The 57,671-nt window shown below is 51.7% G+C and carries 51 protein-coding genes, 3 tRNA genes and 1 pseudogene (1 of these 55 running past the window's edge); 38 read left to right on the top strand and 17 right to left on the bottom strand.

The annotated features are described in order from the left end of the window. On the bottom strand, nucleotides 1-307 hold the beginning of the coding sequence (locus GEV47_RS05270; RefSeq protein WP_153233611.1) for an NAD-dependent succinate-semialdehyde dehydrogenase. The gene continues 1,172 nt to the left of window position 1, outside the view; the window shows 307 of its 1,479 coding nt (coding positions 1-307); the start codon lies at nucleotides 305-307; the stop codon falls past the left edge of the window. Nucleotides 308-781: 474 nt separating this feature from the next. Here GEV47_RS05270 and GEV47_RS05265 point away from each other — a divergent pair, with 474 nt between their 5' ends. Further along, nucleotides 782-1,261: a cupin domain-containing protein gene (locus tag GEV47_RS05265; RefSeq protein WP_153233610.1), complete on the top strand. Its 480-nt coding sequence runs from the start codon at nucleotides 782-784 to the stop codon at nucleotides 1,259-1,261. A gap of 226 nt (nucleotides 1,262-1,487) precedes the next feature. On the opposite strand, the gene GEV47_RS05260 is transcribed toward GEV47_RS05265, so the two are convergent. Next, nucleotides 1,488-2,240: an SDR family NAD(P)-dependent oxidoreductase gene (locus tag GEV47_RS05260; protein WP_153233609.1), complete on the bottom strand. Its 753-nt coding sequence runs from the start codon at nucleotides 2,238-2,240 to the stop codon at nucleotides 1,488-1,490. A gap of 467 nt (nucleotides 2,241-2,707) precedes the next feature. Between GEV47_RS05260 and GEV47_RS05255 the strand changes: the two genes are divergently transcribed. Continuing rightward, a complete protein-coding gene (locus tag GEV47_RS05255) occupies nucleotides 2,708-3,556 on the top strand; it encodes a fumarylacetoacetate hydrolase family protein (protein ID WP_153233608.1) in 849 nt (282 codons plus the stop codon). Between the two features lie 2 nt (nucleotides 3,557-3,558). Continuing rightward, the gene (locus tag GEV47_RS05250; protein ID WP_228124565.1) at nucleotides 3,559-4,737 is read left to right on the top strand and encodes a Rieske 2Fe-2S domain-containing protein; all 1,179 of its coding nucleotides are present in this window, start codon (nucleotides 3,559-3,561) and stop codon (nucleotides 4,735-4,737) included. 194 nt (nucleotides 4,738-4,931) lie between these two features. On the opposite strand, the gene GEV47_RS19480 is transcribed toward GEV47_RS05250, so the two are convergent. Further along, entirely contained in the window at nucleotides 4,932-5,141 is a 210-nt protein-coding gene (locus GEV47_RS19480; RefSeq protein ID WP_228124564.1) for a hypothetical protein, read from the bottom strand. Between GEV47_RS19480 and GEV47_RS05245 the strand changes: the two genes are divergently transcribed. The 5 genes from GEV47_RS05245 to GEV47_RS05225 all read left to right on the top strand — a co-directional run bounded on the left by GEV47_RS05245 (nucleotide 5,140) and on the right by GEV47_RS05225 (nucleotide 11,573). Continuing rightward, complete coding sequence (locus GEV47_RS05245; RefSeq protein WP_228124563.1) at nucleotides 5,140-6,111, top strand: PDR/VanB family oxidoreductase; 972 nt, start codon at nucleotides 5,140-5,142, stop codon at nucleotides 6,109-6,111. The two genes, GEV47_RS19480 and GEV47_RS05245, sit on opposite strands and share 2 nt — an antisense overlap. 494 nt (nucleotides 6,112-6,605) lie before the next feature. Then, a complete protein-coding gene (locus GEV47_RS05240; RefSeq protein ID WP_153233607.1) occupies nucleotides 6,606-7,661 on the top strand; it encodes a porin in 1,056 nt (351 codons plus the stop codon). Nucleotides 7,662-8,196: 535 nt separating this feature from the next. After that, nucleotides 8,197-8,886 carry a Crp/Fnr family transcriptional regulator gene (locus tag GEV47_RS05235; RefSeq protein WP_194270571.1) on the top strand — a complete coding sequence of 230 codons (690 nt, stop codon included), beginning with the start codon at nucleotides 8,197-8,199 and terminating at the stop codon, nucleotides 8,884-8,886. Between the two features lie 948 nt (nucleotides 8,887-9,834). Further along, nucleotides 9,835-10,140, top strand: a complete 306-nt coding sequence (locus tag GEV47_RS05230; protein WP_153233605.1) for a hypothetical protein — start codon at nucleotides 9,835-9,837, stop codon at nucleotides 10,138-10,140. 98 nt (nucleotides 10,141-10,238) lie between these two features. Beyond that, nucleotides 10,239-11,573, top strand: a complete 1,335-nt coding sequence (locus GEV47_RS05225; RefSeq protein ID WP_153233604.1) for an MFS transporter — start codon at nucleotides 10,239-10,241, stop codon at nucleotides 11,571-11,573. A gap of 128 nt (nucleotides 11,574-11,701) precedes the next feature. On the opposite strand, the pseudogene GEV47_RS05220 reads toward GEV47_RS05225, so the two are convergent. Beyond that, a pseudogene (locus GEV47_RS05220) lies at nucleotides 11,702-11,860 on the bottom strand (tyrosine-type recombinase/integrase); the annotation flags it as partial. A gap of 167 nt (nucleotides 11,861-12,027) precedes the next feature. Between GEV47_RS05220 and GEV47_RS05215 the strand changes: the two are divergent. The 10 genes from GEV47_RS05215 to GEV47_RS05170 all read left to right on the top strand — a co-directional run bounded on the left by GEV47_RS05215 (nucleotide 12,028) and on the right by GEV47_RS05170 (nucleotide 21,854). Next, nucleotides 12,028-12,495, top strand: coding sequence for a ferredoxin reductase domain-containing protein (locus GEV47_RS05215; protein ID WP_228124562.1), 468 nt, complete (start codon nucleotides 12,028-12,030; stop codon nucleotides 12,493-12,495). Continuing rightward, entirely contained in the window at nucleotides 12,496-12,684 is a 189-nt protein-coding gene (locus GEV47_RS05210; RefSeq protein ID WP_153233601.1) for a ferredoxin reductase domain-containing protein, read from the top strand. It abuts the gene before it with no gap. Nucleotides 12,685-12,980: 296 nt separating this feature from the next. Next, entirely contained in the window at nucleotides 12,981-13,949 is a 969-nt protein-coding gene (locus tag GEV47_RS05205; protein WP_153233600.1) for an ABC transporter substrate-binding protein, read from the top strand. Between the two features lie 112 nt (nucleotides 13,950-14,061). Continuing rightward, on the top strand, nucleotides 14,062-15,621 hold the full coding sequence (locus GEV47_RS05200) for a sugar ABC transporter ATP-binding protein (RefSeq protein ID WP_407646191.1): 1,560 nt from the start codon (nucleotides 14,062-14,064) through the stop codon (nucleotides 15,619-15,621). A gap of 2 nt (nucleotides 15,622-15,623) precedes the next feature. Beyond that, nucleotides 15,624-16,760, top strand: a complete 1,137-nt coding sequence (locus GEV47_RS05195; protein ID WP_407646205.1) for an ABC transporter permease — start codon at nucleotides 15,624-15,626, stop codon at nucleotides 16,758-16,760. Continuing rightward, nucleotides 16,757-17,758: a galactofuranose ABC transporter, permease protein YjfF gene (gene yjfF, locus GEV47_RS05190; protein WP_153233598.1), complete on the top strand. Its 1,002-nt coding sequence runs from the start codon at nucleotides 16,757-16,759 to the stop codon at nucleotides 17,756-17,758. Before GEV47_RS05195 ends, yjfF begins: the two co-directional genes overlap by 4 nt. Before the next feature lie 558 nt (nucleotides 17,759-18,316). Next, the gene (locus tag GEV47_RS05185; RefSeq protein WP_153233597.1) at nucleotides 18,317-19,105 is read left to right on the top strand and encodes an SDR family oxidoreductase; all 789 of its coding nucleotides are present in this window, start codon (nucleotides 18,317-18,319) and stop codon (nucleotides 19,103-19,105) included. 77 nt (nucleotides 19,106-19,182) lie between these two features. Continuing rightward, nucleotides 19,183-20,430, top strand: coding sequence for a styrene monooxygenase/indole monooxygenase family protein (locus tag GEV47_RS05180; protein ID WP_153233596.1), 1,248 nt, complete (start codon nucleotides 19,183-19,185; stop codon nucleotides 20,428-20,430). Between the two features lie 9 nt (nucleotides 20,431-20,439). Next, on the top strand, nucleotides 20,440-21,009 hold the full coding sequence (locus GEV47_RS05175; protein ID WP_153233595.1) for a flavin reductase family protein: 570 nt from the start codon (nucleotides 20,440-20,442) through the stop codon (nucleotides 21,007-21,009). Between the two features lie 62 nt (nucleotides 21,010-21,071). Further along, on the top strand, nucleotides 21,072-21,854 hold the full coding sequence (locus tag GEV47_RS05170) for a cyclase family protein (protein ID WP_153233594.1): 783 nt from the start codon (nucleotides 21,072-21,074) through the stop codon (nucleotides 21,852-21,854). Between the two features lie 110 nt (nucleotides 21,855-21,964). On the opposite strand, the gene GEV47_RS05165 is transcribed toward GEV47_RS05170, so the two are convergent. Together GEV47_RS05165 and GEV47_RS05160 are read right to left on the bottom strand one after the other, a co-directional pair. After that, nucleotides 21,965-22,969 carry an AraC family transcriptional regulator gene (locus GEV47_RS05165; protein ID WP_228124561.1) on the bottom strand — a complete coding sequence of 335 codons (1,005 nt, stop codon included), beginning with the start codon at nucleotides 22,967-22,969 and terminating at the stop codon, nucleotides 21,965-21,967. Nucleotides 22,970-23,285: 316 nt separating this feature from the next. Then, nucleotides 23,286-25,670, bottom strand: a complete 2,385-nt coding sequence (locus GEV47_RS05160) for a bifunctional salicylyl-CoA 5-hydroxylase/oxidoreductase (protein WP_153233593.1) — start codon at nucleotides 25,668-25,670, stop codon at nucleotides 23,286-23,288. Between the two features lie 256 nt (nucleotides 25,671-25,926). On the opposite strand from GEV47_RS05160, the gene GEV47_RS05155 reads away from it, so the two are divergent. Beyond that, nucleotides 25,927-26,382, top strand: coding sequence for an acyl-CoA thioesterase (locus GEV47_RS05155; RefSeq protein ID WP_153233592.1), 456 nt, complete (start codon nucleotides 25,927-25,929; stop codon nucleotides 26,380-26,382). A 60-nt stretch (nucleotides 26,383-26,442) separates the two neighbouring features. On the opposite strand, the gene GEV47_RS05150 is transcribed toward GEV47_RS05155, so the two are convergent. Continuing rightward, on the bottom strand, nucleotides 26,443-26,937 hold the full coding sequence (locus GEV47_RS05150) for a MarR family winged helix-turn-helix transcriptional regulator (protein ID WP_228124560.1): 495 nt from the start codon (nucleotides 26,935-26,937) through the stop codon (nucleotides 26,443-26,445). A 67-nt stretch (nucleotides 26,938-27,004) separates the two neighbouring features. Next, a complete protein-coding gene (locus GEV47_RS05145) occupies nucleotides 27,005-27,907 on the bottom strand; it encodes a LysR family transcriptional regulator (protein ID WP_153233591.1) in 903 nt (300 codons plus the stop codon). Nucleotides 27,908-28,251: 344 nt separating this feature from the next. On the opposite strand from GEV47_RS05145, the gene GEV47_RS05140 reads away from it, so the two are divergent. The 12 genes from GEV47_RS05140 to GEV47_RS05085 all read left to right on the top strand — a co-directional run bounded on the left by GEV47_RS05140 (nucleotide 28,252) and on the right by GEV47_RS05085 (nucleotide 43,120). Further along, the gene (locus GEV47_RS05140; protein ID WP_153233590.1) at nucleotides 28,252-29,361 is read left to right on the top strand and encodes a porin; all 1,110 of its coding nucleotides are present in this window, start codon (nucleotides 28,252-28,254) and stop codon (nucleotides 29,359-29,361) included. Between the two features lie 32 nt (nucleotides 29,362-29,393). Continuing rightward, on the top strand, nucleotides 29,394-30,833 hold the full coding sequence (locus GEV47_RS05135) for a purine-cytosine permease family protein (RefSeq protein ID WP_153233589.1): 1,440 nt from the start codon (nucleotides 29,394-29,396) through the stop codon (nucleotides 30,831-30,833). Nucleotides 30,834-30,908: 75 nt separating this feature from the next. After that, complete coding sequence (locus tag GEV47_RS05130) at nucleotides 30,909-31,472, top strand: VOC family protein (protein ID WP_153233588.1); 564 nt, start codon at nucleotides 30,909-30,911, stop codon at nucleotides 31,470-31,472. 153 nt (nucleotides 31,473-31,625) lie between these two features. Further along, on the top strand, nucleotides 31,626-33,212 hold the full coding sequence (locus tag GEV47_RS05125) for a phytoene desaturase family protein (RefSeq protein ID WP_153233587.1): 1,587 nt from the start codon (nucleotides 31,626-31,628) through the stop codon (nucleotides 33,210-33,212). 543 nt (nucleotides 33,213-33,755) lie between these two features. Then, nucleotides 33,756-36,035, top strand: a complete 2,280-nt coding sequence (locus tag GEV47_RS05120; protein ID WP_153233586.1) for a thiamine pyrophosphate-dependent enzyme — start codon at nucleotides 33,756-33,758, stop codon at nucleotides 36,033-36,035. Next, on the top strand, nucleotides 36,028-37,623 hold the full coding sequence (locus GEV47_RS05115; protein ID WP_153233585.1) for an indolepyruvate oxidoreductase subunit beta family protein: 1,596 nt from the start codon (nucleotides 36,028-36,030) through the stop codon (nucleotides 37,621-37,623). Before GEV47_RS05120 ends, GEV47_RS05115 begins: the two co-directional genes overlap by 8 nt. A 71-nt stretch (nucleotides 37,624-37,694) precedes the next feature. Continuing rightward, complete coding sequence (locus GEV47_RS05110; RefSeq protein WP_153233584.1) at nucleotides 37,695-38,744, top strand: carbon-nitrogen hydrolase family protein; 1,050 nt, start codon at nucleotides 37,695-37,697, stop codon at nucleotides 38,742-38,744. A 10-nt stretch (nucleotides 38,745-38,754) separates the two neighbouring features. Beyond that, a complete protein-coding gene (locus GEV47_RS05105) occupies nucleotides 38,755-39,858 on the top strand; it encodes a cupin domain-containing protein (RefSeq protein WP_153233583.1) in 1,104 nt (367 codons plus the stop codon). A 75-nt stretch (nucleotides 39,859-39,933) separates the two neighbouring features. Beyond that, nucleotides 39,934-40,842, top strand: coding sequence for a fumarylacetoacetate hydrolase family protein (locus GEV47_RS05100; protein ID WP_153233582.1), 909 nt, complete (start codon nucleotides 39,934-39,936; stop codon nucleotides 40,840-40,842). Between the two features lie 13 nt (nucleotides 40,843-40,855). Next, entirely contained in the window at nucleotides 40,856-41,620 is a 765-nt protein-coding gene (locus tag GEV47_RS05095; RefSeq protein WP_322741544.1) for a maleate cis-trans isomerase family protein, read from the top strand. Nucleotide 41,621: 1 nt separating this feature from the next. Next, complete coding sequence (locus tag GEV47_RS05090; protein ID WP_153233581.1) at nucleotides 41,622-42,239, top strand: flavodoxin family protein; 618 nt, start codon at nucleotides 41,622-41,624, stop codon at nucleotides 42,237-42,239. 98 nt (nucleotides 42,240-42,337) lie between these two features. Continuing rightward, nucleotides 42,338-43,120, top strand: a complete 783-nt coding sequence (locus GEV47_RS05085) for a cyclase family protein (protein WP_153233580.1) — start codon at nucleotides 42,338-42,340, stop codon at nucleotides 43,118-43,120. A 228-nt stretch (nucleotides 43,121-43,348) separates the two neighbouring features. Here GEV47_RS05085 and GEV47_RS05080 read toward each other — a convergent pair whose 3' ends face one another. Next, the gene (locus GEV47_RS05080) at nucleotides 43,349-44,764 is read right to left on the bottom strand and encodes an FAD-binding oxidoreductase (RefSeq protein ID WP_153233579.1); all 1,416 of its coding nucleotides are present in this window, start codon (nucleotides 44,762-44,764) and stop codon (nucleotides 43,349-43,351) included. Between the two features lie 239 nt (nucleotides 44,765-45,003). Between GEV47_RS05080 and GEV47_RS05075 the strand changes: the two genes are divergently transcribed. From GEV47_RS05075 to GEV47_RS05055, 5 genes are all read left to right on the top strand, one after another. Then, entirely contained in the window at nucleotides 45,004-46,563 is a 1,560-nt protein-coding gene (locus tag GEV47_RS05075) for a POT-type proton-dependent oligopeptide transporter (protein ID WP_153233578.1), read from the top strand. A gap of 177 nt (nucleotides 46,564-46,740) precedes the next feature. Next, the gene (gene pgsA / locus GEV47_RS05070) at nucleotides 46,741-47,322 is read left to right on the top strand and encodes a CDP-diacylglycerol--glycerol-3-phosphate 3-phosphatidyltransferase (protein WP_153233577.1); all 582 of its coding nucleotides are present in this window, start codon (nucleotides 46,741-46,743) and stop codon (nucleotides 47,320-47,322) included. A 96-nt stretch (nucleotides 47,323-47,418) separates the two neighbouring features. After that, nucleotides 47,419-47,494 (top strand) — tRNA-Gly (locus GEV47_RS05065). Nucleotides 47,495-47,617: 123 nt separating this feature from the next. Beyond that, a tRNA-Cys gene (locus GEV47_RS05060) sits at nucleotides 47,618-47,691 on the top strand. Between the two features lie 214 nt (nucleotides 47,692-47,905). After that, nucleotides 47,906-47,981 (top strand) — tRNA-Gly (locus GEV47_RS05055). A 164-nt stretch (nucleotides 47,982-48,145) separates the two neighbouring features. Here the strand turns inward: GEV47_RS05055 and GEV47_RS05050 are convergent. Then, the gene (locus tag GEV47_RS05050) at nucleotides 48,146-49,003 is read right to left on the bottom strand and encodes a ferritin-like domain-containing protein (protein ID WP_153233576.1); all 858 of its coding nucleotides are present in this window, start codon (nucleotides 49,001-49,003) and stop codon (nucleotides 48,146-48,148) included. 141 nt (nucleotides 49,004-49,144) lie between these two features. Between GEV47_RS05050 and GEV47_RS05045 the strand changes: the two genes are divergently transcribed. Continuing rightward, nucleotides 49,145-49,783, top strand: a complete 639-nt coding sequence (locus GEV47_RS05045) for an FMN-binding negative transcriptional regulator (protein WP_153233575.1) — start codon at nucleotides 49,145-49,147, stop codon at nucleotides 49,781-49,783. Between the two features lie 12 nt (nucleotides 49,784-49,795). Then, a complete protein-coding gene (locus GEV47_RS05040; protein WP_153233574.1) occupies nucleotides 49,796-50,029 on the top strand; it encodes a hypothetical protein in 234 nt (77 codons plus the stop codon). Between the two features lie 193 nt (nucleotides 50,030-50,222). On the opposite strand, the gene GEV47_RS05035 is transcribed toward GEV47_RS05040, so the two are convergent. The 7 genes from GEV47_RS05035 to GEV47_RS05005 form a co-directional block, all read right to left on the bottom strand. Beyond that, nucleotides 50,223-50,885, bottom strand: a complete 663-nt coding sequence (locus GEV47_RS05035; protein ID WP_153233573.1) for an amino acid ABC transporter permease — start codon at nucleotides 50,883-50,885, stop codon at nucleotides 50,223-50,225. Between the two features lie 214 nt (nucleotides 50,886-51,099). After that, the gene (locus tag GEV47_RS05030) at nucleotides 51,100-51,942 is read right to left on the bottom strand and encodes a cystine ABC transporter substrate-binding protein (protein WP_153233572.1); all 843 of its coding nucleotides are present in this window, start codon (nucleotides 51,940-51,942) and stop codon (nucleotides 51,100-51,102) included. Nucleotides 51,943-52,023: 81 nt separating this feature from the next. Then, the gene (locus GEV47_RS05025) at nucleotides 52,024-52,905 is read right to left on the bottom strand and encodes a Rossmann-like and DUF2520 domain-containing protein (RefSeq protein WP_153233571.1); all 882 of its coding nucleotides are present in this window, start codon (nucleotides 52,903-52,905) and stop codon (nucleotides 52,024-52,026) included. After that, entirely contained in the window at nucleotides 52,863-54,848 is a 1,986-nt protein-coding gene (locus GEV47_RS05020) for an ATP-binding cassette domain-containing protein (protein ID WP_153233797.1), read from the bottom strand. Before GEV47_RS05020 ends, GEV47_RS05025 begins: the two co-directional genes overlap by 43 nt. A gap of 394 nt (nucleotides 54,849-55,242) precedes the next feature. Next, nucleotides 55,243-56,136 carry a 50S ribosomal protein L3 N(5)-glutamine methyltransferase gene (gene prmB / locus GEV47_RS05015; protein ID WP_153233570.1) on the bottom strand — a complete coding sequence of 298 codons (894 nt, stop codon included), beginning with the start codon at nucleotides 56,134-56,136 and terminating at the stop codon, nucleotides 55,243-55,245. A gap of 11 nt (nucleotides 56,137-56,147) precedes the next feature. After that, nucleotides 56,148-57,284 (bottom strand): succinyl-diaminopimelate desuccinylase, encoded by a 1,137-nt coding sequence (dapE, locus tag GEV47_RS05010; protein WP_153233569.1) that lies wholly within the window; start codon nucleotides 57,282-57,284, stop codon nucleotides 56,148-56,150. 22 nt (nucleotides 57,285-57,306) lie between these two features. Next, a complete protein-coding gene (locus tag GEV47_RS05005) occupies nucleotides 57,307-57,660 on the bottom strand; it encodes an ArsC family reductase (protein WP_153233568.1) in 354 nt (117 codons plus the stop codon). Nucleotides 57,661-57,671 lie beyond the last annotated feature (11 nt).

Here is a 57,671-nt window from a genome sequence, read left to right as displayed (position 1 = left end):
TGAGAATCTGAGCGATTGATTCCGTACGCTCGCGCACCAGCGCGCAAGCACGTAGCATCAACTGCGCTCGTTGCTGTGGTGGTGTATCGCGCCAGACGCGAAAGCCGTGCTCCGCGGCGGAAAGCGCCAGCGAGAGATCCGCTGGTGTTGCGCCCGGTACGCTGCCAAGGGACGTTTCGCTGCTCGGATTGACGACCTCGGTATAAGCAGGGCGGTCATAGATCCATTGGCCGTCGATGTACAGCCCGATACGCGGATAGGTCAATTCCATGGTGATATCTTTCGTCGTTAGGAAGGGATTTTTCATTTGCAGCACCTAATCGCGCCGATCGGGCGATCGCGTCGTTGAATGGATGATGGTGCATGTGTTGCCGCCAGAAATGGCATCAGCAACGCCGCAACTACAAATTTCTTTTTCATCTGTCTCCCCCTTTGGGTTTTATGGTCGAATATCGGCAGCCAACTACCTGCGACTGTGCTGCCTGGCGTTATCCGATGTCGATAGGTACTAGTATCGCTATCACCCGCAAGCATTGCGAGGATATCGTGCGATCAATTGTCTGGTTTGTTTCGGTTTGGGGCCACTCCCGGCGCTTTTTCCGCGAGTTCCTAACGGAAAATGAATGAATGTGGGAAGCCGAACGGCGAAGGGCTGTTCGTTGACCTGGAAAGCGCAGTGAAAGCGGCAGGGATGAGACGTTTCCGGTGTAACTGAGAGCAATGGCTGACGCTTGGATTTTCCCTTCCCAAAAATATATTTTTTTAGATTCAGGAGCCGCTCATGTCAGACAAGATTCACCCTATTGCAATAGTTGCATCGGAAGCCGATTTGCGAAAGAGGCTCTCGAATTATCCTGAGCCATTCGCTGCTTTGATGGCTGGAAGGGAGAAGAGGCCACTTGGCGACATATTCGGTTTGACCAATTTCGGCGTCAACTTGACGCAACTTTCTCCCAATGCCGTATCCGCATTGCGTCACTGGCATTCAAAGCAAGATGAATTCATTTATATCCTAAGCGGATACCCAACGCTTATCACCGATGAAGGGGAAACGGAGCTGTGCCCTGGAATGTGTTCCGGATTTCGCGCCGCTAGCGGCAATGGACATGTGCTGGTAAACCGCACGCTGGACGATGTGATTTATCTGGAAATAGGGGACAGGACAACGGGAGATTCAGTAACGTACCCAGACGACGATTTACAGGCAGCGTTAGTGGAAGGCGGATTGCAATTCCTGCATAAGGATGGCATGCCATATTGATGGCGATAAGTGCGAATTTATTTCTACGCGTATTTATTATTTCACGTAAGGCCTTGAGGAAACGAGCTGCGTTGCGTTAAGCCCGTTACCCCAAGTCTGTCTTGCGTGAAAATGCAGATTAAAAAAAGAAAAATCCAAGGCCTCAACGGCGCAATTTATTCGCCCGGATTGGCACACCTTTAACACGCTATCGGATACATCTGCACTTCAGCATTGACACTTACATTTAGTTCATCGTGAGGCCGCCATCGACGATCAAATTCTGACCGGCGAACATGCCTGCATCCGGTCCAGCCAGGAACAGCACAGCACCAGCGATATCATTTGGCGCAATATCGCGCTGCACGACGCGCTGGCGCTTAATGTCTTCGCTCTGCTGGCCACGTTCCGCGCCACCAGCCAAGATGCCGTCGCTCTGCGTAAAGCCCGGCGACACTGTATTTACGCGTACGCCGTACGGTCCGAGTTCGCGCGCCAGCGTACGTGTCATTGCGACCACCGCTGCCTTGCTGGCCACGTAGTGCAGGAGACCGGCGGTACCCTTGGACGCGGCCGCGGATGCGATATTGATGATGTTGCCTTCGCGCGCCGATTTCATGTAGCGTGCCGCTGCGCGACAGCAATACCATACTCCCTCGACGTTGACGTTGAACACGCGTTTCCATTCTTCTGGATCGATTTCGTCGAACGCCGTTTTAGCGAGCGTGGTGTAGATACCTGCGTTATTGACCAGTACTGACACGCCACCAGTACGTTCAGCCGCGAACGCCATCAATGCATCAACCTGTGCGGCATTGCTCACGTCTGCGTCGAAGCCCAACGCATCGTGGCCGAGCTTCTTCGCCGCGGCCTCTGAACCACGCAAGTCGGCAATGACTACGCGGCGGCCTTGAGCTGCGAAACGCTCGGCAATTGCGTAACCAATTCCTTGTGCCGCGCCGGTGATCACCACCGCGCCGCCTTTATTTGTCTGCTCCATTTTCTACCTTTCGAATACTCCTCCTGGCACCAACTGCACAGGCTGGAGCGACCAGTCTACACGCGGAAATGCGCTGACGGCTTCTGGAACTGCAACAAAAGAGACAGTGTCCCACCGATTGTTTTAACAGCGATTCTTGCAACGAATTTCTTTTAAATTAACAGACTAAATCGGCTTAACACCATAAGTCCTTGCCCGATAATTTGCCGATAAAGCGCACAGTGAATGTGCCGCACGACATTCACTGTGGAAGCACATTCACGCGCTCACGTTTTGAGCCGCTTTTTGCTTTTCGGTTTCGAATTGTGTGATCAGATCCGACCGTTGCGACAGCAATCACTGCATGCATTCCCCGTTCCTTTTGTCGAATGCAACAAACAGGACAATGCATAGGATCACGTGCTCGCGTTGCAGATTTGGAGCATTCACAATGAAAGCGTCATAACCAAAGTAAAAAAGGCTCAAAAATGCAAGAACAAGAGTTTAGGCTTGGTCGATACCAAGTAGGCGATCAAATTCTGATCGGTCAAATTGAGGGCGATTGCATCAAGGTGGTTTGCGAGCGAGACGAGCTGAATCAGGCATTGGCGGCGGGCGAGCCTGCGAATCAAAACGCAAGACAAATCGCGCTGTCGGATGTAGTCATGCTTCCGCCGGTTGATCCGCATGCCAGAATTTTTGCGGTCGCAGTTAACTACCACGCGCATGGAGCGGAAGCGAACGCGAAACCGCCGGAACGGCCCTTGGCATTTTACAAAGCGCCGACAAATTTCGTTGGTCATAACGGCCTGTTGAATCCGAATCGGGCGTTGACGTCTCGTTACGATTACGAAGGTGAAATCGGCGTGGTGATCGGTAAGCACTGCAAATCAGTTTCGGTGGTTGATGCACTGGACTATGTGGTCGGCATTTGTGCGCTCAATGACGGTTCCGCTCGCGATCTTACGCGGCTTCCTGCCGGTCAGTCGTGGTGGCCAGACTGGACTGCCGCCAAGGGATTGGACGAAGCCTCGGCGCTGGGACCAGCTATCACTTGCGGGACAAAAGCCGTAGACGCGTTGCGTAATCGAAGCCTGACCATCACGACCCGATTGAATGGAGAGGTGGTTCAGGATTGCAGCATGAAAGAAATGATTTTTTCGACAGAGGAAATCATTGCGACTCTGTCCTCATACATGGCATTGCTACCTGGCGACATTATTGCCACTGGCACGCCTGCTGGTGTCGGCATCGCGCGCAATCGCTTTTTGATAAGTGGTGACGACTTGTCGGTGGAAGTAAGTGGACTTGATATTTTACGTGTAAAGGTGGCTTAATCATGAGTACAGTACCAATTAAAATGCACGGTCAATTGGCCGAAAAAATGATGCAGCTGTCGGAAACGTCAGCGGGCACGCCGATGGGGGAGCTGCTGCGCCGGTTCTGGCATCCTATTGCGATTTCTGCAGACGTCGCGCCGGGGAAAGCAAAAAAAGTTCGTCTGTTGAGCGAAGATTTGACGCTCTACCGCAGTGAGGCTGGGAATGCCCATCTGGTCGCGGGACGATGCGCTCACCGATTGACCATGCTGCATACGGGTTGGATCGAAGGTGAAGAAATTCGTTGCATGTATCACGGTTGGAAATTCGATGGTGAAGGAAAATGTGTTGAGCGCCCTGCAGAGCGCAATTGCCGCGAAACGAACATCCGCATTGCCGCTTATCCTGTGCATGAGTACTGCGGCTTGATATTCACTTATCTGGGCGAAGGTGCGCCGCCGGAATTTGATTTGCCGCGTAATTCGGCGTTCGAGCGCACGGATGTCATGCTGTTTCAACGCAAACAGATATGGCCTTGCAGCTGGCTGCAAAATGTGGAAAATTCACTCGATGCTGCGCATGTGAGTTTCGCGCATGTGATGGGTCGGCTAGGTGAGTTCGGCAACGCCATTACCACCGAAGTTCCTGAACTGGCTTATCAGGAAACCGAGGCTGGCATATGTCAAACGGCGACCCGTCGCGCGAGCGCGCAGGTACGCGTAAGCGACTGGACATTCCCTTCCGAGAACCATGTCACGATGCCGGGGATTAGTCCTGGAGATCCATGGATCGAGGTCTCCAATTGGATGGTACCGATCGATGATACCCACGTGATGCGCACCTCGCTCTACGCGGTGCCGCTGGCGAGTGCTGAGTCGAACGAGCGGATCAAAGCCTACTTCAAGGATGTCGGCGACTACAATGCCGCTGATTACCATGATGAGTTATTCGCTGGCGAGTATCCGGCTGATCCATTGATTCGCTTGACAGCAGCACAGGATTACGTGGTTTTGGTCGGTCAGGGTGCGATTGCGGATCGCGTCAACGAGAAGCTCGGTTCGTCGGATTTGGGCATTGCAACGTTACGCCGTATCCTGTTCCGCGAGCTCGATGCGATGCGTTTGGGCACGCCGACGAAAGCATGGCGACGTCTGGAGCGTTCGTCCCAATTGTTCGTCAAAGGCGACATGGTTAAGTAAAACTGTTTCGCCGAATAAGGGGACGAGGCCTCGGCGATTGGCCGAGGCCAGCTCTACACGCTCATCTTGAGCGTGTAGTCATACTTTGGTTCATTTCATATCGCCGATCTGCGGCTTTTTCTACGGCGTTAATGGCGTTGTTCAATGTGTCATGCGCAATCTTGCCTGTCTCGTTCCATCGTGAACTCATCCCGCTACACCGCTTCAGAAAAACATCTACAACCCGACTCCCGATCGGCTATCTGCAAGTGAGACGTTCCGGGGTAATGCCGTTGAATCTGAATTGACATCATCACGACAAACGACGCATGGCAGTGCTCGCCGTGCATAGTCCATAGCGTGACAATGATCGTACGGTCGATACCCAACGTGATCGAGTAAACAATAAAATTTGGAGGTGACATGATGCGAACAATTAAAGCAAGAATATATGCGATTGAGTTTCTGGCGGAGGACATTCTCGGCTTTGATCTGAGACCGATTGATGGTGAGGAGTGGCCGATGGCCATTGCCGGTTCTCACATAGATCTGCATCTTCCTGGTGGCATGGTACGCAGCTATTCATTAGTCAATGCGCAAGGCGAGCAGCATCGCTACGTCGTGTCCGTGAGCCGTGATGCCAATAGTCGGGGCGGCTCGCGCTATCTGCACGAGATACTGCGGGTCGGTGATGTGCTCACCATTTCCGAGCCGCGCAACAGTTTCGCGCTGAAGGAATCGGCAGTGCATTCGGTCTTCATTGCCGGTGGTATAGGCATTACGCCATTATGGAGTATGGTGCAACGGCTGTCGCAGATCGGCGCACCGTGGACGATTTACTATTCTGCACAGAGCCCGGAGCGGGCAGCGTACGTAGCGCAGCTGTCGTCACTGGCCGCTGAAGCCGGCGGCACGCTGCATCTCAATTTCGACGGTGGCCAGAAAGACAGAATGCTTAACCTTCAGCAGATTGTCGATTCCATTCCAGCCGATGCTGACCTGTATTGCTGTGGACCGATCCCGATGTTGCATGCTTTCGAAGCCGCGTGCGAAGGTCGTCATCCGGATACGGTGCATCGGGAGTATTTTGCTGCACCAGCGCCAGTGCAAATGGAGGAGGGGCGCGAAGAGGAGATCATTATCTTTTTGTCGAAGTCCGACAAGACCGTGAAGGTCGGTCCGACCACCACGATACTCGACGCGGTGTTAAATGCGGGTGTAGAGGTTTCCTATTCCTGCATGAGCGGGATATGTCGAGCGTGTGAAACCAACGTGTTGGACGGGCTGCCGGATCACCGTGATCTTGTGCTCAGCGACGATGAGCGTGCGTGCGGCAAGACGATGATGATTTGCTGTTCGCGGGCTAAAACCAAGGAATTGACTCTTGAATTGTGAGAACGTGCAAGCGCGTTACCTCCATCGGGAATGCCTCACCTGGAACGACGACAGAAAACATCTCGGCCTCGCTGATCTGACTGGCCCTTCAAGGCCATCGAATAGGCCTTCGCAGCTTGGCCGCCTTCATCGATCTTCAATCAGTCATTCGCGGAAAAATTTTCGAGCGTAATGCCAAACAGAAACAAACCGGACAATTGATCGCACTAGATCCTCGCAATACTTGCTGGTGGTAGCAATACTACCTAGCAACAAAGGACAACGCCGCGTAGCACGGTCGTAAGTAGTTTGTTGATGGCACAGAATTTGAGGAAGCCCAGGCAATAACCACCTTCGTCCTCTAAGAGATGCAACATCACGAAGCAACGCGGCATTGCCGATCGATGCAGATGATCACAAGAAGTGCATCCTCCTCTCCATCGAGAGGGAACGAAGGTGGCAATGAATGAAGCAATATTAAAAATAAAATAATTACGAATTAGACAGGAGACAAAATGAAAGTGCTTAAAGCAACAATTCTAATGGGTTCCGTGATGGCATCGACGGCGCTGCACGCGCAATCAAACGTTCAAATTTACGGGATTGTCGACGTTGGGGTCGAATATGTAAATAAGGCACAAGTTAGCAGTACGGGCACCGCGACCGGAAGTTTGGCTAAAGTGACATCAGGAAACGCAGCAGCTTCGCGATTCGGATTTCGCGGTCGGGAAGACTTGGGGGACGGATTGTCAGCAGTCTTCGTATTGGAGAATGGCTTTTCGGCCAACAACGGCACTCTTGCCAATAACGGACGCCTTTTTGGGCGCCAATCTTACGTTGGCCTGGCAGGTAAATTTGGTGAGTTGGACGTGGGGCGAGAGACGACTCCGATATTTGATTTTGGCGCGCTCTACGACCCTATGATTCCCGCACGCTTTTCGGCGCTTACGTTGGATGCCGCCTTCGCCAGTCGCGCCGATAATGCGGTCAGATACGCGGGGAAATTTGGCGGTTTGACTCTCAGTACTCTATATAGCTTTGGCTTTGACAGTACTATCGTCAACGGCGGTCAAATCCCAGGCGCATTCCAGGTAGGAAAGGAAACGTCTGTCAACGTCAACTATCAGCTTGGAAATGTGTTGGCTGGCGCGCTGTACGATCGTCAAAATGGCACTTCAATTGCCACTGAGCAGAATACCGATGAGCGAATGGCACTGGGGATAAGCGCTGACTTTAATCCAGTAAAGTTATACGCAGCATATCAGCGGCGAAACACGCGTACGGCACCAATCACCGCAACGACGAATCTGTTCTGGGTTGGCGTGTCATACAATCCTATCCCCGCAGTGACATTGGATGCCACAGCATATTCTTACGATCCTGCCGGCCCCTCGAACCGAACTGGAATGTACTCGGTCCTTGGTAGTTATGCACTTTCAAAACGAACCGATATTTATACGGTGTTGTCGGTAATGCGAAATCAGGCAAAGGCTGTAATGGCGTTGGACGGAACCGTCAATCCTGGTGATGGTCAGACAGGTTTGCAGTTTGGGATACGCCATCGTTTCTAATCACGTTGGCGCTGCAAGAAAATTGTAGCGCCATTTTGTACTTTGAGAGCGGACGAGAATGGGGCAAGGTATGGTCGCCGACTGGTCAAATTGATCGCGCGATTTTACGTCCACGGACGGCTTGGTGACGATGGAATACGCATCAATATCGCGGTTAGAATCGGCGGCAGACAAGATCGCACGCTTGTACCTGTTCAACTCACGGTTTCATCCACTCTTGATAATGTATTTGACGCACCGTCATTATGCGCCAATGGTATGGAAGCTCGCTCTTCAGAGCGGTAAGTTTACAGTCGAGATTCCTCAACCCCCCAGGCAGTGAACATCGCTTCCAAGACACGTTCATGAAGCGTCGCCGCCATGTTACACTCAGCTAACATACTCTCATCGAATATTTCCTTAAGTGCATCTGATATAGCGATTTTGTCGTGGCTCGAAATGGCAGCTTGTTGATCGCTAGATGATGTTCGCATTACACGGTCGGGCGACCGATGCAACGGGGAAATCGAAACTATTGGCCCTAACTTGTTCTGATATGGAAAACACACTGGTCCGGCTGACGATTTCGCAATCTGAACTCTTTGCTAACTGGCCAGCCGCAGCTATCTTGCGGCTAGTCCAGGCGGCTGAAGTAGTTACAGTCGAAGAAAACACTGTTATCCATCGGACGCATGACGTGCCGACCTACCTATATTTGCTTGCGACCGGCTCGATGCATTTGATAAGGGACATGCCATCGGGCCGCAACTTTACGGCTGGAATGCATCTCGCCGGGGAGTTCCACGGTATTGGACCAGTAATTACGCGGTCACCGCATATTTATACCGCAGAATGCAGAGAGAAAACCGTGCTCGTCCGTATCCCCGGAGATCTACTGCGCGACATGATGATACATGACGGGGCACTTGCGTGCTCATTAATGAGCGCTATGGTGAGTCGTCATCGCGGAGCGTTGAGTCGATATGAAGGCGCTGCAGTGCTATCGACTCGTGCAAGAGTGGCAACCCTTCTCAACTCTATCTATGTGAGAAGCGCTCGTGGCGGCCGTGCGTCGTCAATTAACCTATCCCAAGAAGAAATTGCATCGATGCTTGGTACCCGTCGTCAGGTTGTCAATAGAGTATTACGCGAAATGGAAGCAGAGGGCGCAGTTCATGTTCAATATGGCCGAATCGAAATCAGTGACATCGCTAAGCTTGAAAAGATGACAGAGCATTTTGAGTAGTGTCTGAGTGCTACGAACGCTGAATGTCGTTCTTGTATTGTCAGAGTGAATATTTCACCCATATGCCATGTCGAGCCCGACTTGCGCAGCATTCTAGATGTCGCGCAGGTCAAGGTTCGGCCGGAAATAACAACGCAGCTCGCAGCAGCTGTCTGGCTTTTATCCACGAAACATTCATGAAAATTGCCCGCTGCCCCATCTGTTGGCGGCAACTTCAACCTTAATTGTGCTAATGCTACTCAACGGTGCAAGCCATTGACGACGACTCGAAGTGCAACAAAAGAGACAGTGTCCCGCCGATTTCATTCCCTCACTTTTCTTGCGGCAGATATGATTGATTCGACTGCCGAAGCAGCCTGACGCAATAAGTTCCTGGAAGATAATTCGGTGGCAAAATCGCCCGCAAATGGGCCGCACTAAGTGAGACTTTCTCATGCTGACCGTGGTTAGCATGACGTCACAATTGGTCGCGATTCAAACTATAAAATTATAAAACCAGGATATGGAGATAGATATCAATGCAAAAAAATTTTTCAAGATGATGTGAGCCGTGCTGCTGACCGTCAGTTGTCGGCACTGACGCGATGTTGACTAGGCTGTCGATCTTTGCGGACTCATCTCCCACCATCGAAATCCCTCGTTGGGAAACGGTTTGCCATGCAAGCTAGTGGCGAAATGGGTTTAGAGAACGTGGGGAGAATTGCATCAACGATAACAGCTTGCGAATTCAAGGCGAACTCACGGCTGTCATCTGGAGTGTAGTGCTCACGGCTTAAGGCATTGGTGCATGATAGAGCGGGTTGCAGCAGAATCACCGCTACTGAAACATGGGTCGAATGACTATTGGTCTTTCGATAAAACGGAAATAGGTGACTGGGGAGTACCGACCAGAAACTACTGAATTGCCATATTGACACCAAAAATAGATCGATAGGCAAGGAGACAAAAATGACTAGAGATATACATACTTTCGAGATTTTTTTCGATAACGTCCGACGTTTCGTGCGCGACAAGCCATTTCTAAAAGAAGCCGAAACCGAGCGGCCAGACAACGTGCCCACCGTACTGGTACAGGACATTCGCGAGTGCGATTTGTTCGGATGGAGTTCCGCAAAAGTCTACGACAGTGCGGAGTTGATTATCGAGGAATTGGCTATGGCTGCATTCGAGATACTGCGCTGTGCCGTCGCTTTTCTGCAGGCATCTTCGTCACCGCCATCTGGGCGGAACTCAAGCCGCGTTCAGCGTACGTAAATTGCGCTCGTTAGCCGTCCCGCAAAACATGGGAAGTTGTCTGTATCGACAACCGCTCGTTTAAATCGAATCTTTAGTCATTAGTCAGTAAGGATTATATGTACACTTCTCAAACCTACCCTTCAATCGCGGCTGGGCTTTTGCCTGACGAAATCGAGCGGACTTATCGCAAGGTGGCTCTTCGGATAATGCCGTTTCTCGTTCTCTGTTATTTCGTCTCCTACATTGACCGCGCAAATATCAGTTTCGCCAAGCTTCAATTCATGAGCGATCTGGGCTTTTCCGAGGCGGCCTATGGATTCGGCGCAGGGCTTTTCTTCATCGGCTATTCGCTGTTTGAAGTTCCAAGCAATATCATGATGCAGCGCGTCGGTGCGCGCCGTACGCTGCTGCGCATCATGGTTCTCTGGGGATTGATTTCAAGCGCCCTGATGTTCGTGAGCTCGCCGTTTCAATTCTACGTAATGCGCTTTTTGCTGGGCGCTGCTGAGGCTGGATTTTTCCCGGGCGTCATGTTTTATTTAACTTATTGGTTTCCGGCCGCGCGTCGGGGACGCGCGACGGGTTTCTTCATGATGGGTGCCGCCGCGGCAGGTGTCATTGGCGGACCGGTATCCACCGGGCTTATGGTTCACCTGGCTGGGCTGCATGGTCTGCATGGCTGGCAATGGTTGTTCCTGCTCGAGGGTGTACCTGCAGTCATTCTGGGTATCGCCGCATTCTTTTTCCTCAGCGACCAACCCAAGGATGCGAAATGGCTGACCGCGCGCGAGAAAGCTATTGTCCTCGGTGACCTCGCGGCGGAAGAAAAAGGAACAACACGCAGTGGACACGGACTGCTTGAAGCATTGACGAATGCCAAAGTCTACGTTGGCATCATCGTGTATTTTTGCATAGTGGTATCGTTTAACTCTATCGTGCTTTGGGCGCCAACCATCATCCGCGAAGTTGGCGTGAAGGATTTATTTAATGTCGGATTGATGTCCAGCATAGTTTTTCTGGCTGGCGGGGCAGGCACCTATTTCGTAGGCTATAGCTCTGACCGTAACATGGAGCGCCGCTGGCACTTCGCCGCGTGTTGCGCCGCCGTTGCCCTGTGCTTTGCACTTTTGCCGCTAGCGTCTCACAACATACCTATTGCCATTACGCTGCTCTCAATCGCGGCTGCGGCATCCTACGGTACTTATACGGTGTTTTGGACCATCCCTGCAACTTTCCTGCCTGGAAACACTAAAGCCAGCGGTATTGCTCTGATCACCAGTGTGGGAGGCATTGCGGCATTTGTAAGTCCAACTTTGGTTGGCTGGATGAAAACCAACACCGGAAGCATTTACCTCGGACTAACGCTAATGGGTGGAATCACTTTGCTTGGCGCTGTTATTTTGTTGATTGCAATTCCGGCAAACAAATCATCCAACAGGACTACGAAATAATTTGTTTGTGCGAGCGAGGCGAGCTGAATCCGGCCTTGGTGCTAGCCGGTGTCGGCATCGCCCGCAATCGTTTTTCGATTTTATTTTCCATCTGATGAGGCTGATCGAAAAATTGGCCTCATAAGTATCTATCCAAGTTTTCGCGCCAAATCTTCAGCTCGTAAGTGGGTATAGCGCTGGAGCATCTGGAGCGCTTTATGTCCCGTAACACTGGCGATTTCCAATACGTTCAAACCGCGCTCAAAAAGTCGGCAGGCCTTCTCGTGACGCAAATCGTGAAAACGCAAATCCATCATAAATATCGCGTCAGAATTGACATTTTCGAGGTACAGATCGAATCCCGTAATAGCGCGTTAATCTTTACCATTTAATGGAGGCATTTTTTCTCTGGAGTGACTTCGGCTCTATATCCGCATTGCTACACCAAAGCCTCTTGCCTGGCACCGAGGAGGAGTTGAGCACCTTGCAAAATTTGACGCCTCAAGCACTGGCGGCGCAATTGGTGCCGTTACCGCATCGAGAATATTCAATTTCTTCGATTATGGAAGATGGTCGTCTGGAGTTGTTGGTGCGCCGTATGGAATATCCCGATGGACGCCCGGGCCTGGATTCCGGCTGGTCGACTGAACATGCGGAGTTGGGTGCGAAGATTGCCTTGCGTGTGCGCGACAACCGCAGTTTTCATGGTCCGGATGATGAGCGCCCGATGATACTGATCGGTAACGGCACCGGTTTGGCGGGTTTGCGCGCGCACCTTAAGGAACGAGTCCGGCGCGACTATATGCGCAATTGGTTATTGCTTGGAGAACGCTCTCGCGACAGTGATTCTCTTTACGCAAATGAAATTTCGGATTGGCAAAAGCAAGGCGTACTGGAGCGTACCGATCTGGCGTTTTCCCGCGATCAAACACCGCGCATCTAAGTGCAGGATCTCTTGCGCGCAGCGGCGATACCGTTGCAGCAGTGGGTTGAGCTGGGTGCTGCAATTTATGTTTGCGGCAGCTTACGCGGCATGGCAGATGGTGTGACAGCGGTACTCAATGCTGTGTTGGGAGAAGAACAGCTCAACGATCTGGCATCCCAAGGCCGTTATCGATGGGATGTGTATTAAAAATCCTGACGTCCATAAATCATCCGACGCAATCAAACCAGAAAAACTTGGCAACACGCTTGTTCAGGATTGATGCAATAAAGCCAATTGGCTGGTGAACCAATACCAAAATGCGTATCTGATACACGAAAAAATTCATTTGATAGTCATCAGTTTCTCTCCTAGTATGGTTCGCACACATTCTCCCAAAACTTTTATATATCAAAAACTAAGACCGGAGAATAGTGCTGTCGGACAGATCAGGCGCAACGATCTGCGCCGCATGAAAAATGCCGATAAATTCACGGAGACAAGCAATGAAAATAACACGCAGAACGGTATTGAGCGCAGCTATTTGTCTGGGATTGGGGTTTGGAATTGCTTCCAGCGCCTACGCCGATAAGGCTTTGGTACTGGGATTCTCGCAGGTAGGCGCAGAGAGTGAATGGCGCACCGCGAACACGGCATCGATCAAGGATGCGGCGAAAGAGGCTGGCGTCACATTGAAATTTGCCGATGCTCAGCAAAAACAAGAAAATCAGGTCAAAGCGATCCGTTCGTTCATTGCACAAAAAGTCGACGTCATCGCGTTTTCTCCGGTAGTCGAGTCCGGCTGGGATACTGTACTGGGCGAAGCGAAAGCCGCCAAAATCCCGGTGATTCTGACCGACCGCGCCGTCGACTCCAAGGACAAATCGCTTTACGTGACATTTATCGGCTCCGATTTCGTTGAAGAAGGCCGTCGCGCCGGTCGTTGGCTGCTGGAACGCGCCAAGACCATGCCTGCCGGAGATATCAATATCGTCGAACTGCAAGGCACCGTCGGCTCCGCGCCGGCGATTGACCGCAAAGCCGGTTTTGCCGAAATCATCGCCGCAAATCCGCACCTGAAGATCATCCGCTCGCAGTCCGGCGATTTCACTCGTGCCAAGGGCAAGGAAGTGATGGAAGCTTTCCTCAAAACCGACGGCAAGAAAATCAATGTGCTATACGCGCACAACGACGACATGGCGATAGGTGCGATTCAAGCCATCGAAGAAGCCGGCCTGAAGCCAGGCAAAGATATTTTGGTGATTTCGGTTGATGGCGTCAAAGGTGCATTTGAAGCGATGATGGCAGGTAAGCTGAATGTCACCGTCGAATGCAGCCCGTTGCTGGGACCGCAGTTGATGAAGGTCGCCAAAGAGGTTGCCGCCGGCGAGACCGTGCCTAAGCGGATCACGACTGAGGAAGGGGTGTTCCCGGCGGAAATCGCGGCCAAGGAATTCCCTAACCGGAAATACTAAAGGTCGATCCGAATGGCAGCGCGGAGACGGTATTTCCGCGTTGCTGTATTTGTCGTGATGGCATGCTTGTATGTGCCGCCATCTCACGTGAAAATCTGAGGGTCGCAGACGGATGAGTACAACGGTAACGGGCACTGCTGGCGAGATGCCAGCCGGTGTCGCTCCAACTTTGGCGCTAAACGGTATTAGCAAGGCATTTGGCGGCGTAAAAGCGCTCAGCGATGTCGCCTTGCGTCTTTATCCCGGTGAAGTTCATACCCTGATGGGGCAGAACGGCGCGGGCAAATCCACTCTCATTAAAGTGCTGACCGGTGTCTATACGCCCGATCGCGGGCAGATACTCTTACATGGTCAGCCAGTACAGCCGGGATCGACGCTGGAGGCGCAAGGCCTGGGCATCAGCACTGTGTATCAAGAGGTTAATCTCTGTGCAAATCTGTCGGTTGCTGAAAATATCTTTATTGGCCGTTATCCTAAAAAATATGGCGCGATAGACTGGAAGGCCATGGAGTTGCAAGCGCAGCGCTTGCTCAACGATTTGCAGATCAGGATCGATGTCACAGCGCCGCTATCCAGATATCCCCTGGCGATCCAGCAAATGGTGGCAATTTCACGCGCGCTGAGCATTTCAGCCAAGGTACTGATTCTCGATGAACCCACTTCCAGCCTTGATGACGCCGAAGTAAAATTGCTGTTCGATGTTTTGCGCAAGTTGCGCGAGCAAGGCATGGCGATTCTGTTCGTGACGCATTTTCTGGAACAAACTTACGAAATATCCGACCGCATTACGGTATTGCGAAACGGCGTGCTGGAGGGAGAATACCTGGCCAGCCAGCTCAGCCGGCTGGATCTGGTCAACAAGATGGTTGGTGCGCAAACTTCGCCGTTGCAAGGTCTGGATGCGATCGGCGATCACGTTGAGCCAAACACCGCCGATAATTCGGGGACCGTCTTGCAGGCCAGAGGATTGGGGCGTCGCGGAGTGTTGGCGCCGCTGGACCTGGATCTGCACAGCGGCGAAGTGTTCGGTCTGTGTGGCTTGCTCGGTTCGGGCAGAACCGAAGTGGCACGACTACTGTTCGGCGCAGACAAAGCCGACAGTGGCACCATACAGATAAAAGGCAAGATTGAAAAACTTCTTTCGCCGCGCGATGCGATCGCTGCCGGCATCGGTTTTTGCTCCGAAGATCGGAAAAAAGAAGGTGCGATATTGGAATTGTCGGTACGGGAGAACATCATTCTGGCACTGCAGGCACGCGCTGGCTTGCTGCGCGTCATTCCACGTAAACGGCAACAGGCGTTGGCAAACGACTATATCAAATGGCTGGGCATAAAAACCCCCGATATCGAGACACCGATCAGCTCGCTGTCTGGCGGTAACCAGCAGAAAACCTTGCTGGCGCGCTGGCTTGCTGTCAATCCGGCCATGCTGATTCTCGACGAGCCGACGCGTGGGATCGATGTGCGTGCCAAGCAAGAAATAATGGATTACGTGATCGCTCTGTGTCGTAAAGGCATGACGATTCTGTTCATTTCGTCCGAAATTTCGGAGGTATTGAGAGTTAGCGACCGCATGCTGGTGCTGCGTGACCGTAAAGCTTGTGGCGAATATCGTCGTGGTGAACTGGATGACGATTCGGTGCTAGAGGTGATTGCCGGGGAGTGCCAATGAGCATTCCATTGAGCCATGACAGCGTTAAGAAATCTGATCTGGCGGCATCAACAGAAACAAGAACAGGCTACGCACCTTTGAAACAGTTACTGTTATTTTTACGGCATCCTTTGTTCCGGCCACTGGCTGCGCTGGCATTGCTGCTGGTAGTGGATTTGTTCATGATCCCGGGATTTTTCCATCTGGAATGGAAGGACGGACATCTCTATGGCAGCCTGATCGACATCGTCAACCGGGCTGCTCCTTTGATATTGACTGCACTCGGCATGACGCTGGTCATCGCCACACGCGGTATCGATATCTCGGTCGGTGCAGTGGTGGCGATTTCCGGTACCGTCGCCGCCTTGCTGATCGGCGGCACGCTGCAAATGCATAACGGCGTACCGGAATATGTCAGCCGCATACCGATGGTGTGGGCCATCGCGGCGGCGCTCGGAGCGGCAGTCTTGTGCGGCATATGGAATGGGTTTCTGGTTTCCACGCTGGGCCTGCAACCGATCATCGCCACTTTGATCCTGATGGTCGGTGGCCGTGGGTTGGCGCAGTTGCTGACAGACGGCCAGATCATCACGGTTTACTACAAACCGTTTTTCTATATCGGCAGCGGCTACCTGTTTGGCTTGCCGTTCTCCCTGTTTATCGCTGCCGGTGTTTTTCTGGGAGTTACCATTCTCATGCGCAAAACGGCGCTGGGCCTGTTCATTCAGGCTGTCGGCATCAATCCTATGGCCTCGCGGCTGGCGGGTATACGAACCGGGGCACTGATATTTTTCGTTTACATGTTTTGCAGCGCCTGTGCCGGCGTGGCCGGGCTGATGATCAGTTCCAATATTAAAAGTGCGGATGCCAATAATGCCGGTTTGTTGATGGAACTGGACGCTATTCTGGCGGTGACCCTCGGCGGCACCTCTTTGGGTGGCGGCAAATTCAGCCTGGTCGGCAGCGTTATCGGCGCTTTGATTATCCAGACGCTGACATATACGATTTACTCAATGGGAGTGCCGCCGGAAGTTAATATGGTGGTGAAAGCTGTGGTGGTGTTTGCGGTATGTCTGTCGCAATCGCAGGAATTCCACCACTTGATGCCGCGCTTGTTTGGCGGTGCGGGAAAGAACAGTCATTCGACCGGTAAAAAATGATGAAAATACTCCGTTCCCTGCCTGAGTCATCCTACTTCACTTCAATGGTCACAGTTGCGTTGCTGTTCGTAATGTTCGGCCTTGGATCCATCTCTTATACTGGCTTTTTTTCCTTGCAGGTGGTGCTCAACCTGTTGATCGATAACGCGTTCTTGCTAGTGATTGCCATTGGCATGACTTTCGTGATTTTATCTGGAGGAATTGATCTCTCGGTCGGTTCCGTGCTGGCGCTGACCACGATGATTTCTGCTTATATGCTTCAGTCCTGGCACTGGCCGCCATTGTTGGTGATTGCCTGTGTGTTATTGATTGGCGCCAGCTTCGGCGCCGCGATGGGAGCACTGATTCATTTTTTTAAACTGCAGGCATTCATCGTCACGCTGGCCGGCATGTTTTTGGCACGCGGGCTTTGCTATCTGATCAGTATCAATTCCATCACTATCGACCAGCCCTTGTATGTGGCCCTGTCGCAGGGCCGGATTGGAATTTTCGGGGCTTTCGTTTCGCCCAGCGTGCTGATCGCCATGATGATGCTGGCACTGGCCATTTATCTTGCGCATTACACCCGATTCGGGCGCGCGGTCTACGCTATCGGCGGCAATGAGCAATCGGCATTGCTGATGGGCTTGCCGGTCGGACGCACCAAGGTGATGGTCTACGCTTTCAGTGGTTTTTGCGCTGCGCTGGCTGGCGTCTTGTTCTCTTTCTATATGCTGTCCGGCTACGGTTTGCATGCGCAAGGCACTGAGCTGGATGCGATCGCGGCAGTGGTGATCGGCGGCACCTTGCTCACGGGAGGCTATGGTTATGTTGCCGGCACCCTGACTGGCGTCTTGATACTCGGCTTGATTCAGACCCTGATTGCATTCGATGGCACGCTCAGTTCGTGGTGGACAAAAATTGTTATTGGCGTGCTGCTATTTGTTTTTTGCATGGCGCAACGATTGATGTCTTTAGGGGCGAGCAGGAGCGGAACTGCAACGCCCGCGGTCGACTGATAGGCAGGCCGGGTTAGCGTGACAAGTCATGACATCGCTCCTTACGCTAGGAGCGGTGCTTCAGACCCATTTGCCCAACTTTTTTAAAGACGTTGAAGTAAGTACATTAACCCGCTTCTAGCTCCACGCTGATGCGGGTTTTTTGTTGTTTGATATTTTAATGTCGATTTGCATCCGGCTAAATGAAATCGCAATAAGCAACCCGGTGTAGCTTCGGCATCCAGGACGACTTTAGTTGCCGGGTAAAACTCACAGCTAAGCTGTTTTTGAAACCCAATCTTGTCGCTTGTCCTCTTCAATTTCAAGTAGCTCGCAAAATGAGTCGATATAAAAACGTTGATTCTTCAACTTTTTTATGTGGAGTTGGCAGGAAGCACGTTAACTCATGTGACTGAAAAAATTGCCGCTCGTATCCCTATTCGCTAGTGGGCGTGGTTGGTTGCGTGGCCATCAAACCTTTTACTTGCACTTTACGGATAGTGAATGCAGGAACCGGCTAGCCCGCCTAAAGCGAGAGTGTGATTATGCATGCGTGATCAGACAAGTAGAGGGGCGGCTATGAAAGGTTTGCAAGGGAAGACTGCGATCGTTACCGGTGGTGCCACTAAGATCGGCGCAGCTGTTGTCGAGGTTCTGCGGCAGGCGGGTGTCAAGGTCGCGGTGTTTGACATTGATAGTGTCGGTGGTGCCAAGGCGGTCGCGCAGGATGGCGAGGCTACGCGTTTCTGGGCGGTTGACATTACCGATGACGCACAGGTGACACAAGGCGTTGCCAATGTCGCTGCGCACTTTGGGCGGATTGATTTTTTGATCAATCTCGCGTGTACCTACACGGATGGTGGAATCGATGCCATTCGCTCCGATTGGCAGCAGGCGCTCAACGTGAACGTGATCAGTGCCGTGATGATGGCGCGTGCAGTACGTGCCGAAATGGTCAAGGTTGGCGGCGGGGCTATCGTTAACTTCACGAGTATTTCATCTAAGGTTGCGCAGACCGGCCGTTGGTTATATCCGGTTTCGAAGGCAGCATTGGTACAAGTGACGCGCGGCATGGCGATGGATTTGGCGGGTGACCGCATACGCGTTAATTCGGTATCTCCTGGATGGACCTGGAGTCGCTTGATGGATGAACTCACTCACGGTGACCGGGCCAAGACCGATGAGGTCGCCGCCGCTTATCACTTGCTCGGTCGGGTAGGTGATCCGGAGGAGGTTGCTCAGGTGGTGGCTTTCCTGCTTTCTGATAATGCGAGTTTCGTGACCGGCGCCGACTATGCCGTGGATGGCGGTTATTCGGCAATGGGGCCGGAACAAGCAGTTCCGGCAATCCCGCGTTTGATGAGTTAATGGGTTTTGTGTGAATCGAGGAGACACTCGATCGCAAAAGGTAGGACGATAAAAATGACAAACTTAGGAGAAATAACATGCGTCGTATTGCAATCGTAGGTGGCGGGCAGGCAGGACTGCCGTTGGCCTTAGGTCTATTAGCCAAGGGCTATCAAGTGACGGTAGCGACTAATCGCACTCCCGACGACATTCGCGGTGGGCGCGTGATGTCGAGCCAATGTATGTTTGACGCGTCGTTGCAGATCGAGCGTGATCTCGGCATCAACCAATGGGAAAGTCAGTGTCCGACTGTTGATGGCATAGGAATGACGGTCCCACATCCAGAACTGGCCGGTCAAAAGCCGATTGATTGGAGTGCCAAACTTGACCGCCCTGCACAAGCGGTAGACCAACGGATCAAGATGCCGGTGTGGATGGAAGAGTTTGAGAAGCGCGGCGGCAGGTTGCTGATTGAGGACGTGGGAGTGCAGGAACTGGAGCGTCTGGCCACTGATCACGACCTGGTGATACTGGCGGCTGGTAAGGGAGAAGTCGTGAAGCTGTTTGAGCGTGACGCTACGCGCTCCCCATTCGACAAGCCGATGCGCGCGCTCGCCTTAACGTACGTCAAAGGTTTGGAGCCCAAGCCGGATTATTCACGCGTCGCCTTTAATCTGATTCCAGGCATCGGCGAGTATTTTGTATTTCCGGCTCTTACCACCACTGGTCCTTGTGAAATCATGGTATTCGAAGGCGCGCCTGGCGGACCGATGGATTGCTGGCGCGATATCAAGACGCCCCAGCAGCATCTGGCTCAAAGCGTCAAGTTGCTGGAAACGTTTCTCCCTTGGGAGGCCGATCGCGCCAGGCATGTTGAGCTGACTGATGCCAATGGCATCCTGGCGGGCAGCTTTGCACCTACGATTCGCAAGCCAGTACTCACCCTGCCTTCAGGGAAGATCGTGTTTGGTCTTGGCGATGCCGTGACCGTCAACGATCCAATCACCGGGCAGGGCGCGAACAACGCTACCAAGGCCAGTAAGGTTTATCTCGACGCGATATTGGCACGCGGCGAACAGCCGTTCACCCGTGCATGGATGGAACAGACTTTTGAACAATTCTGGAACTACGCGCAGTACGTCGTTACCTGGACCAACACGCTATTGATGCCACCGCCGCCACATATCCTGAATCTGCTCGGAGCAGCGGGCCAATGTCCACCGTTGGCCAGTGCCATTGCGAATGGCTTTGACAATCCACCTGATTTCTTTCCATGGTGGACCGACCCTGTCGCGTGCGCTCAGTTCATTGACGAAAACATGCATGTCACTGAGTCGCTGATCTGAGGAGTTTTCATGCAAACCGCTATCTACAATCGGTCTGCCGTGGCGTCGCCAGCTGACGTCTCTGGTGTCCACGCATTGAAGGAAGGTAACTCCCCTTTGGACGTGAAGGCATTGCGAAATGCGTTAGGTGCTTTTCCTACCGGTATTGCAATCGTGACTACACGCAACGCCTCCGGGCGTGCGGTGGGGTTAACGATCAATTCTTTTGCATCACTTTCGCTGGATCCGCCGCTGGTGTTGTGGAGCCTGGTCAATCGCTCGCCGAGTCTGGCCGCATTCAACGAGAGCGATTATTTCTGCATCAATGTACTTGCCTCCACCCAGACCGAGTTGGCGAAATGTTTTGCGAGTTCGGCGGTGCCGGACAAGTTCCAAAACGTGCAGGCATATGACAGTGTTGAAGGGATACCTGTGATTCCTGGTTGCCTGGCGAGCTTCGTCTGTGCCCGAGAACAAATGCATCCCGGTGGTGACCACACGTTGTACGTCGGTCGCGTGCTGCATTACTTCGTCGAAAGCGGGGAACCTGCAGTTTTCCATCGAGGTCAGTTCACCAACCTGCATCCCTCGCAGTCATGAGCGAGCGCATCGCAGAACATGCGTCAGCCAAACCAAGCCAATCTCGATTCGGAGAAAACAACATGAATACGTCACCCTTGTTACCAGTAATTAATGCTCTTGCTAGCGGCGCACTCAAAATCATTGATTTGACGCAGACACTCAGTCCGCAGACTCCTGTGCTGCAACTTCCGCCGCAGTTCGGCCAATGCGCGCCATTCCAGTTAGAGGAAGTGTCGCGCTATGATGAGCGTGGGCCAGCCTGGTATTGGAATAATTTTTCCTGCAACGAGCATACCGGCACGCATTTCGATGCGCCTGTCCATTGGGTGACAGGCAAGGATCTACCTGAAAATGCCACTGACACTGTGCCGGTGTCGGATTTCCTGGCGCAAGCGTGCGTGATCGATTGCAGCGCTGAAAGTGCGGAGAATAACGACTTTTTGCTGACGATAGCGTTCCTGAAAAAATGGGAAGACAAGCATGGCCGGATTCCCGAGCGCTCTTGGGTGTTGATGCGTACTGACTGGTCGAAACGTGGCACGCCTGAGGCCTACCTCAATATGCGCGAGGACGGCATGCATACGCCGGGTCCAGATCCAGAGGTGGTGCAATGGATGATAGAGGAACGACAGGTATTGGGGTTTGGTGTAGAGGCGATCGGCACTGATGCAGGTCAGGCCCATGCCTTCAATCCGCCATATCCCTGTCATTACCACATGCATGGCAACAGTCGCTATGGGCTGCAATGCCTGACCAATCTCGATCTGCTGCCGCCGCAGGGAGCCTTGGTGTTTGCCGCGCCGTTAAAAATCAAAGGCGGATCGGGCAGTCCGCTGCGGGTGATCGCACTGGTGGTTACCTAGTAGTTGATGTTTAAGCAGGCGAGTTCGGATTGTGGGTCGAATACCACTGGCAAGACACCAGTATTCGGTCAACTATGATACTGACTGGGGGCATTACAATCACATCCCAGTCAGCGTTTACGTAAACTTTCGCTTGGACTTTCGCCGAATCGTTTCTTGTATTCGATGCTAAACCGGCCGAGGTGAGAGAAGCCACATTGCATTGCGATGCATGCGACGCTGGCCTCAGGTTCCGTCGATAAAGCCAACCGCGCGCCGTCGAGCCGCAAGTTCCTGAGGTAGTGCATTGGGCTGACCCCGCAGTGCTCCTTGAAACCCGAATAGAGGCTGCGCAAGCTAACCCCGGCAAGTTGCGCCAGTTGATCTGCACAAATCGGCTCATTGACGTGTTCGCGCAGAAATTCTTCCACTTTGCGCACGTGCTTGGGCAGTACGGTTGTCCGGCGCACCGTCTTTGCATTGGTGAAATTGTGAGGCTGTGCAGAAAGCAGAGTCGAGACGACTAGCTGCTCGATGTTTGCAATGAGAAGTTTGTACTGAATGACATCTATGTCGCTCCCTGCGCATTCGCTGAGGTACAGAAGAAGACACTGCCAGGCACTACAATCTCTCCATCTGAAACTTAGCTGAAACCGCAGTGGGGTGTTTTCCGGGTATCCAAGGTGAGACCAGATCGCGCGGTCAACAAGAGCGCGATCAATGCGTATCATCAACTGGTCGTTATCCGCGCTCCAATGCATCGCTGTGTTCTCAGTAGGACTTAGTACAGAGGCAACGTCTGAATTTGAGTCGACATGTTGATTTCCGCTGTTGATGACCGCGTGCCCAGTGAGAGGCATTTGAATCAGATAGAAATCGTTCAGGAATTCAGGTTGAATATCGACCTCGGCACCATACTTGAGGCGGCTAAATGACACGCCGCCGAAGGCCATGTGATGCATGCGTGAGTTCAGCTGTTGCGAACGACCGGATATCATCAGTTGATGCGGTTTCATTACTTGACCTACCAGATGGCGGGTCAGGTCGAGTTCACGTGACGCGAATAATTGCCGGCCAGGTGCATTGATCAATGCGCCTGACAACACCGATGGGACATTCATTTGACCGATTGCCATTATTTGTCTCCTGCTTCTTTGATCCGGCATGCCGGCAAAGTATTTTTGCGACTCAGCTACCTGACAATTTATTGTGTGCAAATGTTGTGCCAGGTCAGTCTGAGAAACGTTATATTTTTATAGTTGTATTTTGTAGTTCACTTATTTAACGGTGGAAGTTGCACGCAGAGATTACTACGAAAGTGTGATGAATGAAACCTGCCCTAATGGTTTTGGGAATGCATGGCCCTGGACGTCGTGGCAAGTTTGATATTGGGGGAGCCCATCCCAAACGAGACATAACAGGCGCAAATTTCAGCGCCTGTTCGGGGAATGCTTATCTTTCTGTCTTCTGAGTGAGCTGGGTAGCGCGAATCAAGTTGGCTTCGTACTGCTGTTTGGCTAACTGGTAAGGTCGCGGCCACCGCATTGCACGGTAACCGAGTCGCGCAGTTTCATGCAGAGTCCAGGCCGGATCGGCCAAGTGCGGGCGACCGATCGCACATAGATCGGCGCGACCTGAAGCTATGATGCTGTTGACGTGATCCGCCTCGAAGATGGAACCGACTGCAATGGTAGCGGTGTTGGCTTCGTTACGAATCCGGTCGGCAAAAGGAGTCTGGTACATGCGGCCATACACGGGTTTTTCGTGCGGACTGACTTCGCCTGACGAACAATCAATTACATCGGCACCAGCTGCTTTGAAGCGTCTCGCGATTTCCACAGCGTCATCGGGCGTGATACCGCCTTCGACCCAGTCGTGCGCCGAGATCCGTACCGATATTGGTTTGTGCTGTGGCCATTGCCGCCGAACCGCAGCGAATACCTGAAGCGGAAAGCGCAGGCGGTTATCGAGACTTCCACCATAGTTGTCGGTGCGCAGATTGGTCAGCGGCGAAATGAAGCTCGACAACAAGTAACCGTGTCCGCATTGTAATTCCAGCCAATCGAAGCCAGCAGAATCGGCGCAACGGGTTGCGGCAACAAAGTCGCCAACCACGCGTGCAATATCATCAACGTCCATAGCCTTCGGTGTGGCTGATACGCCAGATATATAGGGCAATTCGGATGCCGCTAACAACGGCCAATTGCCCTCTGCCAGCGGTTGGTTGTAGCCTTCCCAGCCTCGTCTGGTCGAGCCGCGCGGGCCCGCATGGCCCAATTGCAGCCCCATCTTGGCAGATGAATTAGTGTGCGCGAAATCGACGATGCTGCGAAACGCTTCCACCTGCGTGTTGTTCCACAGGCCAGGACAACCCAACGTGGCACGCGCTTCTGGAGACACCGCCGTCATTTCCACTATCACCATACCGGCGCCACCTAACGCGCGCGCGCCCAGATGTGTCATATGAAAATTACCTGGTACACCGTCATCACAGCAATACATCAGCATCGGCGGCACCAGCACGCGGTTTTTCAAGGTCACGCCGCGCACCGTGTAGGGCGTCAGCATTGGCGGTATGGGTTGCTCCGATGATTGCCGTGTCTGGCCGGCGCGCATTGCAATCCAGTCTTCGAAACTCTCGACGTAGGCCTTGTCGCGCAGCCGCAGGTTTTCGTGGGAAATACGCTGCGACCGTGTCAACATCGAGTAAGCGAACTGCTCTGGCTCCAGCGTGGCGTAGCGCGCGACATTTTCGAACCACTCCGTAGAGTTGCGGGCTGCGTTTTGAATCTTCAGTACTTCGACACTACGGACTTCGTCATATCGCCGCAAGGCTTTTTCGAGGTGGTCAGCAGGAAGTTGATCGGCTTTTGATTGTTGGCCGTCAAAGCCCTCTATACAACGTGTGAGTTCAATCGCATCTTCCAGCGCGAGTTTGGTGCCAGAGCCGATGGAAAAGTGTGCGGTGTGCGCAGCATCACCCATGAGTACCACCGGAACGTGTCGCGCACCGCCGGGAGCGGGGAGATCGTTCCAGTGCACCCAAGTCTTGCAAATGACTCGCGGAAAGCGGATCCAGTTCGCCGAGCCGCGTAAATGCGTGGCATTGCTGATCAATGGTTGCCCATCAAGCCATGGTGCGAACAGGCGTTCGCAAAAGGCCACGCCTTCTTCCTGCGACATTTGTTCAATACCGGATGCTTGCCAAACTTCTTCCGGCGCTTCGACGATGAACGTTGATGTGTCGTCATCGAAGCGGTAGGCGTGCGCCTGAAACCAGCCGTGTTCGGTTTCTGCGAAAGCAAAGGTGAAAGCATCGAACAACTTGCGGGTTCCCAGCCAGACAAAGCGACAGCGGCGCAAGTCGATATCGGGTTGAAATACATCTGCATAGCGCGTGCGGATACGGCTGTTGAGGCCGTCAGATGCGATTACCAGATCTGCTTCATATTCCAATGCCAGAGCCTGGTCATCAACGACATCGGTTTCGAATACCAGACGGACGCCTACCTGTTCACAGCGGGCCTGGAGAATATTCAAGAGCTTCTTGCGACCAATGCCGATGAAACCATGTCCTCCCGAAGTTATAGTCTTTCCTTTGAAGTGAACATCAATGTCATCCCAACGGTTGAAGGCGGCATATATTTCTTCTGCACTGACCGGATCCGCTTCCCGCAAATTTTCCATCGTGGCATCCGAAAATACGACGCCCCAGCCGAAGGTGTCGTAGGGGCGGTTACGCTCCACCACTGTGATTTCGTGCGCTGGATTACGTAGCTTCATCAATAGGCTGAAGTACAGCCCGGACGGTCCGCCGCCAATACATAGTATCTTCATTTCTCACCCGTTTCATCTATTTAAAAAATACTTTACAACTAAAATATATTTGTAAATAGTTGCATCAGCAAGAAAAAAAACCAGGTTTGACGTGGAAATAAGTGAAGTATATGCAGGCCATATTTTTTATGAATTTGACCAGAACGAAGCATGCTTTTATTCTTGATCGGCATGACATCCCGCGCCGGGCGTGCTGTCCCAGGTTGTTTTCTCCAATAACATCAAGTCTCGGCGCCACATTTTTTTAGGTTAAACCATGAGTATTATCGAATCCCCATCAACGAATCTCTTCAGCAAGATACGTAAAGTACATTTTTCCCATTGCGATCCCGCCGGGATCGTTTTTTTTCCGCGTTATTTGGTGCTGTTGAACGATCTGATTGAAGATTGGTTCAACGAAGCGCTGCATGTCGATTACACGGAATTGATTACGGTACGCAAGATAGGTCTGCCCACCGTACGTCTCGAGTGTGATTTTCTGTCTCCCGGCGCATTCGGTACGACGATCGAGTGGCAATTGTCAGTAGAGCGCATCGGGAATTCGTCGATTGCCTTGGTGGTACATGGACTTGCTGATGGCGTGCGGCGTTTCAAACTGCGCACCGTGTTGGTGACAACAGGCGGGCACCAGGGAGGTTCAATACCGCTTCCGGCTGATCTGCGCGAGGCTTTGCTGCGGTTTCGTGGTGAGCAGGAAAGTAGTGGCGACTAGCCGGATTTGTATCGAAGGCTGCATTACCTGATGCAGCCTTGGTATCACGATCGATTTGGTTTAACGTTCGATTTTTTCTTCGTCATCCGATTGCGTTGCGATTGACAACTGCTGTCGCAGCTCACCAAGCAGCCGATGCAACTGCTCCTGTCGCGCATCGCCCAAACCTGAAAACATGTCAACGACCCAGGCCTCATGTTCAGCGGCGATTTTTTTGAACATGCGACGGCCTTTGGGCGTTAGCCGCACGTGGTAGGTTCGGCGATCGTTGCTGTCGACACTGCGGCTCACCAGACCTTCGCTCTCCAACTCGTTGGTCAGGCCGGTGACGTTGCCGCCGGTGACCATCAGACAACGCGAAATGGCGCTCATCGTCAGTCCTTCGGGATGTCGGTGAAGTTGCGCCAGATAGTCGAAGCGTGCCAATGAAATCCCGGAACGGATTCGCAAATGCTTGCGAACTTCGTTTTCCATTTGGGTGGCGCAGGAGAGCAAGCGCAGACACACTCGTAATGCAAGGTGGTCGTCTGATTCTATGCGTGTTTCAAGACCCATCTCGTTATTCTTTGTTTCGGTTGCGCCGTCTGTTTTCATTGATTTCGGGGATTGATGTTCAGCCATGTTATTCCGCAAGTATGTCGATCAGCAGATTGCGGAACCAGCGATTGGCGTCGCTTTCTTCGAAGTCTGCATGCCAGTGCAGCGTTACCTCGACTTCAGGGAGGGCGACCGGCAGTTCGAATATCGAAAAACTACGGGTACTGTTGAAGTATTTTGCGGCTCGACGCGGCAGTGTCACGGCCCAGTCCGTGCACTGCAAAATTCCAGGTACTGCGCTGAAGTGGGGTATCTGCAATGCGATCTTGCGCTGTATTTTTTGCTCCTGCAGAAAGTCTTCGATCATGCGGTGACTGTGTTCTGTCGATACGACAAAAACATGCAGGAACGCCAGATATTCGTCTATCGTCAATCTGTGGTTGAGCGGGCCGGGTCGTTTTCTGGTCATGCACACGTAGGCTTCATGAAATAGCGGCATGAAGCGTGTCGATGTTTTCAGACTTGGGACGTTGCCAATCGCGGCATCAATCCGGCCGCTACGCAACCCGTCCTCGATTTGCGCCTGGGGCAATTGAACCACTTCTAATCGGATGCCCGGTGCGATGGCAACCAGCCTTTCGCACACCGGTGGCAGGAAAACTATTTCCCCAATGTCCGACATGGCGAGATGAAAAGTCCTGGTACTTTGCGCAGGAATAAAACGTTCTGCGTGACGTAGAGCATCCTGAGCGGCTGACATGACCCGACGAATCGGATCGAGTAGTTCCATGGCCGTTGACGTCGGTTGCATGGTGTTGCCACTACGAACAAACAGCGGGTCATTGAACAGAATCCTGAGTCGTCCCAGCGCATAGCTTACTGCCGGTTGCGAGAGACCGAGACGATTTCCTGCCAGGGTCAGGCTGCCTTCTTCCGTTATTGCGTGCAGAACGCGCAGCAGGTTGAGGTCAATCTCCATGATATCCATCGTATTTATTCCGCAGTAAAAGTTTATCTATTTGACCTATATCATATTGCGCAACTAAACTCAAATCAAGGAAAGTCTGAAGAACTTCCGAACAAACTGAAATTAAAAAATAGTGCACTGAGTTGTTAATTCGTTGACGAATTAAATTCGTCGAAATCAAATCGCGACAAGGAACAAAGCATAACGAGGGTAAAGCCTTGTGCGCATTTGCGACGCTGTAATGGAGTGATTCTCTGCATATTTATTCAACGAATTTTTAACTCAGAGAGCTAAATAGTTCGGTTACAAAGTGATCGACGCCCAACGAGGAGATAAGTAAATGAAAAATAATAGGGGGAGTGCAGATGGAATCTAAGCAGAAGCGCAGGAGTCAAAGAAAACATATCGCTATCATCGCCGGGCTAAGTTTTTTTGCGCCGGTCGCGGCATACGCGCAGAGCAGCGTCTCGATTTATGGGCTCATAGATACCGGGATCGACTATGTTTCCAACGTTGGCGGCAAGAGCCAGGCATCGCTCGGCACGGGTGTTCTGTCTCCGAATTTGTTTGGGTTCCGTGGTAACGAAGATCTGGGAGGAGGGTTGTCGGCCAATTTTGTGCTGGAAGGACAGTTCAACGCTGGCACAGGTGCATCAATCGGCAATCTGTTTGCGCATCAGTCCTACGTCGGACTAACGGATGCAAAATGGGGCAGCGTGAAATTCGGTAGTCAATTAGATTTCATGTTTACGTCGTTAGCCGTGCAACGTTACGGTCCGATGTTCCCCTACGTCTCGTTGCAGAATTTACGCCAGGGGCCGTTCAATGCATTGGGGATTCCCAATCAGCCAAGCGGCGCGTTCGATTTCGATCGTGTCGCAGGTGAGCACTTGTCGAACGCGATCAAATACGAAACACCGGATCTTAACGGTTTCAAATTTGGTGCAATGCAGGCGCTAGGTGGCCAGCCAGGTTCATTCTCACAAAACAGTGCCCAGAGCTTCGGCGCGGATTACTCATACGGTCCGTTTCAGGTTGATGCGGCTTACACCTATGTGAAGTATCCGACTATCAACAATGGAAACTCAGGCATACGTAACTGGGGAATCGGTGGTCGTATGGCCGTGGCACAAGGCTTTGTCGATGTGCTCTACACGTCCACACAGAACACGTTCACCGGCGGGCAGGTCGACGTGTACGAAATCGGAGGAATGTACCCGATTGCGCCGGCGACTCACGTTGTAGCCGCTTATCAGTTCATGAAGGGTAATGCTGAATTGAACAATAACAAGGCCAGTCAACTCAACCTGACGCTCGACTATTCGTTGTCGAAGCGTACTAACGTTTATACCAGTGTGACTTATCAACGCGCAAGTGGCGACAATAACGAGGCTCAGGCGCAGATCATCCTGTCCGGACCTGCAGACGGAAGTAACCAAACGGCCTTTCGCGTCGGTATGCGCCATTTCTTCTGACATTCACACGGTATTTGATTAAGGAGTTCGCGATGAGCGATCAAGATTTGAGTTCTACCATTGAGGACCATGCACTCGAGCAGGTGCCAGCCAGCGCACGTCAGGGCTGGCTGGCTCTGTCGTGGAATACCGCCGGCATCGTTACGACGCTGGTTCAGTTATTCCTCGGTGCGCTGGTGACTTTTGTTGCCGGTTTTAAAATTGCGATTATGGCGGGCCTGCTGGTGACAGTTTGTGGCTCGTTGCTAGGCTGGGCTTGCGGTCATGTTGCGTATCGCTCTGGACTGTCCAGTACGGTCATGTCCCGATATTACGGTTTTGGGCAAAAGGGGTCGATTATTTCGTCCCTTATTTTTGCGTTCATGATCATCGGTTTTCTGGCACTGGAAAACGCGCTGCTCTATCAGGGATTTTTGTTTTATTTTAATCTCGCTGATACCTTAACCACGCGCATCATCATCTATGGATTGCTTAGTGTGGCGTGGGTGTTTCTGACGGCCTATGGCTTTGCACTGGTGGCACGTGTTTCGTCGGTCACACTGGTGCTGTTTCTATTCGTTATAGCGTACATCACCTACGTGGTTGTATCCGGCGTTTCGCATTCTGCCGGTGACTTGACTTCGTACGGATCGCAGTTCCCTACTGAAGTTCTTAAGGGAATGGGCATCGACAGTGACGTCAGCAAGTTCATTTTTTGCGTCAATGTGTTGATCGGATCTGCAGGTGCGTTGGCGCTGGTTGATGCTGATCTCGGGCGTTATGCGCGTAGTTCTCGCGATATCGGCATTGCCGCGCTGATCGGCAACCTCATGATGGACATCCTGATGCTGGGACTGGGCGGTATCATCATGTACGCGGGTATTCCAGCGCTGATCGATTTCTACATGAATACAGGTGGAATGACCCGTGAAGCCGCGGAGAAGGCCACACTGCAAAGCCCTGACAGTATTGCGGCAGCATTCATCGTGTTCGGCGGGGGAATCGGCGCACTGTTGATGGTGCTGGCCCAAGGCAAGGCGCAGGTGATCAACACCTATAGCGCTTCACTCTCGCTATCGAATCTGTTTGACGCGTTTAACTGGAGACCAGGTCGCCTGGTCTTCGTGATCTTCGCCAATCTGATTGGTTTGCTGATGCTCTACGGGCAAATTCTGGCACTCGTCAACTCATGGATAACGATGCTTGGCGTACTGACTACCGCGTTTGCTGGCGTCATCGTAGCGGATTTCTTTATCGTCAGAGGTCTCTTTAAAGGCGGTGAGGCGGAAATCTCGAAGGCTGCGGAAATGGTCAACTGGGCTGGCGTCGCTACGGCAATCAGTGCGGTGCTGATTTCCCATTATGTGTTGAACAGCTATATCCCGGTTGAGTTCTTTTCGACGTTGCTGATCTGTCTGGTGATGTATCCGGTCTTGCGTTTGACTGTGTTTAAACCATCGACTGAATTTCAACGCGCGTTTAGTAAATTCTGATTGCGCGTGATGGCGGCCGTTTGACAACAGATGGCCGCCGTGATGGCATAGTACTTTTTGCAAAGGAATAAAAATATGCAACACACTAGCCTGCCGGGATTGATGCACGTCGACCATGTCGCGCTTACAGTGCCTGACCTTGACGAGGCGGTTCGCTTTTACTGCGACGTCATGGGCGCAACCGAGCTGTATAGACTCGGACCATTTGACGCGCGAGAGTTTCCGAGAATGCCAAATGGCAGAGATTGGACCGACGCACATCTGAACATCGCCGATGCGAGCATGCACTTTGCGATGCTGGCGTTAGGAAAGAATCTGATGTTAGAGCTCTTTCGCTACGAGCGCCCGATCGACGCAGCCACGAAACCACCGCGCAACTGCGATATTGGAGCCAGTCACATCGCTTTGAAAGTCGAAAACCTGGATGTAGCGTTAGCGTTTCTGCGCGAGCGAGGGCTGGCAGTAATGGATGGCCCTATCGTCATTTCCGACGGACCATGTGCAGGTCTGCGCGTCAATTATTTTCTGGATCCGTTCGGTAATCAATTGGAGTTGGTCGAATATAATCATTTGCCGTTTATGGACAAGACTGATGCCCGGCTATATGGGCGTCCGCATTCACTGACTACCGGCAAGTAATCTGGAAAACCCGAAGCAGTGCGTGGAACATCATGCAGGTGCCAAGCACATTGCTGCGGGTCTCGTAGTTCCACATGCGGTAGTCGTCAAGAGCCAGACAGCGCGCATGTAAAAAAATACCCCAAAGTGGGTGCATAAAAAACGGAGATATGGATGCAGAAAGAGACAGATGTGATCATCGTGGGAAGCGGCATGAACTCGCTGGTGTGTGCTGCTTTACTGGCGCGACGCGGTAAGCGGGTACTGGTGATCGAACGCAATGACGAACTGGGCGGCTGCATTCGTAGTGAGGAACTGTTCAAGGGATACACCCACGATATTCTGTCATCGTGGTATCCGCTTTTCGTGGGCAGTCCGGCTTACGCAGAGTTGAAATCGGAATTGCACAGCGCAGGTCTGGAGTTTGTTCAGGGAGACTATTCGACGGGCGTGGTTACTCCCGATGGGCGATCGCTGGCGCTACGCCAGGATCTTCAGGATACGGCATCGCGCCTTGATGCAATTTGCGCAGGGGACGGCAAGACTTTTGCTGCAGCGGCGGAACGACTGTTTGGGGTCGACGCTGCATTGACGTTCGGTTTGCTGGGCAAGAATCCCTATGGATGGGAAATGGCGAAGCTGCTCTGGAATGAGTGGCGTCGTCGCGGTATCGATGGTCTCGCTGAATTCGGGACAAGTTCACTCGAAAGCTTTCGTCGTTGGGGCTCGCGTGATTTGCGTTCGGATCTTGCCCGTGCAGCGATTGCGCCGTGGGCGCTGCATACCGGTATGGGCCCGGACGACGCGTGTTCTGGCCTCATTGCCAAACTGACGTTCGCGGCCGTGGTTGCGAATGGAATGCCTGTTGTAAAAGGCGGAAGCTCTAATCTGATCAAGGCCTTCCGGACGATGATCGAACGGCATGGCGGGACGTTTTTAACCGGCACGAACGTCGATCGGGTGCTGATCGAAAATCGGCGCGCCGTAGGTGTATTTGCAGGTGGTAAAGAATTGCAGGCACGCGAGGCGGTCGTCTGCAATGTTACGCCGACGCAGCTCTACGGTAGCTTATTACCCGATGCGCCGCCAGAATGGCGCGAACGCGCACAAGCATATCGCTATGGTCGTGGCGATATGCAGATTCATTTTGCGCTGTCTTCTCCGCCGGACTGGTGTGATCCTGAACTTGCCAAAGTACCGCTCATTCATCTGACGGAAAACATGGAGGCAGTTTGTATGGCGGTTACCGAAGCCAACAATGGTTTGATTCCTGCACGACCGACCGTGGCAATCGGGCAACCGACTGCCGTCGATCCGAGCCGCGCACCGGCGGGGGGCGCGATTCTATGGATTCAGCTCCAGGAGATGCCATCCCGATTAAATGGCGATGCGCTCGGCGAGATCGAAGTTCCAGCCGATGGTCGTTGGAACGAGGCCGTGCGTGAGCAAGTCGCCGACCGGGTTCAACGTCGAATGGAAAAGGTGATGCCAGGACTTGGGGAGAAAATCGTTGGCCGTCGCGCCTATTCTCCTGCCGATCTGGAGAAATTGAACTGTAATCTCGTTGGGGGCGATCCTTATTCGGGGATATGTTCACCTGACCAGTTTTTCTGGCTAAGACCATTTGCAGGGTCGCGCGGTAAGCGCGGGCATAACACGCCTTATCAGAGTCTGTATCAGATTGGCGCGTCAACGCATCCAGGGCCAGGACTTGCTGGCGGTTCAGGGCTGCTGGTCGCAAATCAACTCAGTCGAGCTTGAACGCGGGCGAGGAGCATTGACGCTGCAAGGCTCCTCAAACCAACTCATCATTGATAACGATTACATTATCGTTAGCGCAGCGCCGGCTATCCTCAAGACAACGAAAATTGCAGTAGTTGTGAATAAGGTTGCCGCGCCACCCCATGCGGTTTGCTTTCATACTTCTGGCTGAATCTGGAAAGGATTCAGCCCAGCCTCTTCCTTCCATTTCCAATTCAGTGAGGCACCTAATCGGCGCTACGAGCTGAGGTGTTTGCGCGTCATGCGCAGGTAGCCTTCATGCAGTGGCGACATGGACCGCCTCAACGTTTTCAGCGTTCCTGTCAGAGTCGGGCCGCCTGTTTTCGTTTTTGCGTGCAAAACCTGTTGCACCTTGAATTCAAGTCTATTGAATCCATCGCATTTATTCCGCAAACAAAGTTCATCTATTTGACTGATGTCATGTAGCACAACTAAACTCAAATGAGCGAATTCGAGACGTGATGCCATGACTGTGAAGTGACTGCGCATCCGCTCGGAACGAATTTATAAAACGGAGATAGCATGGCTGAAAGATCATTCAAGAAGGAAGTACAAAAACTCCGTATCGGAGAGGGCGAAGTGTTTGCCGGCGAAGGAATTCTCGCGGTCACCAAAGCCCTTTTGCAATCAGGAGTTTCTTATGTTGCCGGTTATCAGGGCGCACCCATTTCGCATTTGATGGATGTGCTTGCCGATGCCAGCGATATCATGGAAGAGCTTGGTATTCATTTCGAAAGCAGCGCCAGTGAAGCCACTGCTGCAGCAACATTGGCTGCTTCAGTTAATTATCCTTTGCGCGGTGCTATTACATTCAAGGCCACGGCTGGCACCAACGTCGCATCCGATCCATTGTCCAATCTGGCCTCGGGTGGTGTCACAGGCGGCGCATTAATCATTGTCGGCGAAGACTATGGCGAAGGTTCGAGCATCATGCAGGAACGCTCGCATGCCTTTGCGATGAAGTCACAAATCTGGCTGCTGGATCCGCGGCCGAATCTGCCGTCGATCGTACGTGCCGTTGAAAAAAGCTTCGAGTTGTCGGAAGCCAGTAACACGCCAGTGATGTTGCAGATGCGCATTCGTGCCTGTCACATGCACGGCCATTTTGTCGCTCGCGATAATGTGCGACCTTCATTTACGCTGGCGCAAGCGATGGAGAATCCATCGCGCGACATTAGTCGTATCGTGTTGCCGCCGGCAAGTTTTGTCCACGAAGACGAAAAAATTAACAAGCGCTGGCCAGCGGCAGTCGACTTCATCCGACGCGAACAACTCAATGAATTTTTCGGTGATGAAAGTGGTGACTACGGGTTGATCATACAAGGCGGAATGTACAACACCGTCATTCGTGCGCTACAACTGCTGGGCTTGGCTGACGTGGAAGGCAATACTGACGTGCCACTGTATGTCATGAACGTGGCCTATCCGCTGATTGACGACGAGTTGCGCGGCTTTTGCCAAACCAAGCAGGCGGTGCTCATGATTGAAGAGGGCCAGCCGGAATTCATCGAGCAAGAAGTACATACGAGTCTGCGAAGGGTAGATATGCAGACACGCGTGCATGGCAAGGATATGTTGCCGCGCGTAGGTGAATACACAACCACTGTGGTGTTGAAGGCCTTGGTCAAATTCTTTGATCGTTATCGGCCGGAATTGGCCGCGCGTCAGCTGCTGTCAGAAGGCGTGCGTGCCACACTGGCACCGCGGCCCGTGACCATTCCGGTGCGCGTTGCCACTGCCGCAGAGTTGGCATCTACTGCAGCGACAAAAACGCTCACGGCCCCTGTTGCGGCGCTTCCAATTGCGGTTCCCGCCAGCGTGCCGGCCATTGTGGAAACACCAGTACCGGCACTCGATGTACATCCGCGGCCACCTTCGTTTTGCACCGGTTGCCCGGAGCGGCCGATCTTCACCGCAATGAAATTGGTCGAGCGTGAAATTGGTTCACATCACGTGAGTTGCGATATCGGCTGCCATCTGTTTTCAATTCTGCCGCCATTCAATCTGGGTGCTACCACCATGGGTTATGGACTTGGCTGGGCCGGTGCTTCTGCCTTCAATTCGAGCGAGACCACGCGCCGCACCATCAGCATCATGGGCGACGGCGGCTTTTGGCATAACGGATTGACCAGTGGTGTCGGCAATGCGGTATTCAACAAGAACGATAACGTGCTTGTCATCATTGACAATGGATATTCCGCGGCGACCGGTGGTCAGGATATCCTTTCGTCGAAGGCTGAGAATGCAAGTCGCGTAACCAACATGCCGATTGAAAAGGCGGTGCGCGGTGTCGGTGTCGAGTGGGTTCGCACTATCACTAACACCTACGAAATTTCAAAGATGCGCGACACGCTGCGCGATGCATTGACCACCACGGTACGTGGGCCGAAAGTCATCATCGCTCAGTCGGAATGCATGCTCAACAAACAGCGCCGCATCAAGCCACTGATGCGCAAGCGGACCAGTGAAGGTCATCGGGTTGTGCGAGAACGTTTTGGTGTGGATTCTGACACTTGTACCGGAGATCATTCTTGCATCCGCTTGTCGGGTTGTCCGTCGTTGTCGATCAAGGACAATCCGGACCCGTTACGACGCGACCCTGTAGCTACGGTGATTGATAGTTGTGTCGGCTGTGGTGTTTGTGGCGAAGTTGCGCATGCCGCGGTTCTGTGCCCGTCGTTCTATCGTGCGCAAATTATCGGTAATCCCACGCGCCTCGACAAGTTGACTGCACGCGTCGCGTCTGTGGTCATCGGTTTCTTGCAACGGCGTCTGGCTATCAGGGAGTTGAGCTATGCATGAAACTAAATTTACCGAAGTCAGCTTCGCAAAGCCGGTTGTCAAACCGGCTGATACAAAAATTCGTCCGATCGGTATCGCCATTCTCGCCATGGGTGGGGAAGGTGGTGGCGTGTTGGCAGATTGGATCGTCGATCTTGCTGAGCATGAAGGTTATCCTGCGCAGAGCACCTCGGTGCCGGGCGTGGCCCAGCGTACCGGCACTACCGTTTACTACGTCGAATTCTTTCCGCAGGCTGCAGATGCACATGGTCATAGCGTTGTCCCGGTACTGTCGTTGATGCCGGTACCTGGCGATGTGGACATCGTGATCGCATCGGAATTAATGGAAATGGGACGCGCTGTTCAGCGTGGTTTGGTGACATCGGACAAAACAACGTTGATCGCATCGACCAATCGTGTGTATTCGATGACCGAAAAGAGTTCAATGGGCGATGGCCGTGTTGATCCTAAGCCGTTCATCGAAGCTGCGCGCGCCGCAGCAACGCGCTTCGTTTTTGGCGACTTCGCCGTACTGGCGGAGAAGAGCGGCAGTGTCATTAGTGCCGCGCTGTTTGGTGCACTGGCAGGTACCGGAGCATTGCCTTTCTCGCGTGAGAAATTCGAGTTAGCGATACGTCGCGCCGGTGTTGGTGTCGACAGTAGTTTGAAGGCATTCAATGCCGGTTTTGAACTGGCTCAAAAAGACCCGGTAGATGGCACCGCTGCCATTCGCACCGCTGCGGTTGAACGCACTCAGTCGTTACTCAAAGCGTTGGATGCGCGTATCGCCGCCGAGTTTCCATCGGTCGCGGCGACTGTATTGAAGGCAGGGGTACGTCGCCTGGCCGATTATCAGAACCTTGGTTATGCCGAGCTATACCTTAAACGATTGGCCTCCATCCGCGATCTTGATCGACGTTATGGCGAGAGCGACGCCAGATTGTTGGTCGAAACTGCGCGCTACCTCGCATTATGGATGTCGTATGAAGATACGGTACGCGTGGCGGACCTAAAAATTCGTGCAACCCGCTTTCAGCGAGTCAATAAGGAAGTCAAGGCGAAGTCTGATCAAGTCTTGCATATCAACGAATATTTTCATCCGCGCATCGACGAAATTGCGGACACCTTGCCAGTTTGGCTGGGTAAATTTCTGATGCGTCCAGGTCGTGTGCACAACCTGCTCGAACGCATGACGTCGAAGGGTCGTGTGGTGCGCACCACATCGCTATCCGGCTTCCTGCTGTTGTATGTCGTTGCATCGCTACGTAGTTGGCGTCCCAAATCGTTGCGTTACCAGCGTGAACATGCAGAGATGAATAATTGGTTAGCGCATATCGAGCGCCATGCAGGCTCGCAATATGCTCTGGCACTGGAAATCGCGGAGTGTCAGCGTTTGGTGAAGGGCTATGGCGATACCCATGCGCGCGGTATGCGCAATTTTAAACTGATCGAAGGCTTGTTGCCCCGGTTAGCCGGTAAAGAAGAAGGTGTCAGCCGGATACGCCAGCTTCGAGAGGCAGCGTTGAAGGATGAGGAGGGGATGCAGCTCGCTGCATTGCTGCGCGACTGGAATTGGTCGAACGCAACAGCGGCTGCATCAGCGCACTAAAGCCTTGCGTGAGCGCGCTCGCCTGATTGGGTGCGAACAGCTTTTTGTATTTTGATTGGAGGAAAATTATTATGATCGAGTTACCTAAGTTCATCGCCGCGGCAGTACAGACGTCGCCAGTGTTTCTCAATACGGCCGCGACCGTCGACAAAGCAATTGGATTGATCCATGAAGCAGCCCGTGCGGGTGCACGGCTGGTCGCGTTTCCCGAAGTGTTTGTGGCCGGTTATCCCTACTGGAACTGGATCATGACGCCGCTGGAAGGTAGTGCATGGTTCGAGCGACTGTATCGCAGTGCCATTCTGGTACCTGGGCCAGAGGTTGAAGCGCTCTGCAATGCGGCGCGACAGGCCCACATTAATGTTGTCATCGGCGTTAACGAGCGTGCTGCGCACAGCCTCGGCTCTATCTACAATACTGTACTGACCATCAACTCCGATGGCCGCTTGATTGGCCGCCATCGCAAGCTGGTACCGACCTGGGCGGAAAAATTGTCGTGGGCGCCGGGCGACGGCAGCGGGTTGCAGGTGCATCAGACCGACATCGGTCCTCTGGGTGCGCTGGCTTGCGGCGAAAATACCAACACACTTGCGCGCTACACCTTGCTGGCACAAGGTGAATTAGTCCATGTGGCGAATTACATCTCATTGCCGGTAGCTCCACCTGACTACGATATGGCCGAAGCCATCAAGGTGCGCGCAATGGCGCATTGTTTTGAAGGGAAGGTATTCACGGTGGTGTCGTGTTCGACCGTATCGGAAGAGATTATCCGTGCGATGGAAGAGGCCAAGCCTGGTTCACGGCCATTACTGGAACGAAAGAACAGTGCATTTTCCGCCATTATTGGTCCCGATGGCCGGGTAGTCGGCAAGCCGCTGATTGATGAGGAGGGCATCGTCTACGCAGAGATTGATCTGGCGCGCTGCATCCAGCCCAAGCAGATGCACGACATCGTTGGCCACTACAACCGCTTCGACATCTTTGAACTGAAAGTCAATACAGCACCGCAACGGCCGGTAACACTGTACGGCGCTGCGCCGGACGTCGCCGCGGATAACCCCGAACTGAACCAAACCTGTGAACACGACGGCTGCACGGCGAATGCCGGAGCCGCTCACTAAGGAGTATTTCATGCGCGAAAACATAATTGGACGGGCTAACGTCGAAGACACACCGGAGCTCGAAGCATATTACCGGCAATTGGAGCAGCACGAAGCTGGCGCTTTGTGGACCGTTGCCAACAAGATTGAGCCGTGGTTTCCGAAGTCGACTTCGGTGCCGACGATGTGGCGCTATCGCGACTTGCGCGAACTGGTGTTGCGTTCGGTCGATCTGGTGACGCCCGAACAGGCTGGCCGTCGCGTGGTGATGTTGACCAATCCGATGCGCAAGGATGTCAGTGCCAGCGTCGGCTGGTTATATTCAGGACTACAGGTGATGCGTCCCGGCGAAGAAGCCAGCGCACATTGCCATTCGGCCTCAGCGCTACGCTTCATCATGGAAGGTTCGGGCGCTTACACGGTGGTCGACGGCCACAAGATGATGCTCAATGCGCGAGACTTCGTACTCACGCCGAATGGTACCTGGCACCAGCATGGGGTGGAGTCATCGGGAGATTGGTGCGTGTGGCAGGATGGGCTCGACATTCCGCTGGTCAATGCGCTGGAAGCGAACTTCTACGCGGTGCATCCTGATCTGGGCCAAAAGACTACTTTCCCGGTGGATGATTCGACGAAGACCTTTGGCGGCCCGGGTTTGCTGCCGGTGAATTTCAAATGGGACAAGGGATATTCACCGCTATTCAAGTATCAGTGGGACGCGACCTACGAAGCACTGCAGAACTACGCAAAGGTCAGCGATGGTTCGCCGTGGGATGGGATCATCCAGCAATTTGTCAATCCGCTCACTGGTGGGCCGGTAATGCAGACCATAGGTGCCAGCATGCAAATGCTGCGCCCCGGCGAACATACGCAGGCGCATCGCCATACCGGAAGCGTGATGTATCAGGTGGCCAAGGGTAGCGGTTATTCGGTGATCGGCGGCAAGCGCTTCGACTGGCAGGAAAAGGATATTTTCTGCGTGCCGTCCTGGGAAGTGCATGAACACGCTAATTCCTCAACCAGCGACGATGCCTGTCTTTTTTCCTTCAACGACTTACCCGTCATGCGCGCCCTCGGCCTTTATCGCGAAGAAGCGTGGACGGACAACGGCGGTTACCAGACCGTTACTGCGTAGTAGACGGCTCAAAGAGCGGCGCAAACCGCGCCGTTTCACCGGCCGAGATATCAATCCAAGTTAACAGAGACCAATATGAAACTCATTACCTTTCAGACCCGTACACTGCACACGCGTTTAGGCGCGCTTGTCGATAATTTTGCCGTCGACCTTGAACTCCTTGGCGCTGCCGCTGGCCTGACACTGCCAGACAATATGCTCGACTTCATCGATGCGGCGCCGGTATCGGTTCAGCGCACACGCGAGCTATTGAGCAAGTTCGAGGGTAACTGGCCATTAAATGTTGCTACACCGGTAGCTAACGTACGATTGCTGGCACCGATCCCGAAGCCGCGCAAAAATATTTTTGGCATTGGCCTGAACTACGTCGAACACGTCGCAGAGTCGGCACGCACACTGGACACATCCAAGGAGCTACCAAAGCAACCAGTCGTGTTCTCCAAGCCGCCGACTACCGTGATCGGTCCCGGTGACGCCATTGAACACAACGCCATGATCACGCAGCAACTGGACTGGGAAGTCGAGCTTGCTGTGATTATCGGTGCTACCTGTCGCCGCGTCGGTGAAGGCGAGGCGATGAGCAAGGTATTTGGCTACACCGTACTCAACGATATCAGCGCGCGCGACTGTCGCCGTGCTGGTCAATGGATCTTTTCCAAGGGGCAGGATACCTTTGCTCCTATGGGTCCATACATCGTGACCGCCGACGAAATTGCAGACCCCCACAATCTGGATCTGTGGCTGAAGGTCAACGGCAAGATCAAGCAAAACTCCAACACTCGTCATATGTTGTTCAAAATTCCCGCGCTGATCGCCGATATCAGTTCGGCTATCACGCTGGAACCGGGCGACATTATCGCGACCGGCACACCATCGGGTGTCGGGGCTGGCATGGATCCGCAAGAATGGATGTGGCCGGGCGACGTGATCGAGCTGGGCGTTGAGTCGATTGGCACACTGCGCAACCCGGTTGTGGCGGTCTGAGATGGGAGTCGACATGAACCAACAAACTGCTAAGCGCTTTCGCATCGGCCAAATTGTGCCGAGTTCGAACACCACAATGGAAACGGAAATCCCGGCGATGCTGCGGGCACGTGAACTCATACTGCCGGAGCGTTTTACGTTCCATTCCAGTCGCATGCGCATGAAGAAGGTTACTAAGGAAGAGTTGGAGGCGATGGATCGCGATTCCGACCGTTGTGCCGATGAACTCTCCGATGCACGTGTGGACGTGATGGGGTACGCCTGTCTGGTTGCCATCATGAGCATGGGTACGGGCTATCACCGTCAATCAGAGCAGCGGCTGCATCAACGTACGGTGCAAAACGGCGGTGCTGCGCCGGTAGTCAGCAGTGCCGGCGCACTGATTGAAGGACTCAAGGCGATAGGGGCAAAAAAAGTATCGATCATTTGCCCGTACATGAAACCACTTACCAAGCTGGTGGTTGACTACATTGAAAGTGAGGATATTCAAGTACACGATTATTGCGCGCTCGAAATTCCCGATAACCTTGAAGTTGGTGCGCGCGATCCGATGGCGCTGTTAGACATCTACAAAAATGTATCGCTGAAGGGCATTGATGCGCTGGTGCTATCGGCCTGTGTACAGATGCCGTCGTTGGCGGCAGTACCTGTGGTTGAAGCGGCAGCTGGTCTGCCCGTGGTATCGGCAGCGGTTTGTACTACCTGGCAGATGCTGACCAAGCTCGGCTTGCAAACCTCCGTGCCTGATGCAGGTACTTTGCTGTCGGGACGGTACTAGCATGAGGGCGCCGGACACGAGTGATACCAGCATCGCCGTAATCTTTCATAGCGGTCAGGGTCATACAGCCGCTTTGGCACACGCGGTGGTAAGCGGGATCGAGGCCACCGGCGCCAAGGCAGCGTTGTTCGATGCCGACTCAGCGATTCTACGACTTGACGAGTTGGCGCAATTCGACGGTCTTGTGTTCGGTTCGCCGACTTACATGGGGAGCGTTTCTGCCAAGTTTAAAGCCTTCATGGAAGAGAGTCGGCTAGCACGCGGTCAGTGGCGCGATAAGGTGGCTGCCGGTTTTACCAATTCTGCCAGTCAGAGCGGCGACAAGCTCAACACCTTGGTACAACTGACCGTATTTGCGGCTCAGCACGGCATGTTGTGGGTAAGTCTTGGACTTCGGGCTGGCAACAATTCGACGCAGGGCAGTATCGATGACCTCAATCGGCTCGGCAGTTTTTTGGGAGTGATGGCGCAGTCGAATGTCGATCAGAGCGCGGAGTTTACGCCGCCGCAAAGTGATCGCGATACGGCCTTCAATTTAGGACAACGGGTCGCCATGGTCGCGCAGCAATTGAGAGTTGGGAAATATTTGGAAGAAGGCAGTGTATGTATGCCTATGTAGTTTAAATGTAATTAAATGCAGCAAGCGAGTGATAATAAGTGCGGCTGAGCCTGACCGGAGCCGTCCAAACCAAGCCCGTCCCGATTAAAAGGAATTAAATGAATACTTCACCCTTGTTACCAGTAATTAATGCTCTTGCTAGCGGTGCACTCAAAATCATTGATTTGACGCAGACACTCAGTCCGCAGACTCCTGTGCTGCAACTTCCGCCGCAGTTCGGCCAATGCGCGCCATTCCAGTTAGAGGAAGTGTCACGCTATGATGAGCGTGGGCCAGCCTGGTATTGGAATAATTTTTCCTGCAACGAGCATACCGGCACGCATTTCGATGCACCTGTCCATTGGGTGACCGGCAAAGATCTAGCTGAAAATGCCACTGACACTGTGCCGGTGTCGGATTTTCTGGCGCAAGCGTGCGTGATCGATTGCAGCGCTGAAAGTGCGGAGAATAACGACTTTTTGCTGACGATAGCGTTCCTGAAAAAATGGGAAGACAAGCACGGGCGAATCCCCGAGCGCTCTTGGGTGTTGATGCGTACCGACTGGTCGAAACGTGGCACGCCTGAGGCCTATCTCAATATGCGCGAGGACGGCATGCATACGCCGGGTCCAGATCCAGAGGTAGTGAAATGGATGATAGAGGAGCGACAGGTATTGGGGTTTGGTGTAGAGGCGATCGGCACCGATGCAGGCCAGGCCCATGCCTTTAATCCGCCATATCCTTGTCATTACCACATGCATGGCAACAGTCGCTATGGACTGCAATGCCTGACCAATCTCGATCTGCTGCCGCCGCAGGGAGCCTTGGTGTTTGCCGCGCCGTTAAAGATCAAAGGCGGATCGGGCAGTCCGCTGCGGGTGATCGCTCTGGTGGTTACCTAATTGTCGATGATTGATTGAAATATCCCGGTGGCCAATATCAAAGCTGATGTTGTCGTCACTGGGGATTGAATGAATTCCTTGGGGGGACAATCGCCCAACTTGAGGATGGCGACTTTCGCGTTCAGACATGTTTTGTCAAATGAAATCACGATTTATACATCTAATGTGATGTAACGTGATTCGATCCCGCCTCTCCCGCAAGCCGGCGAGAGAGAGGTACCAATCGCTTTAAATAACCTTACCCGGATTCATCAAATTTAGCGGATCCAATGCTTGTTTAATACTTTTCATCAAAGCGATTTCAATCGGCGATTTATAGCGCAATAGTTCTTCGCGCTTAAGTGTGCCGATACCATGTTCGGCGGAGATGGAGCCGTTGAATCTGGTGACGCTGTCGTGCACCACGCGATTGATTTGGTCTTGTTGTGCGAGTAGATCGTCGGACGATTGATCGACTCTTGGCGAAATATTGTAATGTAAATTGCCATCACCTAGATGACCAAAGGTGACATTGCGACAGCCTGGAAAATGTTGCTGTAATAACGCATCGGTGGTGCTGATAAATTCGCCTATTTGGGAAATGGGTAGCGACACATCATGCTTGATATTCTTGCCTTCCATCGCCTGGGCTGATGAAATACATTCTCGCAGCTCCCACAGCATTTTTGACTGTGCAGTTGAGCTGGCTAACACTGCATCCTGACAAATATCCTGTTCCAATGCCTGTTCTAACAAGGCTTCCAACATCGCACTGGCATGGGCTTCCGATTCACTATCGGATAACTCTAACAAAACATAATGCGGATGATGTTGCTCGAACGGGAAAGCCAGATGGGGCATATGTTTGGCCACCAGTTGCAAGCATAAATCCGACATTAATTCAAAGCCGGTCAATGTTGGACCGCAAGCATTTTGCGCCAAGGTTAACAGGCGTAGAGCGGCATCCGGAGTTTGTAGCGCGGCCATTGCGGTGAGTTGCGCTTTTGGTTGCGGGAATATTTTCAATACCGCCGCCGTGATCACGCCAAGTGTACCTTCTGCGCCAATAAACAAATCACGCAAATCGTAGCCGGTATTATCTTTACGCAGGCCGCGCAGGCCGTGCACAATTTCTCCTTGTGCTGTCACCACTTCCAGCCCCAGACATAATTCACGTGCATTGCCATAGCGCAGAACCGCAGTACCGCCAGCGTTGGTCGCCAAATTGCCACCGATGGTGCAACTGCCTTCGGCCGCCAAGGATAAGGGCAATAAACGATTGACTGCTTGCGCGGCTTCTTGCGCATTCTGCAAAATACACCCAGCTTCGACGATCATGGTCTGATTGACTGGATCCACCGTACGTATGCGATTTAGTCGTGTCAGTGACAGCACAATGGCGTTGCCGCTGTCATCGGGCACGCTGCCGTAGACTAATCCGGTGTTACCTCCTTGTGGTACGACAGGTACTTTGTACTGATTACATAATTTGATAATCGCTGCGACTTCTTCCGTATTGCCGGGTTTGACGACAGCGATGGCAAGTCCGGTAACGCGCTGGCGCTGATCGATAAGGTACGTGGCTTTGTCCGTATCGCTGGTGAGAACATAGTTGCTGCCGATAGCGTTGATGCAAGCGGTGATGAAGTCGATTGAGGTGGTCATTGCGCGAGGGTAGGGGTAAATAATGAGCAGGGATGGACGAATATTAAGCCTCGAATTTAGCATGAATGCAGACGGTAATCTGACTAAATCACTAATGCGCTATAAGTTGAGCTTACTTAAAACAGTCGTGTTTGTATGGGCGCGCATATGTCAGCCGGTTTGTTGCTGTTTTGTCCAGCGCTAGATAAATTAGCGGACTTCTCGTATATTGCGTCCTTTCAGAAAATAATAAGTTATATATGAGTCAACTACAGCAGGCAGCATCTAGTGGGAAGATGCCGCGACAGATTCCCTTCATTATTGGCAACGAAGGTTGCGAGCGTTTCAGTTTTTACGGAATGCGCAACATCTTGACCCCGTTTTTGATTACATCGTTGTTGATGTACTTACCGGAATCGGCCCGTCCAGGTGCTGCCAAGGATATTTTTCATACCTTTGTAATCGGCGTGTATTTCTTCCCGCTATTCGGTGGTTGGTTGGCAGATCGTTATTTGGGCAAATATAAAACTGTGCTGTGGCTGAGTTTATTGTATTGCGTCGGTCACGCATGTCTGGCTATTTTTGAAAATAACGTTACCGGTTTTTATGTAGGCTTAGGTTTGATTGCATTGGGATCGGGCGGGATTAAGCCTTGCGTTTCGGCCTTTGTCGGCGATCAGTTTAATCAGTCCAACAAGCATCTGTCGAAAATTGTCTACGACATGTTTTATTGGATTATTAACGTCGGGTCGTTCTTTGCTTCTTTGTTGATGCCAATTTTCCTGAAAAGCTATGGCGCTTCGGTGGCCTTCGGTATTCCCGGGATATTGATGCTGATTTCGACCATCGTCTTTTGGATGGGGCGTAACAAGTATGTAATGGTAGAGCCAACTAAAGTAGTTGATCCTCATTCTTTTACACGCGTTATGCGTACGGCATTAATGACAACTGTGCCCGGACAAGGTCGTCCTGGGTATTGGATGGCGGTGGCTGGCACTGTGCTTGCGGTGGCATCGTTTGCGCTGATTTCAACATTGGGTATCGTGCCGGTATTGTGTATCGCATTGGTGCTGGTGTTGGCATTTTTCGGCATGGGTACGTGGATGCAACTTGAGCGCGCACGCGGTCAGCATCCTGATGTGGCGATTGACGGTGTTCGCGTAGTGTTGCGGTTGTTGATTGTTTTTGCATTGGTTACGCCGTTCTGGTCTTTATTTGACCAAAAAGCCTCGACCTGGGTGATACAGGCAGGGCAGATGAGCGCACCATCCTGGTTACAGCCGGCACAAATGCAGGCGCTTAACCCGATGTTTGTGCTGCTGTTAATCCCATTCAATAACTTGGTTATCTATCCCCTGATGCGCAAATTTGGCATTGAGCCAACTGCATTGCGACGTATGACTGCCGGGATTGTGTTCTCTGCTTTGTCGTGGATACTGGTTGGTTTCTATCAGTTGGTCATTGATGGTGGCAATGCCATTTCTATCGCCTGGCAAATTTTACCTTATGCTTTGTTGACGTTAGGCGAAGTATTGGTCTCTGCAACCGGTCTTGAATTCGCTTATAGCCAGGCACCGAAAGAGATGAAGGGTACCTTGATGAGTTTCTGGTTGCTCGCAGTTACCGTCGGTAACTTGTGGGTGTTGCTGGCAAATGCTGGCGTACGCAATCAAGGGCTGATCACTTGGGTGCAATCGACCGGTATAAGTGTGACGGCGTTCCAAATGTTCTTCTTTGCTGTATTTGCAGGCTTGGCTGCATTGGCATTTGGCTTGTATGCACGCACTTATCGGGTAGTAGATAATTATCGGACGACGTAGATAATTGCGCGGATCGCGGGCCTTTACAGTGAAGGCCCGCGACTTGCTCGCGTTTTTTGTTGTTGAAAGACGCCTGTTAAAAATTGTCTGTGTTTGTTTTGACACTTCTGCGGCATACTCTTAGATAATGATAGGCAGTTTATGTTTCCGACCGTGAGCAACCACCATATTTAATCTATGCCATTTAATATCCCCATCTTCCTGACTTGGCTGCGCGTCGCATTAATTCCATTGGTCGTCGGCGTCTTCTATCTCCCTAACTTTGGATTTTCGCGCACTGATATTGGCTTAGCCTCTGCGTTGGTTTTTATCATTGCTGCGGCAACGGATTGGTTTGATGGGTTTCTCGCACGTCGTTGGAATCAGACTTCAGCGTTCGGTGCTTTTTTGGATCCGGTGGCAGATAAGTTAATGGTTGCGGGAGCCTTGCTGGTCTTGGTTAATCTGGATCGGGTTAGCCCCATTATCGCTTTTATCATCATCGGTCGCGAAATTACGATCAGTGCTTTGCGCGAATGGATGGCGCAGATAGGTGCATCCAAATCGGTCGCGGTAAGTTCTTTGGGGAAAATTAAAACGGCAGCGCAAATGACGGCGATTCCACTGTTGTTGTATAACGGGGATGTGCTTGGTGTTAATGTGGAATGGTTAGGTCATGCATTGATGTTGCTGGCAACGGTGCTGACAGTGTGGTCGATGTTTTATTATTTGCGCAAAGCTTGGCCATTGATGAAAGAAAAAGTAGGCGATCCTTCATAAATTTCTTGTTAATGCTTGACATAGTTTTCGCAGCATCTATAATAGCGACTCTTTAGTTGATGCAGCAAAACAACGCAGCAGAAACATAAAGGAAATGCGGGAGTAGCTCAGTTGGTAGAGCGATACCTTGCCAAGGTATAGGTCGAGAGTTCGAGCCTCTTCTCCCGCTCCAAATTCAAAAAGGGAAGCTGAAAAGCTTCCCTTTTTAATATCAGAATTTGCATTTTTGGCGATGTAAAAAGCAACTAAATTGTTGCGAATTCAGATAGTTGTAAAGCGTTACAATAGCACCCTTGGCGGGGTAGCAAAGTGGTTATGCAGCGGCCTGCAAAGCCGTAGACGCCGGTTCGATCCCGACCCCCGCCTCCAGATTTTTTAAAATAGCCTTGCAAATTTATTTTAGTTGGGTATAATACGCAGCTCTTAATAAATTGTTTTGGCGATTTAATAAGAAATTAGTTCGAAAGCATAGCCGATACAAGAGTTGATTCACCTTTCGTCGAGGCCACTCTCCAGATAGGATTGGGTTTCGGGAGTCTTCTCCTGTATCGGTTATTTAGTAATACAGTAAGTGCAAGTTGACGCGGGAGTAGCTCAGTTGGTAGAGCGATACCTTGCCAAGGTATAGGTCGAGAGTTCGAGCCTCTTCTCCCGCTCCAAATAAAAAAAGCCCTTAATCGTTTGATTAAGGGCTTTTTTACTTTATGCCGTATTTACACGAAAACTACAGCGGTAAATGCTGTAGTTTTCGTCTCCACATTTGATAGTCAATTGATATTTCAATGCATCATTGATGGGATGGACACGTGAACATCCAGAATGTTTACCGCAAGATAAGTCGATTCATCACTTGCTCAGCAGGGTAACGTACCAGTGTTTCCAGCATCACCGGCAAGTCGAGCGGGCGTATCATCATTTTGATGGTCATATCAGCCTGCAGGTGGCTGCGGATGGTGGTGTTCATCATCGCGCTTATTGCACGCAATTGACTGGCTCGTGTCGCTTCATCGTCAAAGTTTTTGAGTGAGCGGAAGTGGAAGGTATGACGTAGGGCGCACGCAGCGTCTTCATTTTTCATTTCTAAAGTCCGGCGTCGCAGCGTATTAAATATATGGCGACGGCCGAGTCCTTCTTGTTGGCGCAGGCGCCGAAAATAGCGGAAGAAATGTTTGTAGTGATTCACCTCATCGTTGGCGATCAGGGTGGCGAGATGTTGCAGTAGCGGTTCTTGCGTGCTGCGCGCCAAGGCGCGATAAAAAGTCGCGGTGCCAGTTTCAACCACGCAACGAGCGACCATTTCCAGTGCTCGGCTAGGCTCGAGTAATTCAACTTTGCAGTAACCTGCATATTCCGCGAGGAAGCTGTCATACGCTGCTTGCCAGTCAAATTCTGGCCATACTTGCTCAATATAAGTGCGTAGCGCAAGTCCGTGCTGTAGCTCTTCTTTTTCCCAATAAGTGGTGAGCCAGGCAGTAATCTCGGGATCGTCACCGTAATAGGCAATCAAATTTTGTGTATACAGATCTGATCCGCTTTCGACAAAAGATGCGCTTGTTACTAAATAAAATAAGATTTCATCTGATCGTGCGACTGCCAGATCAATACTTGCAAAATCGAGATCGGCTATACGCCAGTGGACGTGAGAGGGGCGGAGTGCTTGCGTTGACGGGGGCGTGTTCATGAGCTGTCTTTCTGATATGTTCGTGATGACTATGGAACAACAGTACAGATGGAGCTTTTATAAATAACGCTAAGACCTTGAACCTTATTCTATAGGATGTCGTATATTATATTTAGATTATTTGTTACGAGTCGTTAAGCCATGTACATACCAAAATATTTCGAAGAAGCTAATATAGAAGTTTTACACGAGCTGGTACGCACTCATCCGCTCGCGACGCTGGTAACGATGTCATCACATGGGCTCAATGCCAATCACATACCTATGTATTTGGTGCAAGAAACCAGTGAATATGGGATTTTGCGAGGACATGTCGCGCGCGCCAATCCGGTATGGCGTGATTTGGTGTCTGAAGTTGAGGCGCTGGTTATATTTCAGGGCGCGGATACCTATATTTCACCATCGTGGTACCAGACCAAGCAAGAACGTGGCGAAGTTGTTCCAACATGGGATTACGTGACGGTGCATGCATACGGCCCATTGCGCGTGGTGGATGATGTCGTTTGGTTGCGAGAATTGCTGAAAAATTTGACAACGCAACATGAGGCGCCGCTTGCTGAGCCATGGTCTATCGCCGATGCGCCGCGAGAGTATATTGACAAAATGATGACCGCGATTATAGGCATCGAGATCGTGATCAGGAAAATTCATGGGAAATGGAAGGTCAGCCAGAATCAACCAGCGCAAAATCAAGAGAGTATCGTAGTCGGATTGCAAGAGCAAAATACGGGCGCTACAGTGGCAATGGCGCAACTAGTTGAACAAGCAGGCAAAAAATAAGGAGTATTTTTTATGTCACAAGATTCACAACAGAATCAAGATATCGCCTATCGTGGGTACACCATTTCCGTTGCTCCGGTCAATGGCGGGCGCGATGGACGTTGGCATGATGCGTATAAAATCATGAAAGGCGATGTGCTGATATCGGAACATAGCAACACCAATATTGTTCACGAAGATTTTGATACTGCGGTCGATAGCAGCATCAATTATGCCAAACTACAAATTGATAACCTGGTTGGATAAGCGCAGATTGCTCTGAGTTGTTCGATAATTTGCAGTATTGACTGTGGAGGCGAGGATGTCACGCACGTTAGTAACTTACAGAGAACCACCTCCGCCACCGGGAGAGCCGCCAAGCCCAGGCCATGGCCCCATCCCCGATCGGGAACCGGTGCCAGATCATAATCCGAGCTGGCAGCTCTGACATGGAGAAGTTCTAATTGGTCTGATGCGCTTGCCCTAATTTTTTTTCCAGGCGGTTTTGCAAGCGTTCAAAACAAAGACTGAGCATCCAGTAAATGACTGCCGCTGCCAGATACAGCGGCAGTGGTCGGAACGTGATCGCGATCACTTCTTTGGTGGCTAACATTAATTCTGTCACGGTGATAACCGAGACCAAAGAAGTATCTTTAATCAGGCTAATCAACGTATTGCTCATCGATGGCACCGCGATACGAATTGCCTGCGGTGCGATGACATGTCGCAGCGTTTGCCAATAATTGAGCCCCAGACTGAAGCTGGCTGCCCATTGACCTTTACTGACACCGACAATTGCACCGCGCAAGCTTTCCGAAAGATAGGCGCTGGCATTCAGACTCAACGCCAAAATACCTGCGGTCAAAGGTGAAAAATTGATGCCGATACTGGGCAATCCATAATAAATGACGAAAATCTGGACCAGCAACGGTGTGCCGCGCATCAGGCTGACGTAAATGGTGGCTGGCCATTGGCACCAGCGTGACGGTAAAATCCGCGCCACTGCTAACGGAAAACCGATTAGCAATCCGCCCAGCATGGATGCAACGGCAAAGACCAAAGTGTATTCCACACCTCTGAGTAATGTCGGCGCAGCTTGTTGCAATAGATCCAGTAATTCCATGATGCCTCGTTTAAAAAATATCCCCGCGGTCATTGTCTCGACGGGGATATTTGTCAGTGCTTACTTTTTGCGCTGGTTTACTAAGTAATTCCAAACAAGCGATTTGAAAACTGCTGCCGTCATCCTCGCGAATGCGGGGATCCACGTTGCGCAAGATGGATTTCCGCGCCCGCGGGAATGATAAGGGCATTTTTTAAATGATAGTTGAGCTTACTTAATGCGCTGCTACCGGGCAGTGATCATCTCTCGATGCAACTGTTGGTTCTTTGCTGACGTCAATGCCAAACCATTTGCATGACGCTTGCTTGAAACTACCATCTTTCATAATTTGATCTATGGCTTGATTTAAAGCAGCTTCAAACTTTGGATTACCTTTTTGAAAAGGGATGCCGATTTTATCGACACTACCGACTATTTGTGCCCCCGGTTTTAATGGCAGGTTCGCATTCTTCAGCAAATAGGCAATCAGCAAACGGTCGTTGAGGGCCGCGTCAATTCTGCCGCTAGCTAAATCGGCCAGATATTCCGGCGCACCTGGATAGGTTTTGACATCAATGCCAGGTACGGCTTTGGCTTTTTGCTCAAAGTTGGTGCCTTGACCAAGACCCAGTTTGAGACCTTTTAAATCTTCCAGAGTCTTAAATGAGCGCGTCTCATTTTTACGGACAATCAACTGCGGACTGGAAAGTGTGTAGGGAATAGAAAAATCAAAGGCTTTTTTACGCTCATCAGTGATGCCAACCTGATTCATGATCACATCATATTTATTGGCAGCCAGGCCAGCCAGAATCCCGCTCCATTCGGTGGTGGTGAATTCAGCTTTGACGCCGAGTTTTTTTGCGATCAGGTTGGCAACGTCGACTTCAAAGCCGACCAACTGACCATTTTTCGGGTCTTTTGAGTTGAATGGAGGGTAAGTTCCTTCCATCGCGACTTTCAACGTGCCACGCGCCTTCACTGTATCGAGCAGGTCGGCCGCGAAGGAGTGTACGGCAAAGCTGGAGATCAGCACTGCGGCAGCAATTTTGGACAGTTTTGATAGAGAGTGGGAGGCCATTTTTATCCTTGGTTAGATTGACGAATTTGCGAAAAAAGGATGTACGGGTACTAAATGGCGATTCTACGCAATTTTCCGCATTCAGGAGGGCAGCTTGTGTTTTTGTTCAGCTAAACGCGATGTTAATTCAATAAATTGTTGATATAACGCCGCTGTTTGGGGCTCCCATTGCAACAATGCTTGATATTGCCGTGTCACGGTCGCGCTATCTCCCCGCGCAATCGGTCCGGTTAATGCGGTTGCCGGACCTGAGCGAAAGGCATTTTCAGCGCTTTCGGTGAGTAACGGGGAGATCAATTGCAGGGCAACGTCCGCCGGAATTCCGGCTTCGATATAACTGCGTTGGGCGGCGTCAATCAAAGTGATCACATAATTGGAGGCAAATACCGCTGCAGCGTGATACAGGATTTTGTTGTCACGCGCGATGTCGACGCAGCGCGCGCCGATAGTCTCGAAAGCGGATATCAAGAAAGCGAGCGCAACGGTATCACCTTCGCAGCCACACCAGGTGTTGCTAAAGTTACTGACAACCTGCTGCGGATTGGCAAAACTGCGGATGGGGTGAATACTGGCGACGCTGGCGCCTTGCAATTTTGCTGCTGACAGTGCATCAGAGGAAAGCGCACCGCTGCAATGAAAAACAATACTATTGCTATTCAACTTGCCACTGGCAGCGAGAGCATCACAACAAGCGCTGATCTGATCATCGCCCGTGCCAATCAGATAGACATCGGCCGGATATAGTTCGGCATAGTCTGCGACAGCACGCCCGTCTCCAATTGCGATGACACTACGCTGACCACTGGCCAGCGAGCGATTCAAGATATCATGTAACTGGAAAGTACCTGATTCGCTCCATAGCTGCGCAAGGGTCTGACCGACCTTGCCGCAGCCAATGATATTGAGAGACTTAGGAGAAATTAATTCCCCAGCTTTTCCAGAGCTTCCTGCAGATCCAGCCATTCTGCCTCCAGTTGTGTCAATTCCTTGGTATAAAAAGTCTGGTCAGCTAACAATTGCGTTAACTCTTTCTTTTTATCTTTATCGTAAATTTCCGGTTCGGCCAGACGCGCATCGACTGTCGCCTTTTGTGCTGCACGCTTGGCGATTTTCTCATCCAGATGTTTGATTTTATTTTCGATCGGCTTTTTCAGCGCGGCGAGCTTTTGGCGCGCATCGGCGTCCAAACGTTTTTGCTCTTTACGATCGACACTGTCAATTGGTGCTGACGCCGCAGGTGCCACTGCGCTAGAGATTTTGGCTGTCGTACCGGTTTTGGGTAAAGATGCCGCTGTATTCGTCGCATCTTTTTTCTCTGCCAACTTAGTTTTGAACAACCAGTCTTTGTAATCATCCAAATCACCATCAAACGGCTGCATTTTGCCATCGGCGACGATGATAAATTGGTCAGTGGTGGCCCGTAGCAAATGCCTGTCATGCGAGACCAATACCATCGTACCTTCAAATTGCGCCAGTGCCATGGTCAATGCTTCGCGGGTTTCCAAATCCAGATGATTGGTTGGTTCATCGAGCAGTAGCAGGTTAGGGCGTTGCCAAACGATTAGTGCCAATGCCAATCGCGCTTTTTCACCGCCAGAAAATGGCGCAATCGAGCTGCTTGCCATATTGCCGTTGAAATTGAAGCTACCAAGGAAATTGCGTAACTCTTGCTCACGTGTGGTTGGTGCGATTTTCATCATGTGCCACAACGGCGACTCGTCGTGACGCAGCATTTCAACCTGATGCTGGGCGAAATAACCTATCGATAAACCTTTACCAAATTGCGCATCGCCAGACAGTGGTGCAAGTTCGCTGGCGATGGTTTTGATGAAGGTGGATTTACCCGCACCATTGACACCAAGCAGACCAATTCGTTGACCGGTTTGCAGTGAAAATTTGATGCCGGAAATAATAACTTTTTCAGTGACATCGTGGCTAGTTTCACTCTCGGTACGATAGCCGGCGTTGACATCTTCCATCACCAATAATGGATTTGGTGCGCTTAATGGCTCACGGAATTCAAACGAAAATTCAGCCGCTGCACGTAACGGCGCCAGTTCTTCCATCTTGGCGAGTGCTTTCATCCGGCTTTGTGCCTGACGCGCTTTACTTGCTTGCGCTTTGAAGCGGTTGATGAAAGATTCCAGATGTGCACGTTGGCGCGTTTGTTTTTCAAGCGCGCTTGCCGCAAGTATCATTTGTGCGGCACGTTGCCGTTCAAATGACGAATAATTACCGGTATAACGCTTCAGTTTGCGCTCGTCAATATGAACGATAACGTTGGTTACACCATCGAGAAAATCTCTATCATGCGAAATAATAATCAAGGTGCCTGCATAACGCTTCAGCCAATCTTCCAGCCAGATAATTGCATCCAAATCCAAATGGTTGGTCGGTTCATCTAACAGCAGCAAATCCGACGGACACATCAGTGCCTGAGCCAGATTCAAACGCATACGCCAACCACCAGAAAAACTGGCAACAGGTTGCGACATTTGCGCCATCGAAAATCCAAGGCCGGTCAATAATTGCTCGCCGCGTGAACGGACAGTGTAAGCATCGGCATCAGCCAGAGCGCTATACAGTTCGCCGATCAACGTGCCGTTGGCAGCACTCTCTGGTTCGCTTTCGAGAAAGGCTAATTCCTCTTCCAGCCGACGCAGGGTAACGTCACCATCAATTGCGTATTCCAACGCTGGCCGGTCCAATGCAGGCGTTTCTTGCGCAACGTAAGCCATGCGCCATTTTGTAGGGAAGTCAATTTCACCTGAGTCGGCATGTAATTCACCACGCAGCATGCCAAATAAACTGGATTTACCAGCGCCATTGGCACCGATCAGACCGATTTTGTCACCAGGATTGAGTGTGACATCGACCTTGTCGAGCAACGGCTTGATGCCGCGCATCAGGGAGACTTGTTGGAAACGTATCATGAATATTCGTTAATATAAGCAGAAAATGGTAGGTAACATAAGCCCTGGTTCAAAAAATCTTGGCTGTTACCTTATAAGAGGCGTGAGTATACTTGGTACTCAGACAGAGATGCGCTTTTGTGAGCAAACTGAGGGTTTTTGCAACACTGGAGTAGCGTAAGCACGATATTTTGTGCCTGCGTTGTGTCTAATTAGGTAAGTTCAGTGCGTAATTTTGAAAATGACCTCGTCATTCCCGCGAACGCCGGAATCCATCTTACGAAACGTGGATCCCCGCGTTCGCGAGGATGACGGCGGTATTTTTCGAATCGATCATTTCATATTGCTTAATCGCTAACTTAATTCATGTGCCTGATTAATTCGATAATTAATCAGGCAATTGATCAGCCGTCAGCAAAAACACCATATCGTCGCCTGCGCTGGTAGTAACCCAAGTCAGCTCCAGATCCGGGAAAGCAGCTTCTGCATAAGCGCGTTCATTGCCGATTTCCACCATCAAAATGCCGCGTGGCGTTAAGCGCTTTTTGGCGCCAGCAACGATTTTTCGCACCAGATCCATGCCATCCGCACCGCCGGCCAATGCGATCTGTGGTTCACGCAAATATTCTTGCGGAAGTTTGTCCATCGAACTGCTATTGACATACGGCGGGTTGGTGATGATCAGATCGTATTTTTTGTCCGGAACGTTGGTGTACAAATCCGATTCAATTAGTGTGATGCGGTCTTGTAAATCATAGTCCTCCACATTGCGTCGCGCGACTGCCAATGCATCGACAGAAATATCAGCAGTATCCACATGCGCATTACCAAAAGCATCTGCCAACATAATTGGCAAACAACCAGAGCCAGTACACAGTTCCAGGATATTGCTGATTTCGTCAGGATTTTGTACCCATGGCGAGAAGTAATCAGGAATTAATTCGGCAATAAACGAGCGCGGCACGATCACGCGTTCGTCGACGTAAAAGCGATAAGACCCCAACCATGCTTCATTGGTGATGTACGCCGCAGGAACGCGATCTGTGCTGCGCTTATCGATGACGGTTAAGACAGCCTCGACTTCTTCTGGTAATAGTCGCGCGTCAAAAAACGGCTCGATTTTATCCAATGGCAGTTTCAACGTATGCAGTATCAAATAAGCCGCTTCATCAAGCGCATTGCTGCTGCCGTGGCCGAAGAAGAGTTCTGCAGTGTTAAAGCGGGTGACCGCATAACGCAGCAAATCACGGATGGTAGTGAATGAGTGGGACGTTATGTTCATATCTTTGGTGTTCATATCTTAGGCAGCAGATTTTCTAAAGTTCGACGATAAATATTTTTGAGCGGGTCAATAAAACGGACTTCAATATGCTCGTCAATTTTATGGATGCTGCCATTGGGTGGGCCAAACTCAATCACTTGCGGGCAAATCTGGGCGATGAAACGACCGTCAGAAGTGCCGCCTGTGGTCGATAATTCTGTTTCGATACCGGTTTCAGCTTTGATCGCATCAGACAATGCTGCGCTCAGATCGCCGCGCGGCGTCAAAAATGGTAAGCCGCCGACCGTCCATTTCAACGTGTATTCCAAGCCATGCTTATCCAGAATGGCATGTACACGTTGTTGCAATCCTTCGACCGTGCTGGCGGTAGAAAAACGGAAATTGAAATCGATCACGACTTCACCTGGAATGACATTGGACGCGCCAGTACCGCCGTGGATATTCGACATTTGCCAGGATGTCGGTAAATAATATTCATTTGCTTCATCCCATTTTTCGGACGCCAATTCCGCTAAAGCGGGTGCTGCCAGATGGATGGGATTTTTTGCCAGATGCGGATAGGCGATGTGACCTTGAATACCTTTGACGACCAACTTGCCGGACATGGTACCGCGTCGACCATTTTTAATCATGTCGCCTAACTCAGCGCTGGAAGTAGGTTCGCCGACAATGCAGTAATCCAGTTTTTCGCCACGTGCTTTCAAGCGCTCGCAAACCACCACGGTACCGTCGGTAGCAGGGCCTTCTTCATCGCTGGTAATTAAAAAAGCGATGGAGCCGGAATGATCGGGACGTGCTTGTGTAAATTCTTCCACCGCAACAATCATTGCCGCAATTGAGGTCTTCATATCTGCAGCGCCACGACCATAGAGCTTGCCATCACGATGGCTAGGCAAAAACGGATCAGACTGCCATTGGTCGCGCGGGCCGGTTGGCACGACATCGGTGTGGCCAGCAAACACCAATAATGGTTGAGTGCTGCCTTTGCGCGCCCATAAATTCGTGACGTCACCGGATTGGATGGTTTCGCAGACAAAGCCTAATGGCTCCAATAACGCAATCAAACGCGCTTGGCAGCCTTTATCTTCAGGCGTGACGGATGATTGAGAAATTAAAGCTTCGGCGAGGGCGAGTGTTTTGCTGGTCATGGTCATTGCTTGGTTTGTTTCTTTATTGATTAAAAATGCGCTGATACAGTTCATCAGAAAAGCCAACGTAAGTATTTTTTCCGGTGAATAAAACTGGTCGTTTGATGATGGATGGATTTTCTATCATTAACGGTGTGGCGCTGACTGCGTCGGTAATTTTTGCACGTCGTTGTTCAGGCAGATTACGCCAGGTCGTGCCTTTGCGATTGACCAACGTATCCCAGGCTATATCAGCCAGCCAGGTGGTGATCAGCTCCTGGCTGACGCCGTCTTTTTTGAAATTATGAAAGGTATAAGCGATTTCCTGCTCTTCCAGCCACGTTCGTGCTTTTTTGACAGTATCGCAATTAGGAATGCCGTATAGAGTAATTGCCATGATGATGTTTA

Source organism: Glaciimonas soli (assembly GCF_009497155.1).
Taxonomy (GTDB): domain Bacteria; phylum Pseudomonadota; class Gammaproteobacteria; order Burkholderiales; family Burkholderiaceae_D; genus Glaciimonas; species Glaciimonas soli.
The sequence above is the reverse complement of the archived record's forward strand: the minus strand, read 5'-3'. Positions and strand labels throughout refer to the sequence as shown.

What these genes read in the sequence shown, in the direction of transcription:
- GEV47_RS05265 (WP_153233610.1), top strand. Translation starts at nt 782, where the DNA reads ATGTCAGACAAGATTCACCCTATTGCAATAGTTGCATCGGAAGCCGAT.
- GEV47_RS05260 (WP_153233609.1), bottom strand. Translation starts at nt 2,240, where the DNA reads ATGGAGCAGACAAATAAAGGCGGCGCGGTGGTGATCACCGGCGCGGCA.
- GEV47_RS05255 (WP_153233608.1), top strand. Translation starts at nt 2,708, where the DNA reads ATGCAAGAACAAGAGTTTAGGCTTGGTCGATACCAAGTAGGCGATCAA.
- GEV47_RS05250 (WP_228124565.1), top strand. Translation starts at nt 3,559, where the DNA reads ATGAGTACAGTACCAATTAAAATGCACGGTCAATTGGCCGAAAAAATG.
- GEV47_RS05245 (WP_228124563.1), top strand. Translation starts at nt 5,140, where the DNA reads ATGATGCGAACAATTAAAGCAAGAATATATGCGATTGAGTTTCTGGCG.
- GEV47_RS19480 (WP_228124564.1), bottom strand. Translation starts at nt 5,141, where the DNA reads ATGTCACCTCCAAATTTTATTGTTTACTCGATCACGTTGGGTATCGAC.
- GEV47_RS05240 (WP_153233607.1), top strand. Translation starts at nt 6,606, where the DNA reads ATGAAAGTGCTTAAAGCAACAATTCTAATGGGTTCCGTGATGGCATCG.
- GEV47_RS05235 (WP_194270571.1), top strand. Translation starts at nt 8,197, where the DNA reads ATGGAAAACACACTGGTCCGGCTGACGATTTCGCAATCTGAACTCTTT.
- GEV47_RS05230 (WP_153233605.1), top strand. Translation starts at nt 9,835, where the DNA reads ATGACTAGAGATATACATACTTTCGAGATTTTTTTCGATAACGTCCGA.
- GEV47_RS05225 (WP_153233604.1), top strand. Translation starts at nt 10,239, where the DNA reads ATGTACACTTCTCAAACCTACCCTTCAATCGCGGCTGGGCTTTTGCCT.
- GEV47_RS05205 (WP_153233600.1), top strand. Translation starts at nt 12,981, where the DNA reads ATGAAAATAACACGCAGAACGGTATTGAGCGCAGCTATTTGTCTGGGA.
- GEV47_RS05200 (WP_407646191.1), top strand. Translation starts at nt 14,062, where the DNA reads ATGAGTACAACGGTAACGGGCACTGCTGGCGAGATGCCAGCCGGTGTC.
- yjfF (WP_153233598.1), top strand. Translation starts at nt 16,757, where the DNA reads ATGATGAAAATACTCCGTTCCCTGCCTGAGTCATCCTACTTCACTTCA.
- GEV47_RS05185 (WP_153233597.1), top strand. Translation starts at nt 18,317, where the DNA reads ATGAAAGGTTTGCAAGGGAAGACTGCGATCGTTACCGGTGGTGCCACT.
- GEV47_RS05180 (WP_153233596.1), top strand. Translation starts at nt 19,183, where the DNA reads ATGCGTCGTATTGCAATCGTAGGTGGCGGGCAGGCAGGACTGCCGTTG.
- GEV47_RS05175 (WP_153233595.1), top strand. Translation starts at nt 20,440, where the DNA reads ATGCAAACCGCTATCTACAATCGGTCTGCCGTGGCGTCGCCAGCTGAC.
- GEV47_RS05170 (WP_153233594.1), top strand. Translation starts at nt 21,072, where the DNA reads ATGAATACGTCACCCTTGTTACCAGTAATTAATGCTCTTGCTAGCGGC.
- GEV47_RS05165 (WP_228124561.1), bottom strand. Translation starts at nt 22,969, where the DNA reads ATGGCAATCGGTCAAATGAATGTCCCATCGGTGTTGTCAGGCGCATTG.
- GEV47_RS05160 (WP_153233593.1), bottom strand. Translation starts at nt 25,670, where the DNA reads ATGAAGATACTATGTATTGGCGGCGGACCGTCCGGGCTGTACTTCAGC.
- GEV47_RS05155 (WP_153233592.1), top strand. Translation starts at nt 25,927, where the DNA reads ATGAGTATTATCGAATCCCCATCAACGAATCTCTTCAGCAAGATACGT.
- GEV47_RS05150 (WP_228124560.1), bottom strand. Translation starts at nt 26,937, where the DNA reads ATGGGTCTTGAAACACGCATAGAATCAGACGACCACCTTGCATTACGA.
- GEV47_RS05145 (WP_153233591.1), bottom strand. Translation starts at nt 27,907, where the DNA reads ATGGATATCATGGAGATTGACCTCAACCTGCTGCGCGTTCTGCACGCA.
- GEV47_RS05140 (WP_153233590.1), top strand. Translation starts at nt 28,252, where the DNA reads ATGGAATCTAAGCAGAAGCGCAGGAGTCAAAGAAAACATATCGCTATC.
- GEV47_RS05135 (WP_153233589.1), top strand. Translation starts at nt 29,394, where the DNA reads ATGAGCGATCAAGATTTGAGTTCTACCATTGAGGACCATGCACTCGAG.
- GEV47_RS05130 (WP_153233588.1), top strand. Translation starts at nt 30,909, where the DNA reads ATGCAACACACTAGCCTGCCGGGATTGATGCACGTCGACCATGTCGCG.
- GEV47_RS05125 (WP_153233587.1), top strand. Translation starts at nt 31,626, where the DNA reads ATGCAGAAAGAGACAGATGTGATCATCGTGGGAAGCGGCATGAACTCG.
- GEV47_RS05120 (WP_153233586.1), top strand. Translation starts at nt 33,756, where the DNA reads ATGGCTGAAAGATCATTCAAGAAGGAAGTACAAAAACTCCGTATCGGA.
- GEV47_RS05115 (WP_153233585.1), top strand. Translation starts at nt 36,028, where the DNA reads ATGCATGAAACTAAATTTACCGAAGTCAGCTTCGCAAAGCCGGTTGTC.
- GEV47_RS05110 (WP_153233584.1), top strand. Translation starts at nt 37,695, where the DNA reads ATGATCGAGTTACCTAAGTTCATCGCCGCGGCAGTACAGACGTCGCCA.
- GEV47_RS05105 (WP_153233583.1), top strand. Translation starts at nt 38,755, where the DNA reads ATGCGCGAAAACATAATTGGACGGGCTAACGTCGAAGACACACCGGAG.
- GEV47_RS05100 (WP_153233582.1), top strand. Translation starts at nt 39,934, where the DNA reads ATGAAACTCATTACCTTTCAGACCCGTACACTGCACACGCGTTTAGGC.
- GEV47_RS05095 (WP_322741544.1), top strand. Translation starts at nt 40,856, where the DNA reads ATGAACCAACAAACTGCTAAGCGCTTTCGCATCGGCCAAATTGTGCCG.
- GEV47_RS05090 (WP_153233581.1), top strand. Translation starts at nt 41,622, where the DNA reads ATGAGGGCGCCGGACACGAGTGATACCAGCATCGCCGTAATCTTTCAT.
- GEV47_RS05085 (WP_153233580.1), top strand. Translation starts at nt 42,338, where the DNA reads ATGAATACTTCACCCTTGTTACCAGTAATTAATGCTCTTGCTAGCGGT.
- GEV47_RS05080 (WP_153233579.1), bottom strand. Translation starts at nt 44,764, where the DNA reads ATGACCACCTCAATCGACTTCATCACCGCTTGCATCAACGCTATCGGC.
- GEV47_RS05075 (WP_153233578.1), top strand. Translation starts at nt 45,004, where the DNA reads ATGAGTCAACTACAGCAGGCAGCATCTAGTGGGAAGATGCCGCGACAG.
- pgsA (WP_153233577.1), top strand. Translation starts at nt 46,741, where the DNA reads ATGCCATTTAATATCCCCATCTTCCTGACTTGGCTGCGCGTCGCATTA.
- GEV47_RS05050 (WP_153233576.1), bottom strand. Translation starts at nt 49,003, where the DNA reads ATGAACACGCCCCCGTCAACGCAAGCACTCCGCCCCTCTCACGTCCAC.
- GEV47_RS05045 (WP_153233575.1), top strand. Translation starts at nt 49,145, where the DNA reads ATGTACATACCAAAATATTTCGAAGAAGCTAATATAGAAGTTTTACAC.
- GEV47_RS05040 (WP_153233574.1), top strand. Translation starts at nt 49,796, where the DNA reads ATGTCACAAGATTCACAACAGAATCAAGATATCGCCTATCGTGGGTAC.
- GEV47_RS05035 (WP_153233573.1), bottom strand. Translation starts at nt 50,885, where the DNA reads ATGGAATTACTGGATCTATTGCAACAAGCTGCGCCGACATTACTCAGA.
- GEV47_RS05030 (WP_153233572.1), bottom strand. Translation starts at nt 51,942, where the DNA reads ATGGCCTCCCACTCTCTATCAAAACTGTCCAAAATTGCTGCCGCAGTG.
- GEV47_RS05025 (WP_153233571.1), bottom strand. Translation starts at nt 52,905, where the DNA reads ATGGCTGGATCTGCAGGAAGCTCTGGAAAAGCTGGGGAATTAATTTCT.
- GEV47_RS05020 (WP_153233797.1), bottom strand. Translation starts at nt 54,848, where the DNA reads ATGCGCGGCATCAAGCCGTTGCTCGACAAGGTCGATGTCACACTCAAT.
- prmB (WP_153233570.1), bottom strand. Translation starts at nt 56,136, where the DNA reads ATGAACATAACGTCCCACTCATTCACTACCATCCGTGATTTGCTGCGT.
- dapE (WP_153233569.1), bottom strand. Translation starts at nt 57,284, where the DNA reads ATGACCAGCAAAACACTCGCCCTCGCCGAAGCTTTAATTTCTCAATCA.
- GEV47_RS05005 (WP_153233568.1), bottom strand. Translation starts at nt 57,660, where the DNA reads ATGGCAATTACTCTATACGGCATTCCTAATTGCGATACTGTCAAAAAA.